General features: G+C 68.6%; 39 protein-coding genes. 11 read left to right on the top strand and 28 right to left on the bottom strand.

Going from position 1 to position 51,390, the window contains the following annotated elements:
- Window positions 1-456 precede the first annotated feature (456 nt).
- Window positions 457-1,695, top strand: coding sequence for an MFS transporter (locus DPV74_RS10315; protein ID WP_021162356.1), 1,239 nt, complete (start codon window positions 457-459; stop codon window positions 1,693-1,695).
- A 69-nt stretch (window positions 1,696-1,764) separates the two neighbouring features.
- On the opposite strand, the gene DPV74_RS10320 is transcribed toward DPV74_RS10315, so the two are convergent.
- Both DPV74_RS10320 and DPV74_RS10325 read right to left on the bottom strand, forming a co-directional pair.
- A complete protein-coding gene (locus DPV74_RS10320; RefSeq protein ID WP_027787726.1) occupies window positions 1,765-2,562 on the bottom strand; it encodes a 5'-methylthioadenosine/adenosylhomocysteine nucleosidase in 798 nt (265 codons plus the stop codon).
- Complete coding sequence (locus DPV74_RS10325; protein WP_060082897.1) at window positions 2,559-4,922, bottom strand: UvrD-helicase domain-containing protein; 2,364 nt, start codon at window positions 4,920-4,922, stop codon at window positions 2,559-2,561. Before DPV74_RS10325 ends, DPV74_RS10320 begins: the two co-directional genes overlap by 4 nt.
- 224 nt (window positions 4,923-5,146) lie before the next feature.
- Here DPV74_RS10325 and DPV74_RS10330 point away from each other — a divergent pair, with 224 nt between their 5' ends.
- Together DPV74_RS10330 and galU are read left to right on the top strand one after the other, a co-directional pair.
- Complete coding sequence (locus tag DPV74_RS10330) at window positions 5,147-8,014, top strand: valine--tRNA ligase (RefSeq protein WP_119337098.1); 2,868 nt, start codon at window positions 5,147-5,149, stop codon at window positions 8,012-8,014.
- Between the two features lie 87 nt (window positions 8,015-8,101).
- Entirely contained in the window at window positions 8,102-8,986 is an 885-nt protein-coding gene (gene galU, locus DPV74_RS10335) for a UTP--glucose-1-phosphate uridylyltransferase GalU (protein ID WP_027787729.1), read from the top strand.
- Window positions 8,987-9,046: 60 nt separating this feature from the next.
- On the opposite strand, the gene DPV74_RS10340 is transcribed toward galU, so the two are convergent.
- The 7 genes from DPV74_RS10340 to DPV74_RS10370 all read right to left on the bottom strand — a co-directional run bounded on the left by DPV74_RS10340 (window position 9,047) and on the right by DPV74_RS10370 (window position 16,328).
- Window positions 9,047-9,661 carry a DUF4136 domain-containing protein gene (locus tag DPV74_RS10340; RefSeq protein ID WP_027787730.1) on the bottom strand — a complete coding sequence of 205 codons (615 nt, stop codon included), beginning with the start codon at window positions 9,659-9,661 and terminating at the stop codon, window positions 9,047-9,049.
- A gap of 37 nt (window positions 9,662-9,698) precedes the next feature.
- The gene (locus DPV74_RS10345) at window positions 9,699-12,086 is read right to left on the bottom strand and encodes a CHASE2 domain-containing protein (RefSeq protein ID WP_060196781.1); all 2,388 of its coding nucleotides are present in this window, start codon (window positions 12,084-12,086) and stop codon (window positions 9,699-9,701) included.
- Window positions 12,087-12,096: 10 nt separating this feature from the next.
- A complete protein-coding gene (locus tag DPV74_RS10350) occupies window positions 12,097-13,458 on the bottom strand; it encodes a FecR domain-containing protein (protein ID WP_119337099.1) in 1,362 nt (453 codons plus the stop codon).
- Window positions 13,455-14,159, bottom strand: a complete 705-nt coding sequence (locus tag DPV74_RS10355) for a response regulator transcription factor (RefSeq protein ID WP_006490421.1) — start codon at window positions 14,157-14,159, stop codon at window positions 13,455-13,457. Before DPV74_RS10355 ends, DPV74_RS10350 begins: the two co-directional genes overlap by 4 nt.
- A 269-nt stretch (window positions 14,160-14,428) precedes the next feature.
- Entirely contained in the window at window positions 14,429-14,851 is a 423-nt protein-coding gene (locus DPV74_RS10360) for a hypothetical protein (RefSeq protein WP_027787733.1), read from the bottom strand.
- A gap of 196 nt (window positions 14,852-15,047) precedes the next feature.
- Entirely contained in the window at window positions 15,048-15,275 is a 228-nt protein-coding gene (locus DPV74_RS10365; RefSeq protein ID WP_006402122.1) for a sulfurtransferase TusA family protein, read from the bottom strand.
- Window positions 15,276-15,392: 117 nt separating this feature from the next.
- The gene (locus DPV74_RS10370; protein ID WP_027787735.1) at window positions 15,393-16,328 is read right to left on the bottom strand and encodes a LysR family transcriptional regulator; all 936 of its coding nucleotides are present in this window, start codon (window positions 16,326-16,328) and stop codon (window positions 15,393-15,395) included.
- Window positions 16,329-16,441: 113 nt separating this feature from the next.
- Between DPV74_RS10370 and DPV74_RS10375 the strand changes: the two genes are divergently transcribed.
- On the top strand, window positions 16,442-17,962 hold the full coding sequence (locus DPV74_RS10375; protein WP_119337100.1) for a CoA-acylating methylmalonate-semialdehyde dehydrogenase: 1,521 nt from the start codon (window positions 16,442-16,444) through the stop codon (window positions 17,960-17,962).
- 80 nt (window positions 17,963-18,042) lie between these two features.
- Here the strand turns inward: DPV74_RS10375 and DPV74_RS10380 are convergent, their stop codons facing one another.
- The 8 genes from DPV74_RS10380 to DPV74_RS10415 form a co-directional block, all read right to left on the bottom strand.
- Window positions 18,043-18,927, bottom strand: coding sequence for a MurR/RpiR family transcriptional regulator (locus DPV74_RS10380; protein WP_021162369.1), 885 nt, complete (start codon window positions 18,925-18,927; stop codon window positions 18,043-18,045).
- A gap of 348 nt (window positions 18,928-19,275) precedes the next feature.
- On the bottom strand, window positions 19,276-20,448 hold the full coding sequence (locus DPV74_RS10385; protein ID WP_059652437.1) for a Gfo/Idh/MocA family protein: 1,173 nt from the start codon (window positions 20,446-20,448) through the stop codon (window positions 19,276-19,278).
- A gap of 56 nt (window positions 20,449-20,504) precedes the next feature.
- Entirely contained in the window at window positions 20,505-21,431 is a 927-nt protein-coding gene (locus tag DPV74_RS10390; protein WP_060082893.1) for a TIM barrel protein, read from the bottom strand.
- Window positions 21,432-21,463: 32 nt separating this feature from the next.
- On the bottom strand, window positions 21,464-22,477 hold the full coding sequence (locus tag DPV74_RS10395; RefSeq protein WP_119337101.1) for a Gfo/Idh/MocA family protein: 1,014 nt from the start codon (window positions 22,475-22,477) through the stop codon (window positions 21,464-21,466).
- Window positions 22,478-22,536: 59 nt separating this feature from the next.
- A complete protein-coding gene (locus DPV74_RS10400; RefSeq protein ID WP_049096986.1) occupies window positions 22,537-23,448 on the bottom strand; it encodes a sugar phosphate isomerase/epimerase family protein in 912 nt (303 codons plus the stop codon).
- 75 nt (window positions 23,449-23,523) lie between these two features.
- Complete coding sequence (locus DPV74_RS10405) at window positions 23,524-24,549, bottom strand: ABC transporter permease (RefSeq protein WP_059484329.1); 1,026 nt, start codon at window positions 24,547-24,549, stop codon at window positions 23,524-23,526.
- Between the two features lie 27 nt (window positions 24,550-24,576).
- Window positions 24,577-26,160: a sugar ABC transporter ATP-binding protein gene (locus DPV74_RS10410; RefSeq protein ID WP_059526876.1), complete on the bottom strand. Its 1,584-nt coding sequence runs from the start codon at window positions 26,158-26,160 to the stop codon at window positions 24,577-24,579.
- 68 nt (window positions 26,161-26,228) lie between these two features.
- Window positions 26,229-27,155, bottom strand: coding sequence for a sugar ABC transporter substrate-binding protein (locus tag DPV74_RS10415; RefSeq protein WP_027787741.1), 927 nt, complete (start codon window positions 27,153-27,155; stop codon window positions 26,229-26,231).
- A 316-nt stretch (window positions 27,156-27,471) separates the two neighbouring features.
- Here DPV74_RS10415 and iolC point away from each other — a divergent pair, with 316 nt between their 5' ends.
- From iolC to DPV74_RS10440, 5 genes are all read left to right on the top strand, one after another.
- Window positions 27,472-29,436, top strand: coding sequence for a 5-dehydro-2-deoxygluconokinase (iolC, locus tag DPV74_RS10420; protein WP_119337102.1), 1,965 nt, complete (start codon window positions 27,472-27,474; stop codon window positions 29,434-29,436).
- A gap of 65 nt (window positions 29,437-29,501) precedes the next feature.
- Window positions 29,502-31,385 (top strand): 3D-(3,5/4)-trihydroxycyclohexane-1,2-dione acylhydrolase (decyclizing), encoded by a 1,884-nt coding sequence (gene iolD, locus DPV74_RS10425; RefSeq protein WP_119337103.1) that lies wholly within the window; start codon window positions 29,502-29,504, stop codon window positions 31,383-31,385.
- A gap of 61 nt (window positions 31,386-31,446) precedes the next feature.
- Window positions 31,447-32,376, top strand: a complete 930-nt coding sequence (iolE, locus tag DPV74_RS10430) for a myo-inosose-2 dehydratase (protein ID WP_060173013.1) — start codon at window positions 31,447-31,449, stop codon at window positions 32,374-32,376.
- 43 nt (window positions 32,377-32,419) lie between these two features.
- A complete protein-coding gene (gene iolB / locus DPV74_RS10435) occupies window positions 32,420-33,238 on the top strand; it encodes a 5-deoxy-glucuronate isomerase (RefSeq protein ID WP_059699020.1) in 819 nt (272 codons plus the stop codon).
- Window positions 33,239-33,320: 82 nt separating this feature from the next.
- Complete coding sequence (locus DPV74_RS10440; protein ID WP_119337104.1) at window positions 33,321-33,815, top strand: heme-degrading domain-containing protein; 495 nt, start codon at window positions 33,321-33,323, stop codon at window positions 33,813-33,815.
- 52 nt (window positions 33,816-33,867) lie between these two features.
- Here the strand turns inward: DPV74_RS10440 and DPV74_RS10445 are convergent, their stop codons facing one another.
- From DPV74_RS10445 to DPV74_RS10490, 10 genes are all read right to left on the bottom strand, one after another.
- Window positions 33,868-34,614, bottom strand: coding sequence for a glucose 1-dehydrogenase (locus DPV74_RS10445; protein WP_021162382.1), 747 nt, complete (start codon window positions 34,612-34,614; stop codon window positions 33,868-33,870).
- Window positions 34,615-34,781: 167 nt separating this feature from the next.
- Window positions 34,782-35,486: an ABC transporter ATP-binding protein gene (locus DPV74_RS10450; protein ID WP_119337105.1), complete on the bottom strand. Its 705-nt coding sequence runs from the start codon at window positions 35,484-35,486 to the stop codon at window positions 34,782-34,784.
- The gene (locus DPV74_RS10455) at window positions 35,483-36,235 is read right to left on the bottom strand and encodes an ABC transporter ATP-binding protein (protein ID WP_119337106.1); all 753 of its coding nucleotides are present in this window, start codon (window positions 36,233-36,235) and stop codon (window positions 35,483-35,485) included. The genes DPV74_RS10450 and DPV74_RS10455 overlap by 4 nt, the downstream gene beginning before the upstream one ends.
- Window positions 36,232-37,464: a branched-chain amino acid ABC transporter permease gene (locus DPV74_RS10460; protein WP_119337107.1), complete on the bottom strand. Its 1,233-nt coding sequence runs from the start codon at window positions 37,462-37,464 to the stop codon at window positions 36,232-36,234. The genes DPV74_RS10455 and DPV74_RS10460 overlap by 4 nt, the downstream gene beginning before the upstream one ends.
- Window positions 37,457-38,392 carry a branched-chain amino acid ABC transporter permease gene (locus DPV74_RS10465; RefSeq protein ID WP_060082886.1) on the bottom strand — a complete coding sequence of 312 codons (936 nt, stop codon included), beginning with the start codon at window positions 38,390-38,392 and terminating at the stop codon, window positions 37,457-37,459. The genes DPV74_RS10460 and DPV74_RS10465 overlap by 8 nt, the downstream gene beginning before the upstream one ends.
- A gap of 7 nt (window positions 38,393-38,399) precedes the next feature.
- Window positions 38,400-38,837 (bottom strand): thioesterase family protein, encoded by a 438-nt coding sequence (locus DPV74_RS10470; protein ID WP_027787751.1) that lies wholly within the window; start codon window positions 38,835-38,837, stop codon window positions 38,400-38,402.
- A 130-nt stretch (window positions 38,838-38,967) separates the two neighbouring features.
- Window positions 38,968-39,504 carry an NUDIX domain-containing protein gene (locus DPV74_RS10475; RefSeq protein ID WP_027787752.1) on the bottom strand — a complete coding sequence of 179 codons (537 nt, stop codon included), beginning with the start codon at window positions 39,502-39,504 and terminating at the stop codon, window positions 38,968-38,970.
- A 366-nt stretch (window positions 39,505-39,870) separates the two neighbouring features.
- Window positions 39,871-42,792: a GLUG motif-containing protein gene (locus DPV74_RS10480; protein ID WP_119337108.1), complete on the bottom strand. Its 2,922-nt coding sequence runs from the start codon at window positions 42,790-42,792 to the stop codon at window positions 39,871-39,873.
- A 65-nt stretch (window positions 42,793-42,857) separates the two neighbouring features.
- On the bottom strand, window positions 42,858-44,531 hold the full coding sequence (locus DPV74_RS10485; protein ID WP_374708961.1) for a ShlB/FhaC/HecB family hemolysin secretion/activation protein: 1,674 nt from the start codon (window positions 44,529-44,531) through the stop codon (window positions 42,858-42,860).
- Between the two features lie 293 nt (window positions 44,532-44,824).
- Window positions 44,825-46,075, bottom strand: a complete 1,251-nt coding sequence (locus DPV74_RS10490; protein WP_119337109.1) for a YbfB/YjiJ family MFS transporter — start codon at window positions 46,073-46,075, stop codon at window positions 44,825-44,827.
- A 124-nt stretch (window positions 46,076-46,199) separates the two neighbouring features.
- Here DPV74_RS10490 and DPV74_RS10495 point away from each other — a divergent pair, with 124 nt between their 5' ends.
- A complete protein-coding gene (locus DPV74_RS10495) occupies window positions 46,200-47,114 on the top strand; it encodes a LysR family transcriptional regulator (protein WP_119337110.1) in 915 nt (304 codons plus the stop codon).
- Window positions 47,115-47,236: 122 nt separating this feature from the next.
- On the opposite strand, the gene alaS is transcribed toward DPV74_RS10495, so the two are convergent.
- A complete protein-coding gene (gene alaS / locus DPV74_RS10500) occupies window positions 47,237-49,861 on the bottom strand; it encodes an alanine--tRNA ligase (RefSeq protein WP_119337111.1) in 2,625 nt (874 codons plus the stop codon).
- Window positions 49,862-50,110: 249 nt separating this feature from the next.
- Here alaS and DPV74_RS10505 point away from each other — a divergent pair, with 249 nt between their 5' ends.
- Window positions 50,111-51,331, top strand: a complete 1,221-nt coding sequence (locus DPV74_RS10505; RefSeq protein ID WP_027787756.1) for a CaiB/BaiF CoA-transferase family protein — start codon at window positions 50,111-50,113, stop codon at window positions 51,329-51,331.
- Window positions 51,332-51,390 lie beyond the last annotated feature (59 nt).

The raw sequence follows: 51,390 nt of genomic DNA on the forward strand, positions 1-51,390 counted from the left end.
GTGCGGCGGCGGCCGCACCGGGCTGTGGACGCAAAGATGCTGCTTTCATCGATATATCCCCGTATTGATCACGCGGCCGGAAAGGTCGGTCCCGGCGTACCCGCGATGGCTGGCCATGCCGCGCGTCCTGCGCCCGCACGGCGGATAGCCGGTGCCGGGCGCGGCGCGCCTGTTGTCATTGGGTCGTTCTACGGCCGCCACCGCCGTTTCTTGAGTCCGGTAAACCACGCACCGGCCCCGGGCGCCCGCCCCGCTTGCGGGCGAGCGTGCCGCCAGCGTTATACCCGGCCAAAAAAGCGGGCATCGATCGATCCGTCGGATGAATGTCCGATTCACGATAAAACTTGTCCGGACATTCCTGATACGCCACATTACACTTCTTTGACGCAGCAACGATTCAAGACGCGCCGATCCCCAGCAGAGCGCGCCCGCCACCTCAACTCGTTCAGCTCTCACATGGAAACCAGCCTCGACACCGGCTCCGCCGGCGCAGCCGCCACCCAGCCTTCCGCGCCACCCGTCGCCCGCACCGTCTACCCGGTGCTCGGCGCGATCAGCTTCTCGCACATGCTCAACGACATGATCCAGTCGTTGATCCTCGCGATCTACCCGATGCTCAAGAGCCAGTTCGCGCTGTCGTTCGCGCAGATCGGCCTGATCACGCTCACCTACCAGATCACCGCGTCGCTGCTGCAGCCGCTCGTCGGCCTCTATACCGACAAGCGTCCGAAACCGTATTCGCTGCCGGTCGGCATGGGTTTCACGCTCGCCGGGCTGCTGCTGATGTCGGTCGCGCCGAATTTCCCGATGCTGCTGGTGGCCGCGGCGCTCGTCGGCTGCGGCTCGTCGGTGTTCCATCCCGAATCGTCGCGCGTCGCGCGGATGGCGTCGGGCGGCCAGCACGGGCTTGCGCAGTCGGTGTTCCAGGTCGGCGGCAACGCGGGCTCCGCGCTCGGGCCGCTGCTCGCCGCGCTCGTGATCATTCCGCACGGCCAGCACAGCATCGCGTGGTTCTCGGCAGCCGCGCTCGTCGCGATGATCGTGCTCACGCAGATCGGCCACTGGTACAAGAAGCATCCGTCGATGAAGAAGAAGGCCGCGGCGGCCGGCCACCCGACGCTGTCGCGCGGCCGCGTGATGGGCGCGATCGGCGTGCTGGTGCTGCTCGTGTTCTCGAAGTATTTCTACCTGGCGAGCATCAACAGCTATTTCACGTTCTACCTGATCGACAAGTTCCACCTGTCGGTGCAGGCCGCGCAGATCCACCTGTTCGTGTTCCTCGCGGCCGTGGCGGCGGGCACGCTGATCGGCGGGCCGGTGGGCGACCGGATCGGCCGCAAGTACGTGATCTGGGTATCGATCCTCGGCGTCGCGCCGTTCACGCTGCTGCTGCCGTACGCGAACCTGTTCTGGACCAGCGTGCTGACCGTGATCATCGGCATCGTGCTCGCGTCGGCGTTCGCCGCGATCCTGGTCTACGCGACGGAACTGATGCCCGGCAAGGTCGGGATGGTCGCGGGCCTGTTCTTCGGCTTCGCGTTCGGCCTCGGCGGTGTCGGCGCGGCCGTGCTCGGCCAGCTCGCCGACGCGACGAGCATCACGTTCGTCTACAAGGTGTGCTCGTTCCTGCCGCTGATCGGCGTGCTGACGGTGTTCCTGCCGAACCTCGAAAGCAGCCGGCGCAAGAAGGCGTGAAAAAACGGCCGCGGCGCGCCTGCCGGCGCCGCGGCCGTGATGCTCCGATCGACGGGATCGACGGCGGCTTCAGGCCGCCGTCGTCGCATGCAGCGTCAGGAAACGCTTGAGGATGCCGGACGAATAGCTGCTCGCGATCGCCGACAGGAAGTGCGAGAACGACTGCGTCGCGTGATCGTCGGCCGTATCGGAGATCGTGCGCACGAGCGCGAACGGCACGTCGTGCTCCGCGCACACCTGCGCGATCGCGGCCCCTTCCATTTCGACCGCGAGCGCATCCGGCAGCGCGTCGCGCAGCGCGACGACCTCGCGCTCGCTCGACACGAAGCGGTCGCCGCTGATGACGAGCCCCGCGTGCAGCGTCGCGCCGGCCAGGCTGAAGCGTGCGGCGAACTGCGCACCCTCTTCCGCGACGAATTGCGTGCACGCGGCCCGCAGGCGCGCGGTCAGTGCGGCGTCGGTCGCGAAACGCGTGATGCCGAGCAAAGGCACCTCGTAGCGCGGAAACAGCGGCGACGCGTCGAGATCGTGCTGCAGCAGCGTATCGGCCACGACGACATCGCCGACGCGCACCGTGCGCGACACACCGCCCGCGACGCCGGTGAACACGATGCCCGACACGCCGAACACGTGGATCAGCGCGCTGACCGTCGCGGCGGCCGCGACCTTGCCGACCCGCGCGAGCGTCACCACACAGGCCGCGCCGTGCACGGTACCGACGTGATAATCGCGGCGGCCGAGCGTGACCGTCTTCATCGCGCCGTCGGCGCGCATCGCGGCGATCAGGTCGCCGAGTTCCTCGGGCAGCGCGGCCAGGATGCCGAGCGGTCGAATCGAAGCCGTGCCCACCATGTCGATGCCCGTCATTCCACCGCCTGCAGTTTCGCAACCGCGAGCGCGAGCCACTTCTCGCCGTGCCGCTTGAACTTCACCTGTGCCTTCGCATCGGTGCCGTTGCCTTCGAGCGCGGTGACCGTGCCTTCTCCGAACTTGGTATGGAACACCTGCTGGCCGACGCGGAAACCGGTATCGGCGGCCCGCTGCTTGTTCGCGAACGCCGGCAGCGGCGCGGACACGGCCGCATCGACGATCTGCTCGCGACTGCCGCCGCCCGGCCGCGCGAACCAGTCGCGCCCGTACCCGGCGTTGTCCGACCGGCCACCCCAGCGCGAACCGGCCTCGACCTTCGGCGTCAGCCACTTGAGCACGTGTTCGGGCAGCTCGTCGAAGAAGCGCGAGCGCACGTTGTAACGCGTCTGGCCATGCAGCATCCGGCTCTGCGCGAACGACAGGTAGAGCCGCTCCTTCGCGCGCGTGATCGCGACGTACATCAGCCGGCGCTCTTCCTCGAGGCCGTCCGATTCGAGCACGCTGTTCTCGTGCGGGAACAGCCCTTCCTCGAGGCCCGTGATGAACACGGCCGAGAATTCGAGCCCCTTCGCCGCGTGCACCGTCATCAGCTGCACGGCGTCCTGGCCGGCCTGCGCCTGGTTGTCGCCGGCCTCCAGCGACGCATGCGACAGGAAACCGGCGAGCGGCGTCATCGTGTCGGGGTTCTGTGCCGGGTCGGCAGGCGATACCGGGTCGAGCACGTCGACCGCCTGATCGTCCGCCGCGGAGCCGAGCTCCGGGGCCGCGATCGCGCCTGCGCGCAGCGGAATCGAACGGGCCGGCGTGTCGAGCCCGTAGCCCTCCTCGGCGATGAACGCGGTGGCCGCGTTCACGAGTTCCTGCAAGTTCTCGAGACGGTCCTGGCCTTCGCGCTCGCCCTGGTAGAAATCAGCGAGACCGCTGGCGCGCACGATGTGCTCGACGGTGTCGGGCAGGTTCATCTGCTGCGTGTCGGCGCGCATCTTCGCGACCAGGTTCGCGAACCCGCCGAGGCTCGTGCCGGCCTTGCCCGTCACGTACGGAATCGCGGCGGCCATCGAGCAGCCGTACAGGCGCGCGGCGTCGGCGAGCTGCTCGATCGAGCGCGCGCCGATTCCGCGGGTCGGGAAGTTCACGACGCGCACGAACGCGGTGTCGTCGTTCGGGTTGTCGATCAGGCGCAGGTACGCGAGCGCGTGCTTCACTTCCTGGCGTTCGAAGAAGCGCAGGCCGCCGTACACGCGGTACGGGATGCCCGACGACATCAGCGTGTGCTCGATCGAGCGCGACTGCGCGTTGCTGCGATACAGGACGGCCACTTCGCTGCGCGCCATCCCGGTGTTGATCAGCGAACGGATCTCCTCGACGATCCAGCCGGCTTCCTGCGAATCGGTGCTCGCCTCGTACACGCGCACGGGTTCGCCGTGGCCCGCGTCGGTGCGCAGGTTCTTGCCGAGGCGGTGCGCGTTGTTCGAGATCAGCTGGTTCGCCGCGTCGAGGATATTGCCGTGCGACCGGTAGTTCTGCTCGAGCTTGATCAGGTTGCGCACCCGGAATTCGTCTTCGAAGTCGCGCATGTTGCCGACGTTCGCGCCGCGGAACGCGTAGATCGACTGATCGTCGTCGCCGACCGCGAAGATCGCGTTCTGGCCGCCCGCGAGCATCTTGAGCCACGCGTACTGCAGCTTGTTGGTGTCCTGGAACTCGTCGACGAGGATGTGCCGGAAGCGCGCCTGGTAGTGCGCGCGCAGCGGCGCGTTGTACGCGAGCAATTCATAGCAGCGCAGCAGCAGCTCGGGGAAATCGACGACGCCCTCGCGCTGGCACTGCTGGTCGTATGCCTGGTACAGCTCGACGAACTTGCGGTTGAAGTTGTCGGTCGCGTCGACCTTGTCGGGACGCAGCCCCTGCTCCTTCGCATTGTTGATGAAGTACTGGACGTTCTTCGGCGGGTACTTCTCGTCGTCGACGTTCGCCGCCTTCATCAGCCGCTTGATCGCGGACAGCTGGTCGGCCGTGTCGAGGATCTGGAAGGTCTGCGGCAGGCCGGCGTCGCGCCAGTGCGTGCGCAGCATCCGGTTGCACAGGCCGTGGAACGTGCCGATCCACATCCCGCGCGTGTCGATCGGCATCATCGCCGACAGGCGCGCCATCATCTCGCGCGCGGCCTTGTTCGTGAAGGTCACGGCGAGCACGGTGGGCGGCGATGCGTAGCCCTGCTGGATCAGCCACGCGATGCGCGTGATCAGCACGCGGGTCTTGCCGCTGCCCGCCCCTGCGAGGATCAGCGCCGGTTCGTTCGGCAACGTGACGGCGGCGAGTTGTTCGGGGTTCAGATTGGCGAGCAGGTCGGGCATGGAGCGGCAGCGAACGGGCGAGAAAAATGCGGACCCGACATTATAAGGCGGCCGGACGATGCCGTTCCCGATCCGTTCGACCGCCCGTCGCGCGTACGTTGCCGGCACGTGGCGGCCGCGTCGCGACGGGCTCGCGCCGGCAAGGCGATGGCTGGTCGATGTGCATCCATTTATAATTGTCGGATTCGGCATCCAATTCACGCATTTTTCGGCAGATTTCCAACATGAGCGACAACACGCTTGCGAAGAGTTTCGAGCCCCACACCATCGAGTCCCATTGGGGGCCGGAGTGGGAAAAGCGCGGTTACGCGGCCCCGGCATTCGATCCGGCCCGCCCCGATTTCTCGATCCAGTTGCCGCCGCCGAACGTGACGGGCACGCTGCACATGGGCCACGCGTTCAACCAGACGATCATGGACGGCCTCGCCCGCTACCACCGGATGCTCGGCGAGAACACGCTGTGGGTGCCCGGCACCGACCACGCGGGGATCGCGACCCAGATCGTCGTCGAGCGCCAGCTCGACGCGCAGGGCGTGTCGCGCCACGACCTCGGCCGCGAGAAGTTCGTGGAGCGCGTGTGGGAATGGAAGGAAAAATCCGGTTCGACGATCACCGGCCAGGTGCGCCGCATCGGCGCGTCCACCGACTGGTCGCGCGAATACTTCACGATGGACGACAAGATGTCGGCCGCCGTGCGCGACGTGTTCGTCACGCTTTATGAACAGGGCCTGATCTACCGCGGCAAGCGCCTCGTCAACTGGGATCCGGTGCTGTTGACCGCCGTGTCGGATCTCGAAGTCGTGAGCGAAGAGGAAAACGGCCACCTGTGGCACATCCGCTACCCGCTCGTCGACGGCTCGGGCTCGCTGACCGTTGCCACGACGCGCCCGGAAACGATGCTCGGCGACGTCGCGCTGATGGTCCATCCGGAAGACGAGCGCTACGCGCACCTGATCGGCAAGCTCGTCACGCTGCCGCTGACGGGCCGCGAGATCCCGGTGATCGCCGACGACTACGTCGACCGCGAGTTCGGCACGGGCGTCGTGAAGGTCACGCCCGCGCACGACTTCAACGACTACCAGGTCGGCCTGCGCCATAAGCTCGCGCCGATCGAGATCCTGACGCTCGACGCGAAGATCAACGACAACGGCCCCGAGCAGTATCGCGGCCTCGACCGCTTCGACGCGCGCAAGGCGATCGTCGCCGACCTCGACGCGCAGGGCTTCCTCGATTCCGTGAAGCCGCACAAGCTGATGGTGCCGCGCGGCGACCGCACGGGCGTCGTCATCGAGCCGATGCTGACCGACCAGTGGTTCGTCGCGATGACGAAGCCGGCGCCGGAAGGCACGTTCAATCCCGGCAAGTCGATCACGGAAACGTCGCTCGACGTCGTGCGCAACGGCCAGATCAAGTTCGTGCCGGAAAACTGGACGACCACCTATTACCAGTGGCTCGAGAACATCCAGGACTGGTGCATCTCGCGCCAGCTGTGGTGGGGCCACCAGATTCCCGCGTGGTACGGCGAGAACGGCGAGGTGTTCGTCGCGCGCAACGAGGAAGAAGCGCGCGCGCAGGCTGCCGCGAAGGGTTACGCGGGCGCGCTGAAGCGCGACGAGGACGTGCTCGACACGTGGTTCTCGTCGGCGCTCGTGCCGTTCTCGTCGCTCGGCTGGCCGAACGAAACGCCTGAACTGAAGCACTTCCTGCCGTCGTCGGTGCTCGTCACGGGCTTCGACATCATCTTCTTCTGGGTCGCCCGGATGGTGATGATGACCACGCACTTCACGGGCCAGGTGCCGTTCCACACCGTCTACGTGCACGGCCTCGTGCGCGACGCGGAAGGCCAGAAGATGTCGAAGAGCAAGGGCAACACGCTCGACCCGATCGACATCGTCGACGGCATCGATCTCGACACGCTGGTCGCGAAGCGCACGACGGGCCTGATGAACCCGAAACAGGCCGCGACGATCGAGAAGAAGACGCGCAAGGAATTCCCGGACGGCATCGCCGCGTTCGGCACCGATGCGCTGCGCTTCACGATGGCGTCGATGGCAACGCTCGGCCGCAACGTGAACTTCGACCTCGCGCGCTGCGAGGGCTATCGCAACTTCTGCAACAAGCTGTGGAACGCGACGCGCTTCGTGCTGATGAACTGCGAAGACCACGACTGCGGCAGCGACAAGCCGGAAGTCTGCGGCGCGGGCGATTGCGGCCCGGGCGGCTACCTCGACTTCTCGGCGGCCGACCGCTGGATCGTGTCGCTGCTGCAGCGCACCGAGGCCGACATCGCGAAGGGCTTCGCCGATTACCGCTTCGACAACATCGCAAGCAGCATCTACAAGTTCGTGTGGGACGAGTACTGCGACTGGTATCTCGAACTCGCGAAGGTGCAGATCCAGAACGGCACGCCGGAACAGCAGCGCGCAACGCGCCGCACGCTGCTGCGTGTGCTCGAAACGGTGCTGCGCCTCGCGCACCCGATCATCCCGTTCATTACCGAAGCGCTCTGGCAGAAGGTCGCGCCGCTCGCCGGCCGCTATCCGCAAGGCAAGGCCGACGGAGAAGCGTCGCTGATGGTGCAGGCGTACCCGGTCGCGAACCTGCAGAAGATCGACGAGGTGTCCGAACAGTGGGCGGCCGACCTGAAGGCGATCGTCGACGCGTGCCGCAACCTGCGCGGCGAGATGAACCTGTCGCCGGCAACCAAGGTGCCGCTGCTTGCCGCCGGCGATGCCGAGCGCCTGCGCTCGTTCGCGCCGTACGTCCAGGCCCTCGCGCGCCTGTCGGAAGTGCAGATCCTCGCGGACGAAGCGGCGCTCGACAAGGAAGCGCACGGCGCGCCGATCGCGATCGTCGGGCCGAACAAGCTGGTGCTGAAGGTGGAAATCGACGTCGCGGCCGAACGCGAGCGCCTGTCGAAGGAAATCGCGCGCCTGACGGGCGAAATCGCGAAATGCAATGCGAAGCTCGGCAACGAGGCTTTCGTCGCGAAAGCGCCGCCGGCGGTGGTCGAACAGGAGCAGAAGCGCGTCGCGGAATTCCAGAGCACGCTCGAAAAACTGCGCGCGCAGCTCGATCGGTTGCCTGCGTAACAAAGGGTAAGGTTGTTTGCGTTCACTATAATGCGGACGTGAACATAAACCGTCTGACAAGTCGATTACAGAAATAAAGGTTCGATCATGTTGAAAGTCACCAAGGCGGTATTCCCTGTTGCCGGCCTCGGCACGCGCTTCCTCCCGGCAACGAAGGCAAGCCCGAAGGAAATGCTGCCGGTCGTCGACAAGCCGCTGATCCAGTACGCGGTCGAGGAAGCGATCGCCGCCGGCATTACCGAGATGATCTTCGTCACCGGGCGCAGCAAGCGCGCGATCGAGGACCACTTCGACAAGTCGTACGAAATCGAGGCCGAACTCGAGGCGCGCGGCAAGGAGAAGCTGCTCGAACTCGTGCGCAGCATCAAGCCGAGCCATGTCGACTGCTTCTACGTGCGCCAGCCGGAAGCGCTCGGCCTCGGCCATGCGGTGCTGTGCGCGGAAAAGCTCGTGGCCGACAACCCGTTCGCGGTGATCCTCGCCGACGACCTGCTCGACGGCAACCCGCCCGTGATGAAGCAGATGGTCGACGTGTTCGACCACTATCACAGCTCGGTGATCGGCGTCGAAGAGATCCCGCCGTCGGAGACGAAGTCGTACGGGATCGTCGACGGCAAGGAGTGGGAGGAGTCGATCGTCAAGATGTCGGCGATCATCGAAAAGCCGGCGCCGGAAGTCGCGCCGTCGAACCTCGGTGTGGTCGGCCGCTACATCCTGAAGCCGAGGATCTTCGAGCACCTGCGCGCGCTGAAGCCCGGCGCGGGCGGCGAACTGCAGCTCACCGACGCGATCCAGGCGCTGCTCGCCGATGAACAGGTGCTGGCCTACAAGTACCAGGGCACGCGCTACGACTGCGGCAGCAAGCTCGGCTACCTGAAGGCAACGGTCGAATTCGCGCTGCGCCACGCGGAAGTCGGCGCGGAATTCGACGCGTACCTGCGCGCGCGCGCCAGCGCACACCCGGCCGACTGAACGCGGCAAGGGCACGAGGGCTCACTCCGGCGAGCCCGCCCTCACCTCACCGGCCGGCGCTCAGCGCGCTTCGGCCGGCTTCACCGAGACGACGCCCGGCATCCCGCCCGCGTCGTCTTTTTTCGTCTTGACGAGCCAGCCGTTGCCCGCGTCGAACGGCATCTTCGCGAGCGCGCTCTTCACGAGCGCCGGCGCGGCCTGCTGCGTGCCCGGCTCGCGATCGCGCAGCGACGCCGTCACGCGATAGACGTCGGCCCCCGACTTCGCGTCGACGAACCGCAGCGTCAGCACGTGGCGGTATACCTTCCCGGCGAACGGCAGCGCGAGCGGCGACGGCCCGTCGACGGTCACGCACGCGCTGCTCGCCGCACCGCACTGGTCGGCGACGGCCGCGACCGCCGTCGGCTGCGTCGCGTAGGCGACCGACAGCCGGTAGCGCGCGTCCTTGAGCGGTTTCGCATCGAAGCCGCGGTGCGCGAGTTCGTCGCGCACGAGCGTCTCGATCTGCCGGTATTCGGCATCGTTGGCCTGCGCGGCCGTCCGCACGAAATCGTAGCCGTGTGCATCGGATGCGAACGCGTTCGGCTGCCCGACCGCACTCACGCCGCTCGTCACGCCGGCGCAACCCGTCAACAGCGACGCCGCCAGCGCGGCCGCTGCCCATTCCTTTCTCATGGCTTTCCCCAAATACCTGCCGTCGTGCCCGGCCCTATCAGGCGGACGGCTCGTCGATCGCGGGCAGCGACACCGTCACCGCGGTGCCGACACCCACCTCGCTGTCGACCGACACGCTGCCCCCATGGCGCGTGACGACCGTCTTCACGAATGCCATGCCGAGCCCGGAACCCGAGATTTCGGGCCGCTCGCCGGCATGGAATCGCTTGAAACGCTCGAACAGATGCCGCTGATCTTCCGGCGCAATGCCGTACCCCTGATCGCGAATCGTACAGAACATCCGTCTCGACGCATGCTCGACCGCCAGCGTACACGTGATCACGGTGTCGGACGGACTGTATTTGACTGCGTTGTTCAGCAGGTTCACGAACGCGCGCGTGATCAGCGAGCGGTCCGCGCGCACCCAGCACATGTCGGTGCCGACGTCGGTGTCGATGCGGATGTGCTTCGCCTGCGCCTGCGGCCATACCTCGTCGCTCGCGTCGATCAGCACGTCGACGAGGCTCGTCGCCTCGAGCTGGTACGCCTGCGACTCCGCGCGCGCCAACTGCACGAACTCGTCGGCGAGCGACAGCGCGCGGTGCGCATAGCGCTCGATCCGCGCGAGCAGCCCGCGCATCGCGTCGGTCTCGACGCGGTCGCGCTCGATCTCGACGAGCGCGAGGATCGACGACTGCGGCGAGCGCATGTCGTGCGACAGCAGGTGCAGCGCTTCCTCGCGATGCCGCTCGGCCGCATGCAGTTCGGTCACGTCGACGAGGCCGGCGATCCAGCCCGTCACGCGGCCCTGCGCGTTCGTGCAAGCGGCGTAGCGTAACAGATGGTCGAGCCCGTCGCGATCGCGCACCTCGATGCCGCGTGCCATCGCGTCATGCTCGTCCTCGAGCGTCGGGTCGAGCACGGCCGGCCAGCGCTCGCGAATCGCCGCGTCGTGTTCCGCGTTGCCGTCGACGGTCTTCATGAACGTCAGCTCGCCGAGCGCGGTGCGCAGCGGCCGCCCTTCCGGCAGCGGCAGCGCGAGCCGCGACCCGTAGCGCTTGGCCGCATGGTTCGCAATCAGCACGGTGCCGGCCAGGTCGGTCACGAAGATCGGCTCGGGCATGCTGTCGAGGCTGTCCCACACGAAGCGCTTCATGTCCTGCACGCGCTGCGCGGCTTGCGCCATCAGCGCCATCTGCCGCTCGAGCACGTCGCCGCCGACGCTGCGCGTGCGCGGCGCCTCGGGCAACAGATGCGGCTCGTCGGCGAGCCGCTGCAGCTCGCGGCGCAGGTACGACATCGTCATTTCCAGGCGCCGCCAGTTCCAGATCGGGTAGACGGCGACCAGCCCGAAGATCGCGGGCGCCGGCGACAGCCAGATGCGCGCCTCGAATAGCAGCGCCATGCTCGCGACGACGGCGAGCCCGGCAAGGCTCAGCGTGAGCAGCAGCGCGCGCCACGGCGACAGCATCAGGAAGCCGCCCAGCAGCACGGCGAGCGGCAGCAGCGACGCGGCGAACAGCCCGGCGCGCGACGCGGGCGAGATCGCGCTGCCGGTCGCCAGCATATCGAGCACGTTGGCATGGATGTACACACCGGCGAGCGGCCCGAACTCGCCGGACACGGGCGTCGCGAAGCGGTCGTACAGCCCCGACGCCGTCACGCCGACGACGACGATCTTGCCGCGCAGCGCGTCGGGCTTCACGCGCCCTTCGAGCACGTCGTCGAACGACAGCGTCGGATACGCGGGCGTGTTGCGGCTGAACGGGATCAGGTAGCGGCCCTCGCCCGCCGCGTCGCGCGACAGGTCGTGCGCATGCGCACCGGGCACGCCGCCGACCGGATGCAGCCGGCCGCCCTGGATCGCGCGATACACGGGCACCATCAGTTGCGGCCAGCGCACGCGGCCGTCGCTTTCGAACAGCGCGACGCTGCGTACGATACCGTCGCGGTCGACTTCGAGGTTGATGTGGCCGAGGCCGACCGCGCGCGCCGCGAGTGCGGCCACCGGCGGATCGACCGCGCGCGTGCCGTCCGCCTGTTCGGGGCTCAGCAGCACGGGCAGGAAGGTCGGCACGTGGCTCATCGCGTCCGCGAACGCGCGATCCTCCGCGGACGGTTCGGTAAACAGCACGTCGTAGACGACGGCAGCCGGCTGCGCGCGCGCGAGCGTATCGAGCAGCCGCGCATGCACGTTGCGCGACCACGGCCAGCGGCCGAGCGCGGACACGCTCTGGTTGTCGATGTCGACGACCACCACGTCGGGCGACAGCGGCAGGCTGCGCAGCATCAGCAGCCGGTCGTAGATCAGGCCGTCGACGCTCGTCGACAGGCGGCCGAGCGCGCACGCGAGGATCACCGCGATCCCGAGGCAGCCGATCGCGATCCATTCGATCAGGAAGCGGCGGCCGAGGCGCCGCCGCGGGGAAACGGAGTCGGGTTTCATGCGCCGCGGATCAGCGCGACAGCGTGAACGCGCTGACCGGACTGGTCTTCTCGTAGAACTTGCCGCCTTCGAATTCCTCGACGGTCACCGCCCAGAAATAGTCGCCCGGCGGCAGGTGCGCAACGGTGATCTGGCGCGCATGCAGGCCGACCTGGTCGACGACCGGTGCGCTCAGGTCCTTCGAGCGCGACAGCACGAACCGGTAGCGCGCATCCTTGCCCGAACCGTTCGGCGACCAGCGGAACTCGTAGCCGTCGGCGCCGGGCGACGCGCTCGCGTCGAGCCCCATCACGCGGCGCTCGAACGCATACGTGCGCGGCCGGCCCTCGAGGCCGTTCGCGTCGATCGCGGCGACCCGCACGAAGTAGTTCCCGTTCGGCACGTCGTGAAAGACCGCCCGCGGAGAATCGGTGCGCGTTTCGCGGAACAGGTCGAGCAGCCCGGCGTCGTGCGCGAGCTGCAAGCGGTAGCCACGCGCGTCGGCGAGCGGCGCGACGTCGAATGTGACGTCGGGCTCGTCCTGCACCTTGTCGGGATGCGCGAGCGCCGGCGCGGGCAGCAGCTCGACGGGCGCGCCGACCGCGCCGGACGACGTCGCGACGCTGCCGAAATTCGCATGCACGAGCGTCGGGCCGGCCGGCTGCCGATCGCCCGCGACGCCGACGGTGCCGTCGAGCACTTCGACGCGCGTCGACGCGCTACCGGCTGCGTCGTAATTCACGCGAAAGTGCGTACCGCGCACGCCGGCCACGACCGACGGCGAACGGATCTGGAAGCGGTCGTCGCGTTTCTTCAGATGGGTGACCTCGCTGTCGACCGAGCCGCGCGTGAGTTCGAACTCGCGATCGAGCGTGCCGGTCAGCACCGTGCGGCGCAGCGCCTTCAGGTCGAGCTGGCTGTCGGGCGGCAGGCTCATGTGCGTGCCGTCGGCGAGCTCGAGCGTCACGAAGCCGTTCGGGCCCGTGCGCACGCGATCGCCCTCGGCAAGCGTCGCATCGTTCGCGAGCGGCGCGTAAGCGTCGCCGGACGCGCGTTCGGCCGCCCCCTGTACCGCAACGACGCGCGCGGTCAGTTTTTCCTTGCGCAGACGCGCCACCGGCAGCTTCAGCGCGATGCCGGGCTGCAGGTGCTTCGGCGCGGGTACGCCGTTGATCTGCTGAAGCAGCTGCCAGTCGTCCGCGCCCTGCAGGTAGCGCGCGGCGACGTCGTACAGCGTGTCGCCCGCCTGCGTGCGGTAGACGACCATCTTGCCCGCCGCGGCAGGCGGCTGCGCGGCCGCATGCTGCGCAGCGAACGCAAACGCGACCGCGCAGGACACACGCAGCGCCGCCGTCCGCAGGTTCGCCGTGTGCTGCGTGATTCCCGTGGTCACTCCGGTTCTCCCTGGCCGACCCGCTCGAGCCGGTAGCCGTAGCCGTAGATCGGCGCGAGGCGATAGCCGTTTTCGGGCCGCAGGCCGAGCTTGGTGCGCAGCATCGAGATGTGCGTATCCATCGTGCGCGACGGGATGTCGGTCGCCTGCTTCCACACGAGATCGAGAATGTGCGCGCGCGACAGCGGCCGGTCGAGGTGCTGGAACAGCAGCAGCGCGAGCTCGAATTCCTTCTGCGTGAGGCTCACGGCCTTGTCCCCGACGTAGGCCTGCTTCAGGTTCACGTCGAAGCGGAATTGATCGAACTCGCGAACGGTTGCCTCGGCGTTGACCGGATACGCGCGGCGCAGCAACGAGCCGATGCGCGCACGCAGGATCGGGCCCGACACGGGCTTGACCACGTAATCGTCGGCGCCGGCGTTGAGGATCTGCGTGATCCCCGCCTCGTCGTCACGGCTCGTCATGAAGATGATCGGCAGGCTGTGCTCGGTCTGATTCGCACGCACCCACTTCAGCACTTCCTCGCCGGACATGTCGGGCACGTTCCAGTCGAGCACCAGCAGATCGAACGTCTCGCGCTGCAGGCGCTTCTTCAGGGCCTTGCCTTCCTTGAACGCATAGCACGTATGGCCGACGGCCGTCAGCGTTTGACTGACGAAATCCGTCTGGGCCGGATCGTCATCCAGTACAGCAATTCTCATAGCACCCCGCAAATCGAAATCGATTCGTCCAGTTCAGCTCCCCGCCCCCACCCCGGCCGCGCAGCACATGCGCGGCTTCCGGATACCGGCCGGCGAGCCGTCGTTCGCCGCTCGCGCCACCTGCGCAAACCGGCGACCCCGGCTAAATATCTCAAAAACGGGGCACGGACGAACCGGCGATTTCATCATAGTAGTATGAAATTCGCCAATAAATTGCGCGGACTACCGTCTTTTCTTCGAATAATGCTTCCTGTCGCGCAATCGGGCGTCTAGTCGGCGCCCGCGATGCCGGCCACCGGCTCGACAACATCGTCGGCCGGCACGTGCTGCGACAGCGGTTCCGCATGCGCCGGTTGTACAAGCATCCGCTGCAGCTGGCCGCGCACGCGCTCCCACGCGGCGGCCGCGTAGTCCGGCTGGCTCGCCGCCCACGCCTGCGCCAGATCGAACACGCGCTCGATCGTCGCACCGCAGTAGGTCAGGCCCGAGCCGTCGTCCAGCGCGGCGTCGCGCAGCCGTTCGTCGAGCCACTCGGCCAGCCACGGCATCTCGGCCGCGGCCGAATCCGCGTAAGCCTCCAGCGCCGCACGCGCGTGACGATCCTGCTGCGGATCAAGCTCGATACGGCTCAGTCCCGATACGCTGCGTTCCGCTCCGGACGGACTTCGAATGGTCCCTGGTCTGAAGGACATGTCCTCTCCCCGTTGTACGACGGTAGCGTCAGGCATGGCCCCCGTGCCCGCCGTAAGACGTACCGTGGCCGGCGCATCCGCTGGGAGCGGACGACCGGCCGGGTCAGTATACGCAGCCGGTCACGAAGCGAGGTTTAAGAATTGTCAGAAACGCGCGGCCTGGCGCCAGGCGCGGCCGGCAGCATGACGCCGACCTTCAGCGGCGGCGCATCAGGAACACGAAGGTCTTGTCCTGCGTCGTCGATTCGACGATCTCGTTGCCCGTCTGCTTGGCGAACGCGGCGAAATCGCGCTGCGAACCCGGATCGGTCGCGAGCACCTTGAGGATTTGCCCGCTTTCCATATCGGCGAGCGCTTTCTTGGCACGCAGGATCGGCAACGGGCAATTGAGCCCGCGCGCGTCTACTTCCTTGTGAATCTGCATCGGCTGTCGACCTTCGAATGTCGCGCCACACGCGGCGCGGGAAGAAGCCGCGATTTTACCGCAGCGCCGCCGCGCCTGCCCGGGCAGGCCAAGGCCCGGCACCCGCGGGCACCGGGTTCACGCGCCGGAGAAACCGCCCGCGAGCCGTTCCCGCAGGTGCCGCACGAGCGCGCGCACCGCGCTCGGCACGACCGGGCTGTACGGGCGGATCGCGAAGATGTGGTCACCGAACGCGCCCGACGGCCGCCAGCCGTCGAGCAGCGCGACGAGCCGGCCGGCGTCGAGATCGCGCTGTGCGCTGAAGTCCGGCAGCAGCGCGATGCCGAGCCCGCCGAGCGCGGCTTCGCGCATCGCCTCGCTGTTGTTCGCCGCGAAACTGCCGCGCACCGGCACGCTCACGCGCTGGCGCCGCCGGCCGTCCGGCTCGAAGCTCCACGCGGCCGGCTCGTGCTCGCGCAGGTAGCACAGGCAGCTGTGCTCGACGAGTTCGCTCGGGTGCCTCGGCGCGCCGCGCGCGTCGAGGTAGTCGCGGCTCGCGACGAGCAGCGAACGCGTGTCGCACAGCTTCCACGCGACGTGGGTCTGCGGCGCGGTGGTCGTATGGCGGATCGCGAGGTCGAAACCCTCCTGCGTCAGCGAATGCAGCCGGTCCGACAGGTCGAGCTCGATATGCACGCCCGGGTGCCGCCGCAGGAAATCGGGCAGGTGCGGCACGACCTGCTGGCGCCCGAGCGCGACCGGCACCGTCACGCGCAGCAGGCCGCGCGGCTCCCCGGCCAGGTCCTTCACGCGCGCGAAGTGCTGCCCGATCGACTCGAACGCGTCGCGCGTGCTGTCGACGAGCGTCTGGCCCGCGTCGGTGAGCCGCACGCTGCGCGTCGTGCGCCGCACGAGCGGCACGCCGGCCGCTTTTTCGAGATCGGCGATGCGCTGGCTCATCGCGGCCTTGCTGATGCCGAGCCGCTGCGCGGCGGCCGTGAAACTGCCGGCCGCGGCCAGCACCGTCAGCGAATGGATATGCGGCCAGAGCGCCTGGACATTTTGCTGATTCATCCGCCGATTATTCAGAATTCTGAACAGTGAATCAAGCTGCACGGCCTTCTCCCGCCCGGCGCGTTTGCCTAGACTGGGTGCCGTCCACCCTACCCGATCCCTCAGGAGACACGATGAATCCGGTTCCCGCGTACACCTCCGACGCCGACGTCGGCCACTATGTCGACGGCGCGCCCGTCTCCGGCCGCAGCGGCCGCTTCCAGGACGTGCTCAATCCCGCGCTCGGCCGCGCGGTGCGCCGCGTCGCGCTCGCCGACGACAGCGAAGTGCAGCAGGCCGTCGCGTCGGCCCATGCCGCGTTCCCCGAGTGGGCCGCGACGCCGCCGATCCGCCGCGCGCGCGTCCTGCACCGCTTCCTGCAACTGATGAACGAGCACCGCGACGCGCTCGCGGCGATCATCACGGCCGAGCACGGCAAGGTGTTCTCCGACGCGCAGGGCGAAGTCGCACGCGGCATCGACATCATCGAATTCGCGTGCGGGGTGCCGCAGCTCCTGAAAGGCGACTTCACCGACCAGGTCAGCACCGGCATCGACAACTGGACGATGCGCCAGCCGCTCGGCGTCGTCGCGGGCATCACGCCGTTCAACTTCCCGTGCATGGTGCCGTGCTGGATGTTCCCGGTCGCGATCGCGACGGGCAACACGTTCGTGCTGAAGCCGAGCGAGCGCGACCCGTCGGCGGCCTTGTTCATCGCCGACCTGCTCACGCAGGCCGGGTTGCCGGCCGGCGTGTTCAACGTCGTCCAGGGCGACAAGGGGGCGGTCGACGCGCTGCTCGACCACCCGGACGTGCAGGCCGTCAGCTTCGTCGGCTCGACCCCGATCGCGGCCTACGTGCAGCAACGCGCGGTGCAGTCGGGCAAGCGCGTGCAGGCACTCGGCGGCGCGAAGAACCATCTGGTCGTGATGCCCGATGCAAACCTCGAGCAGGCCGTCGACGCGCTGATCGGCGCCGCGTACGGCTCGGCCGGCGAACGCTGCATGGCGATCAGCGTCGCGGTGCTGGTCGGCGACGTCGCGGACAAGATCGTGCCGCTGGTGGCCGAGCGCGCCCGCAAGCTCGTGATCGGCGACGGGATGTCACCGGAAGTCGAGATGGGCCCGATCGTCACCGGCGATGCACTCAAGCGCATCGAAGGCTATATCGAGCAAGGCGTGAACGAAGGCGCGCAACTGGTGGTCGACGGCCGCGGGCTGCGCGTGTCGGGCCGCGAGGCAGGCTTCTTCACCGGCGGCACGCTGTTCGACCACGTGACCCCCGACATGCGCATCTACAAGGAAGAAATCTTCGGGCCCGTGCTCGGCTGCGTGCGCGTGAAGGACTTCGGCGAGGCGGTCGACCTGATCAACGCGCACGAGTTCGGCAACGGCGTGTCGTGCTTCACGAGCGACGGCGGCATCGCGCGCGAATTCGCGCGGCGCATCCAGGTCGGGATGGTCGGCATCAACGTGCCGATTCCGGTGCCGATGGCGTGGCATGGCTTCGGCGGCTGGAAGAAGAGCCTGTTCGGCGACATGCACGCCTACGGCGAGGAAGGTGTGCGCTTCTACACGCGCCAGAAGTCGGTGATGCAGCGCTGGTCGTCGAGCATCGGCAAGGGTGCCGAATTCGCGATGCCGACCGCGAAGTAATTGCCTGAAGGCACGCCGGCCGCCGGTCGCTGGCCGCCGGTTGCCGGCCGCTCTCGCGGCCGGTACGCCGGCAGGCGACGTCAGCCGGCCTTCGTGCCGTGCGCGCCGTCGGCGGTCGGCAGGTACGACAGTTCGAGCCGATACGCGAGCGCGACGAACAGGCTCTGCGCGAGACCCATCGTGGCCGTCAGCGCGCGGAAGCCGAACGTCTCGCTGTCCTGCACCATCAGCGTCACCTCGGCCTCCCGTGCAAGCGGGCTCATCCGGCTGTCGGTGATCGCGATCAGCCGCGCGCCGCGCTGCACGGCCTGCTGTGCGACCTGCACGGTTTCCTCCGCATACGGCATGAACGAGATGACGATCATCACGTCGCCCTCGCGCACCGACCGGATCTGCCCGAGATGCATGCTGCCCAGCGCGCTGAACAGCCCGATGCGCTTGTCGGTGTGCTGCAGCGCGTAGTCGAGGTACACGGCGATCGGAAACGCGCGCCGCGAGCCCGCGATCCAGATCGCCTGGGTTTCGGCGAGCAGGTCGACGGCCTGCGCGAGCGCCTGCGAATCGAGCGTCTGCCGCAGCTGCTGCATGCCGGCAATGCTGCCCTTGATGAATTCGTCGGCGATCTGTTCGGGCTGCAGGCTCGACGAGCCCGACTCGATCACGTCGCGCAGCCGCAGGTTGTACGCGCGCCCCGGCGCGATCTGCTGCGCGAGCCCTTCGCGGAACAGCCGCTGCATCTCGGAGAAGCCGGAAAAGCCGAAATGCTTCGCGAAGCGCACCACGGCCGACGGCTGGACGCCGCACGCCTCCGCGAGCGACTGGATGCCTTCCAGGCCAAGCTGGTCCCGATGCGTTTCCACGTGGCGCGCAATCACCTTCAGGCGATTGCTGAGGCCGTCGTATTCCTGCGTCAGGTGCTGCAGGAACTGCTCGACGGTGGCGGGAGGTTTCTCGGATGAACTCATCGGATAGCGCGAAGTTGACGGCCCCGATGCGCGCACGACACTGACGGACGCGGCCCGGGGCTCACCTGAACACATGCATGAAGGGCGAATTTAATCACGTTTGCGGCGCGGCCCGCGCCACGTGCTCGCTCCCACGCGCTCGATCATCACTTGCCTACGCTCCACGGCGATACTGGAAGCGATTGTCCAACGCTCGCGCAGCGGCGTAAAGATTAGGGCGTCTACCAAGCCGGCCATCGGGGCGAAGCGGCGAGAAACAGCGAGAAACAGCGAGAAACGGCGAAAGCGACAGAAGCGGAGACATGCGGCAGGCAGCCGCCCGCCCCGCAGCCTGCCCGCGCCGCCGGTTCAGCGATAGTCGACCCACACCCCGCCCGCATCGGCGGAGCGCACGCAGTTCTCCACCCAGCGCACGCCTTCCACGCCCGCATGGACATCCGGAAAACGAATGTTCTTCAACGCCGCGGCGTCGCCGCGATCGGCCGCATCCATCGCAAGCGCGAAGCGCGCATAGAGATTCGACCAGGCCTCGAACAGCCCCTCCGGATGCCCGGCACCGATGCGATCTTCGCGCAATGCGTGCGGATGCAGATAACCCATCCCGCGATCGAGCACCTGGGCGGGCTGCCCCTGCACTTCGTAGCGCAACTGGTTCGGATGCTCGTCCCACCATTCGACGCTCGCCTTCGCGCCGATCACCCTCACCTTCTGGCCGTGCATCGAGCCCGCGTTCACCGCGCTCGACCACACGTAACCGACCGCGCCCGTGTCGTACTCCATGATCGTGAACGCGTTGTCCTCGAGCGGCGCGCGGCTCTTCACGAAGCTCTGCCGCGAGCACATCAGCCGCCGGATCTTCAGCTCGGGCGCCATCACTTCGGAGATGTACAGCGGATGCGTGCCGATGTCGCCGAGCACGTAGCTCGGGCCCGCGAACTTCGGGTCGACGCGCCAGCGCGCGGCCGCGCTCGCGGCCTCGACGCCCTCGCTGTGGAACCCGTGTGCGAACTGCATCTGCACGATACGGATCTCGCCGAGATCGCCGCGCGCGATCATCTCGCGCGCCTGTTCGATCATCTGGTGTCCGGAATAGCCGTACGCGACGCCGACGATCCGGTTCTTCTCGACCGACAGCCGCTGCAGCGCCTCGGCCTCCTCGGTCGTGAAGCACAGCGGCTTCTCGCAGACCACGTGCAGCCCCGCGTTCAGCGCGGCGCGGCAGATCTCGAAGTGCGTGTTGTTCGGTGTCGCGATCGACACCGCGCGGATGCCGTCCGGGCGGCGCGCCTCGGCGTCGAACATCGTCGCGTAGTCGGGATAGCAGCGCTCGGCGGCGACGCCGAGCTTCACGCCGAACTGGCGGCCGCGTTCGGGATCGATGTCGAACGCGCCGGCGACCAGCTGGAAGCTGCCGTCGCGCAACGCGGCCGACCGGTGGCTGTAGCCGATCTGGCTGCCGAGCCCGCCGCCGACCATGCCCCAGCGAATCGAATGTCCAAGCAGAATCTGTCCGTCAATCATGATGGTGATGTTCCTGGTTCGTGTTCAGGGTGTTCAGGGGTGCAACGCGCGGTGGATCATGCGAAGCCGGCCGACGCGAGAAACGCGCGGCTCGCGGCGACGTCGCGCAGGCTCGTGCCGGCATTGCGCGGGTCGCGCTCCTGTTCGATCGTGATGTACCCGGCGTAACCGATGTCGTCGAGCGCGCGGCGGATCGCCCGGTAGTCGAGCACGCCGGTGCCGATCGGGCACATCACGCCGCGCGCGCACGCGGCGAAGAACGCGATGTGCTCGCCCATCACCGCGTCGTACACGGCCGCGTCGATATCCTTGAAGTGCACATAGTCGAGGCGCGCCGCATGGCGGCGCAGCCAGGTTTCCGGGTCCATGCCCGAGTAATGCAGGTGGCCGGTATCCAGACAGAGGCCGGCCGTGTCGGCCGGAATGTCGGCGACGATCCGGTCGATCTCGTCCGCGAATTCGATGTAGCCGCCCGCATGCGGATGGATCACCGTGCGCACGCCGAATTCGTCGCGCGCGATCGTCGCGATCTGCCGGATGTGCTCGACCATGCCGGCCCAGCGTGCGCCGGACAGCCGCGGCGCGCGATCGGCGTGGCCGGCCGCGTAGTCGCGTTCTTCATGCCCCCAGTCGATCACGACCAGGTACGGCGCCGCGTAGCGCTGGCCGTCCTGCGTCGGCAGTTTCGGCAGCCGCGTGATCAGCGCGCAGATCTCGCGCGTCTGGCGCAACAGGTTCGGCAGGTTCTCCGGCGCCACGAGATCGTCGAAGATCGTACCGGCGGTGATGCTCAGGCGCTGCCGTTCGAGCTCGGCGCTCACCACGTCGAGTTCGAGCGGGATGTAGCCGTACGGCCCGAGCTCGATGCCCGAGTAGCCGGCCTGCGCGGCCTCGGCGAGCACCTGCCGCCACGGCGGCAGGTGCGGGTTCTTCACGTCGTCGACACCCCAGCAACACGGTGCGCAACCCATCTTCATCGTCATGTCGGTCAGTCCGGCAGGTAGGCGGCTGCGGTTCAGCCGCGATAGAACACAGGGCGTTCGGCCATCGCGATCGATTCGACCGCCCCGCTCTTTTGCGCACGCACGCATGCGTCGGCCGCGACCGCCGCCGCGTAGCCGTCCCAGGCCGACGGCCCAGTGAGCGCGTGCGCGCGCACGCCGTCGATGAACGCCTGCAGCTCGACGTCGTACGATGCGATGAAGCGCTCCTTCCAGTCGGTCATGATCTCGACCGACTGCCGCGCCGCATGCTTGCGCCCCACCGCCGGCGGATCGGGCAGCTTCGCGATGCCCTGCTCGCCGACCACCTCGCACTGGATGTCGTAGCCGTACTGGCAGTTCACGAAGATCTCGACGTCGATGCGCACGCCGCTCGCGGTTTCCAGCAACACAATCTGCGGATCGGCGAGATGCGACGATGCATGGCGCGTCTTCTTCGGATAGACGACCTGCGTGCTCACGTAGTCCTCGCCGAGCAGCCAGCGCAGCACGTCGAGTTCGTGAATCAGCGTGTCGGTGATCGCCATGTCGGTCGTGTAGCGCTCGCCGACCGACTGGTTGCGGTGCGCGCAATGCAGCATCAAGGGCGCGCCGATCTCGCCGCTGTCGATCACGCGCTTGAGCGCGCGATAGCCTTCGTCGTACGGACGCATGAAGCCGACCTGCACGAGCCGCTTGCCGTGCGCGACTTCCGCTTCGACGATCCGCATGCAGCCTTCCGCCGTGACGGCGAGCGGCTTCTCGCAGAACACGGGCTTGCCGTGCGCGATCGCGTCGAGCACGAACGCTTCGTGCGTCGGCCCCCACGACGTGACGAGCACGGCCTGCACGTCGGCGGCCGCGACCACCTCGTGGCCGTCGGCGTAGATCTCGGCATCGAGCCCGTACTTCGTCACCGCGTCGCGCGCCTGCTGCGGATCGATGTCGTTGACGGCCACGACACGCGCGCCGGACAGCGTGCGGGTCAGTCTGCGGATGTGGTCCTGGCCGATCGCGCCGCAGCCGATCACGCCGATTTGCAAGGTCATCTAACAGTCTCCAGTCGTTCATTTGCGGTGCGACACCCGCCGCACCGGCCAGCAACAGGTCAACGCGCGGTGCGATCGAAAAAACGATCGACGTAGCGCCGGATCGTGTCGCGCATGTAGCGCGACGACGCTTCCGCACGGTCCTCCCACGCGAACACGCACGACGACATCACGCCGTCGAAGCCTGCCGCGCCGAGCGCGCGAAAGAACACGTCCCAGTCGATCTCGCCCTGCCCGATGTCGAGATGCTGGTGCACGCGGATCTGGTTCGAACCGGGCGGGTTCACGATGTAGCGCAGCTGGCTGCTCTTGCGGTGGTCGAAGGTGTCGGCCACGCGCACGTGCGCGAGGATCGGCGCGGCCTGCGCGATCATCGCGGCCATGTCGTCGCCGTAGTAGAACGTGTGCGGCGCGATGTACGACAGCTTCAGCGACGGCGAGCCGATGTTCGTGACGATGTCGATCGCCGGCTGCAGCTGCTCGATCCAGTCCTCCGGATGCGGCTCGACCGACAGCACGATGCGTTCGCGCTCGAGGATCGGCAGCAGCTCGTCCATCGAACGGAACCACGCGGCTTCGCACAGCTCCTTCGGGTTCGCGCCCGGCCGTTCGCCGACCGAGCGCTCGGGCGACGCGCCGCGCCCGAACTCCGACACCATCAGCGCGCACTCCATCTCGACCGCCACCTCGATCGCCTTCTTCCAGCAGCGCACGGCCCATAACCGCTCGTCCTCGAACGGGCTCGCCCAGCGGTACATCGGCTGCAGCGACGCGAGGCCGACGCCGCTCGCGCGCATCGCCTGCCGGAAAGCGGCCATCCGCTCGCGCGTCGCGCGCGGCATCACCCACCAGTCGAGAAAGTCGCTGCGCGGCGACAGCTCGATCTGGTCGTAGCCGAGCTCGGCCACCGCGTGCGGCAGGCGGTCGAGCGGCAGGTGGCGAATCATGTAGGGGTCCAGCGCGATCTTCATCGAAAGTCCTCGGCGATAGCGGGTTCGGGACGAACGCGGCGGCACGTGCCGCCCTCGTCCGGCGATGCATGACGGTCAGCGGCGCTTCTTCTTGTTGCGGTACTGGTCGGCGATCACGGCCGCGACGATGATCGCGCCCTTGACCATCTCCTGGTAATACGCGTCGATGCGGATGAACGTGAAGCCCGACGTCATCACGCCGAGGATCAGCACGCCGATCACGGTGCCCGTCACGCGGCCGAGCCCGCCCGACAGCGACGTGCCGCCGATCACGACGGCCGCGATCGCGTCGAGTTCGTACATCACGCCCATGCCCGACTGGCCCGAGATCGCGCGCGCGGCGGTCACGGTGCCGGCGATCCCGCTCAGCAGGCCCGCGATCGCGTAGACGAAGACCAGGTGGCGCGTGACGTTGATGCCGGACACGACGGCCGCATGACGGTTCGCGCCGATCGCGTACGTGTACTTGCCGAAGCGCGTGTAGCGCAGCACGACGTGGAAGATCGCGGCGATCACGAGGAAGATGATCACCGGATTGGCGCCTGCGCCGATGGCCGCGAACTGGTCGGTCAGCATCGACACGGGCATCCCGTTGGTGAACCACTTCGCGAACCCGCGCGCGGCGACCATCGTGCCGAGCGTCGCGATGAACGGCGGGATGCCGGTCATCGCGATCAGCGAGCCGTTCAGCAGGCCGACCAGCAGCCCGACGCACACGCCGGCCAGCACGGGCCAGATGATCGGCAGGTCGGTCAGGTGCGGGAACACCGCGCGCGGGAAGTCGGACACCTGCGCGAGGCTTGCCGACACGACCGCCGCGGCGGCCACGACCGAGCCCGACGACAGGTCGATCCCGCTGGTGATGATCACGAGGTTCACGCCGACCGCGATGATGCCGATCACGGCCATCTGCAGCACGATGATCTCGAGCCGCTCGGTATTGAACAGGAAGCTCTGGCCGACGACGATCCAGCCGACGATCTCGAAGAACAGGCTGATGCCGACGAGCACGAGGAAGATGCTCAGTTCGGGCGGCCACTTCATGTGCCGCGCCTTGATCGTCATGGTCTGCGCATCCGCAGCCGGATTCAGGTTGCCCATTTCATTTGTCTCCAGTCTTGTTTCGGCTCAGCGCGACGCGAGATCCATGATGCGGACCTGGTCGGCGTCCTTGCGATCGACGATGCCGGTCATGCGCCCTTCGTGCATCACCATCACGCGATCGCTCATTCCCAGCACTTCCGGCATTTCCGACGAGATCATCAGCACCGCGACGCCCTTGCCGGCGAGCGCGCTGACGAGCCGGTGAATCTCGGCCTTCGCGCCGACGTCGATGCCGCGCGTCGGTTCGTCGAGGATCAGGATGCGCGGCTGCGTGAGCAGCCACCGGCCGATCAGCACCTTCTGCTGGTTGCCGCCCGACAGGTTCTGGATCTCCTCGTGCAGCCCGGGCGACTTCACGCGCAGCATCCGGCTCATTTCCTCGCAGTCGCGCTTCAACTGCGCCTGCCGCACGAAATTGAACTTCACGTAGCGGTTGCTGAGCACCGCCGCTTCCATGTTCGCGAGCAGGTCGAGATTCAGGAAGCAGCCGGTGTCCTTGCGATCCTCGGTGAGGAAGGCCATCCCGTGCTTCATCGCCTGCGCGGGTGTCGCGATCCGCACCGGCTTGCCGTCGATCCGGATCTCGCCCGACGTGGCCGGCACGACGCCGAACAGCGCCTCCGCGACGTTCGAGCGCCCCGAGCCGACGAGGCCGGCCACGCCGAGGATCTCGCCCGCGCGCAGCTCGAAGCTCACGTCGCGGAACACGCCGTCGACGCCGAGGTTCTTCACCGACAGCACGACGTCGCCGATCGGCACCTCCTCCTTCGGGAACATCTGCGTGATCTCGCGCCCGACCATCATGCGGATGATGTCGTCGCGCGTGACGTCGCTCGACGCATGCGTGCCGATGTACTTGCCGTCGCGGAACACCGAGAACTCGTCGGCGATCTCGAACAGCTCGTTCATCTTGTGCGTGATGTAGACGATGCCCTTGCCCTGCTCGCGCAGCTGGCGAATGATCCGGAACAGGTGCGTGACTTCCTTGTCGGTCAGCGCGGAAGTCGGCTCGTCCATGATCAGCACGTCCGAGTCGAACGACACGGCCTTCGCGATCTCGACCATCTGGCGGCTCGCGACCGTCAGCGTGCGCACGTCGGTTTCCGGATCGATGTCGATCGACAGCCGCTCGAACAGCGCGGCCGTCTGGCGGCGCAGCGCCGCGTGATCGATCAGGCCGAAGCGGTTCTTCGGTTCGCGGCGGATCCAGATGTTCTCCGCGACCGTCATGTACGGCATCAGGTTGAGTTCCTGGTGAATCATCGCGATGCCGCGGTCGAGCGCATCGAGCGGGCCGTTCAGCACGACCGGCTCGCCGTTGATCAGGATCTCGCCCTGGTCGGGCGTGTAGACGCCCGCGATGATCTTCATCAGCGTCGACTTGCCCGCGCCGTTCTCGCCCATCAGTGCATGGACGGTGCCGCGACGCACGCGGAACTGCACGCCGTCGAGCGCGACGACGCCCGGAAAGGACTTGCCGACACCGCGCACCTCGAGCACGCAGTCGGCCGCGGAAGAAGCCGGCGGGGCCGACGAGCCGGACAAACCCGACACACCGGCCGACGCATCGTCGCCGGCCATCGGGCGCGCGATCCTGGCTGTAAACATGGACGTTCCTCGACGAGTCGCGCGCGTGCCCGGCCATGCCGGGCGCGCGCAGTTCAACGGATCACCGGTCAGTGCTTCGCGTACTGGCTCATGTTCTCGGGCGTCACGAGCTCGAACGGCACGTTCACGTAGCGGTCGACGGGCTGCTTCTTCGCGAGCTTGAGCGCGGCCGCGACGGCCTGCTGCCCCTGCCCGGACGCGTTCTGATACACCGACACCTTCAGCTCGCCGCTCTTCATCGAGGCGAGCCCGTCGGGCGTCGCGTCGATGCCGGCGACGATCGTCTTCGGCGTCCACTTGCGCGCGGCCTTCAGCGCATTGATCGCGCCGATCGCCATCTCGTCGTTATTGGAAATGATCGCGTCGTACTTCGTGCCGGAGCTCAGCCAGTTCATCGTGATGTCCTGGCCCTGCGTGCGGCTCCACTTGCCCTCGCGCTTGTCGACGATCTTCATGCCCGCGCAATCCTTCGTCGCGATCACGTCCTCGATGTCTTTCGTGCGGGCGCGCGCCGATTCGTTGGACAGCTCACCCATCAGCACGAGGAGGTCGCCCTTGCCGCCGAGCAGCTTGCACACCTGGCGCGCCTGCAGCGTGCCCGACTGCTTCTCGTCGGACGCGACGACCGCGACGCCGGCCGGCAGCTTGTCGAAATCGACCGGCTTGCGGTTCACGTAGACGAGCGGAATCTTCGCGGCCGTCACCATCTTCGTGATCTTCGGCGTCGCGTCGGTATCGACCGCGTTCACGATGATCGCGTCGACCTTCTGCGCAATCATGTTCTGGACCTGGCTCAACTGCTTGCCGACGTCGTTGCCGCCGTCCTCGATCTGCACCGTCGCGCCGTCCTTCTTCGCCGAATCGGCGATGCTGTTGCGCAGGATGGTCAGGAACGTGTCGTCGAACGACGCCATCGTCACGCCGATCTTCTCGGCATGCGCGAGCGGCGCAGCCAGGATCGCGGCGGCCGCGACGGCCATCAGCTTGGTCTTCATGATCAATCTGTCTCCTCATCTCCGGGGGGCGGAAGACGGCGCGTTGCGCGCCGCCGGGCCGAGTCCGATCGAATCCGATACGGACTGAAGCATCCGGATGAAACTGTAGATCACTTCCTCGAAAATTTGGAAATTTATTTCTACGTGATTTCACCTAGGGAACTAGATTTCCAAAAAGTCTAGACTGCGTCCGTAGCCCGATTCCTTGCGGCAGGCAGTCCCGCGTCGTGCAATACACGGTGCGGACGGTCGCGACCGGATCGGCCCCCTAATCCGCCGGCATTGCCGAACGCCGGCCGCGAGCGTGACACGTGATATGAGCCTGCTGAACTTTCCGAGTGACCGCCCCATCGATCTCGCCTGCCTCGGCCGCGTGGCCGTGGATCTCTATGCGCAGCAGTACGGCAGCCGCCTCGAAGACGCGCGCAGCTTCCAGATGTATCTCGGCGGCTCGTCCGGCAACGTCGCGTTCGGCGTGGCGCGGCTCGGGCTGAAGACCGCGATGATCTCGCGCGTCGGCGACGAGCAGATGGGCCGCTTCCTGCGCGAGACGCTCGAGCGCGAAGGCTGCGACACGAGCCAGCTGCAGACCGACCGCGAACGCCTCACCGCGCTGGTGCTGCTCGGGCTGAAGGATCGCGACACGTTCCCGCTGCTGTTCGTGCGCGAGAACTGCGCGGACATGGCCGTGCGCGCCGACGAGATCAGCGAGGACTTCATCGCCGGCTGCCGCGCGCTCGCGATCACCGGCACGCATCTGTCGACGCCGGGCACGCGCGAGGCGTCGCTGACCGCGCTCGGTTATGCGCGCCGCCATGGCGTCGTGCGGATTCTGGACATCGACTACCGGCCCGTGCTGTGGGGCCTGACCGCGCGCGGCGCGGGCGAGAACCGCTACGTGCCGGACGCGCAGGTGACGCGTCAGCTGCAGCAGGTGCTCGGCGAATTCGACCTGCTGGTCGGCACCGAGGAGGAATTCCTGATCGCGGGCGGCGTGCCGCATGACCTGATCGGGTCGTTGCAGGCGGTGCGCGCCATCACGAACGCGACGCTGGTCGTCAAGCGCGGCGCGCTCGGCTGCTGCGTGATCGAAGGCGACATTCCCGCCCGCATCGACGATGCGCCGACCTTCCTCGGCGAACGCGTCGAGGTGCTCAACGTGCTCGGCGCGGGCGACGCGTTCCTGTCGGGCCTGCTGTCGGGGCTGCTGCGCGGCCGCGACTGGGCCGAGTCGACGCGCATCGCGAACGCGTGCGGCGCGATCGTCGTATCGCGCCACGCGTGCTCCGCGGCGATGCCGACGCCGGCCGAGCTTGCGCACTGGTTCGACGGCAGCCGCAATCCGGTGGTCGATGCCGATCACACGCTCGCGCACCTGCATCGCGTGACGGTGCCGCGCCGCGAATGGGACGACCTGTGCGTGATGGCGTTCGACCATCGCAGCCAGTTCTACGAACTCGCGGTGCAGGCCGGCGCCGACGAAGCACGGATCAGGACGCTGAAGCGCCTGCTCGTGCGCGCGGTCGAGCAGGTCGAGCGCGAGCGCCGGATCGAAGGCCATGTCGGCGTGCTGATCGACGGCGGCGGCTACGGCAGCGACGCGCTGGCGTCGGCCACCGGGCGCGGCTGGTGGGTCGGCCGCCCGGTCGAGCTGCCGGGCTCCCGGCCGCTGCGCTTCGACGAAACGCGCTCGGTCGGCTCGTCGCTGACGCACTGGCCGACCGAACAGGTCGTGAAGTGCCTCGTTCACTATCATCCGGACGACCAGGTCGACCTGCGCGTCGAACAGGAGCAGCGCGTGCTGGAACTATGGGAAGCCACGCGCGCCAGCGGCAACGAACTGCTGCTGGAAATGATTCCGCCGCGCGCGGTCACGCCGGCCGGCACCGAGGACGACGCGGTGCTGCGCACGATCGCGCGCTTCTACAACCTCGGCGTGAAACCCGAATGGTGGAAGCTCACGCCGCTGAGCGCCGACGGCTGGGCACGGCTCGCCGCGCTGATCGCCGAGCGCGACCCGCACTGCCGCGGCGCGGTGATCCTCGGGCTGAACCAGCCGCTGCAATACCTCGTCGACAGCTTCCGCTCGGCGACCAACCCGATCGTCAAGGGCTTCATGGTCGGGCGCACGCTGTGGGCCGATGCGTCGCTGAACTGGTTCGCCGGCCGGATCGACGACCAGGCGCTGATCGATGAAGTGGCCGGCAACTTCGCGCAGCTCGTGGATGCGTGGCTCGGCCGCCGTGCGGCGGCGGCGGCGGCACGCGCCGCCGCGGCGTGACGTGACGTGACGCAACACGAAGCGACGCCCGCGATGATCCACCCGAATCCTCTTCACCGACCGACATGACCTCTACCGTAAGACTGACCGTCAGCCAGGCGCTCGTGCGCTACCTGGCCGCCCTGCGCGCCGAAGTCGTCCAGCCCGACGGCCGCGTCGAGATCCTGCCCTACTGCGGCGGCGTGTTCGCGATCTTCGGCCACGGCAACGTGGCCGGGCTCGGCGAGGCGCTGCACGCCGAAAAAGACCGGCTGCCGACGTTCCGCGCGCACAACGAGCAAGGGATGGCGAACGCGGCGATCGCGTTCGCGAAAGCGAACTTCCGCCAGCGGATGATGGCCGCGACGTCGAGCATCGGCCCCGGCGCGACCAACATGCTGACCTCCGCCGCGCTCGCCCACGTCGGCCGCCTGCCGCTGCTGCTGCTGCCCGGCGACGTGTTCGTGTCGCGCCTGCCCGACCCGGTGCTGCAACAGGTCGAGGATTTCGAACAGGGCGACGTCAGCGCGAACGACTGCTTCCGGCCGGTGACGCGCTACTTCGACCGGATCACGTCGCCCGAGCAGCTGCTCGTCGCGCTGCCGCGTGCGATCCAGGTGATGACCGACCCCGCGCAGTGCGGCCCCGTGTGCCTCGCGCTGCCGCAGGACGTGCAGACCTTCGCGTACGACTGGCCCGAGGATTTCTTCGCGCCGCCGGTGATCCGGATGCGCCGGCCGCCGGCCGACGCGCTCGAGCTCGCCGATGCGCTCGACGTGCTGAAGGCCGCGAAGAAGCCGCTGATCGTCGCGGGCGGCGGCGTGCTGTACAGCCAGGCGTGGGACGCGCTGCGTGCGTTCGCCGATACGCATGGCGTGCCGGTCGCGGAATCGCAGGCCGGCAAGGGCAGCCTCGCGTGGGACCACCCGCTGAACCTCGGCTCGATCGGCGTGACGGGCTCGCCCGCCGCGAACCGCGCGGCCGCGCAGGCCGACGTGGTGTTCGCGGTCGGCACGCGGCTGCAGGACTTCACGACCGGCTCGCATGCGCTCTACGGCAACGCGACGCTGCTGAGCCTGAACGTGCAGCCGTTCGACGCGGGCAAGAAACGCGGCCGGCAACTCGTCGCCGACGCACGCACGGGCCTCGGCCAGCTGTCGGCCGCGCTGGCCGGCTGGCGTGCCGATCCGGCATGGACGGCCAGCAACCGCGATCAGGCCGCCGCATGGAACGCGCGCGTGACCGAACTCACGACGCACGTGCCGAACGACACGCTGCCCTACGACGCGGAAGTGATCGGCGCGGTGCGCGACTCCGCGGCCGACGCGGGGCGCGACAGCGCGCGCGACGACCTCGTGGTGTGCGCGGCCGGCACGCTGCCGGCCGAACTGCACAAGCTGTGGCGCAGCGGCGTGCCGGGCAACTACCACATGGACTACGCATACTCGTGCATGGGCTACGAGGTCGCGGGCGGCCTCGGCGCGAAGCTCGCGCGGCCCGAGCGCGAAGTGATCGTGATCGTCGGCGACGGCTCGTACATGATGCTCAACGCGGAACTCGCGACCTCCGTGATGCTCGGCCGCAAGATCGTCGTCGTGATCCTCGACAACCGCGGCTACGGCTGCATCGAGCGGCTGCAGCTGAACTGCGGCGGCGCGAGCTTCAACAACATGCTCGACGACTGCGTGCCCGAAGGCGGCGAACGCTCGACCATCGACTTCGCGATGCACGCGCGCGCGATGGGCGCCGAAGCCGTGCACGTGCGCGATATCGGCGAACTGCGCAGCGAAATGAAGCGCGCCCGCGCGGCGAAGAAGAGCCAGGTGCTCGTGATCGACACCACGCACCGGCGCACGACCGACGACGGCGGCGCATGGTGGGAAGTCGCCGTGCCGCAGGTGTCCGAACGCGCCGGCGTCGAGGACGCGCACCGCGCGTATCTCGACGCGAAGACCCGGCAGCGGCGCTGATGACGCACGCTGCCCACGCCCCCTCCCCGCGAAAAACACATTCGAACCAAGGAAGCCCGTCATGAGCTGGAACGTCCGCATCGGTATCAATCCCCTGTCGTGGATGAACGACGACCTGCCGTCGCTCGGCGGCGAGACGCCGCTCGAAACGGCGCTGAAGGAAGGCGCCGAAATCGGCTATGCGGGCTTCGAGCTCGGCAACAAGTTTCCGAAGACGGGCCCCGAGCTGAAGGCGAAACTCGCCGGGTTCGGGCTCGTGTGCGTGTCGGGCTGGTATTCGGGCTTCCTCGCGGAAGTTGCGCCGGGCATGAGCGACGCCGATGCGGTCGCCGCGGAAATCGAGCGCTGCCGCGCGCACATGACGAAGCTGCAGTACAACGACGTGAACGTGGTCGTGTACGGCGAATGCGCGGGCACGATCCAGGGCAACATCGACACGCCGGTCGCGAAGCGGCCGCGCTTCGTCGACGAAGACGCATGGCGGCGCTACGCGGCACGCCTCGACGCATTCGGCGCGCACCTGCTCGACACGTACGGCATCAAGCTCGCCTACCATCACCACATGGGCGCATACGTCGAATCGCCCGACGACGTCGACCGGCTGATGGCGCTGACCGATCCGGCGAAGGTGTTCCTGCTGTTCGATACCGGCCACGCGTATTTCGGCGGCGCGGCCGACCCGGTGACGCTGTTGAAGAAACACGTATCGCGCGTGGTCCACGTGCATTGCAAGGACGTGCGGCCGCAGGTCGTCACGCAGGCGCGCAACGACGGCTGGAGCTTCCTGAACGGCGTGATCAACGGCACCTTCACGGTGCCCGGCGACGGCGCGCTCGACTACGAGGCGACGCTGCGCACGCTGAAGGATGCCGGCTACGAAGGCTGGCTCGTCGTCGAGGCCGAGCAGGATCCGGCCGTCGCGCCGAGCTATGCGTATGCGAAGAAGGGCTACGAATCGCTGCGCGCGATCGTCGACCGGTTGAGCGCGTGAGCCCCGTCCCCCCCGCTGTCACCCCATTGCGGAGCCCCATCCCATGACGATTTCTCCCCTGCTGGTCAAAGCATCGCCCGAGCGCGAAATCTGCAACGTCACGCCGGAATCGGCCGGCTGGAAGCACGTCGGCTTTCGCGCGCTGCGCCTGAAGGCCGGCGACACCGAAACGCTCGACACGGGCACGCGGGAACTGTGCGTCGTCGTGCTCACGGGCACGGTGCGCGCGGAAGTCGACGGCACGACCTACGATGCGCTCGGCAAGCGCGACAGCGTATTCGAGGACGTATCGCCCGATGCGCTGTACGTGCCGGGCGGCAAGACGGTCACGCTGGTCGCGACGCGCGATGCGGAAATCGCGCTGTGCACCGCGCCGTACGCGAGCGGCGACAAGCCCGTGCAACGCCTCGACGGCGAACGGATGCGCCGCTCGGTACGCGGCCAAGGCACCAACACGCGCTACGTGTGCGACATCCTGATGGGCGACAACCCGGCGGCCGAGCGCCTCCTCGTCGTCGAGGTCGTCACGCCGGCGAGCCATTCGAGCAGCTATCCGCCGCACAAGCACGACCGCGACGCAGCGCCCGACGAAACCTCGCTCGAGGAAACCTACTACCACCGGATCGATCCGCCGCAGGGTTTCGCGTTCCAGCGCGTGTACACGGACGACCGCAGCCTCGACGAAGCGTGCGCGGTCGAGAACCACGACGTCGTGATGGTGCCGCGCGGCTACCATCCGGTCGTCGCGCCGCACGGCTACAACCTGTACTACCTGAACGTGATGGCCGGGCCCAGCCGCGCGTGGGCGTTCAAGAACGACCCCGCGCATGAATGGATGCTCGACGCGGCGCCGAAGCGCTGAATGGAAGACGGGCCCGTGCGCGGCCCGTGACGATGCGATGCCCGGCACGCGCACCCAGAGCCGGGAACGCCACGGAGCCGCCATGGTGACGACCCTCTTTCGCCTCGATCCCCCCCCGTTCGACGACGACGCGTCGAACCCGGCGCTGCCGCGCTTCGATGCGGCGCTTGCCCGCCGGATGGGCGAGATCGCGGTCAACCTCGCGTCGCGCCGCGGGCTGCCGATCGCGGTGAGCATCGTCGGCGAGCAGGCGCCGCTGTTTTACTGCGCGCTCGACGGCAGCCACGCGAACGACAGCGACGCGATCCGCCGGCGACAGAACACGGTGTTGCGCTTCGGCCTCAGCTCACTCGCGGTCGGCGAGCGCTTTCGACGCGCCGGCTGGTCGCTGCAGTCGCAGGGGCTGTCGGATGACGACTACGCGCTCGACGGCGGCGGCGTGCCGTTGCGCGTCGCCGGGGCCGGCATCGTCGGCGCGATGACGATCGCGGGGCTCGACTCGGAACACAATCACGCGCTCGTCGTCGAGAGCCTGCAGTGGCACGTGGGCCGTTACGCGCTCGCGCCGCACGCGTAACGACAAGGGCGGCACGACCGGCGCAAGCGCGCCGAGGCACCGCCCCGCCCGATCAGTTCAACCCGCCGCTCACGACGAGATGCTCGCCGGTCATCCAGCGTGCATCGTCCGACGCGAGGAACACGGCCACCGACGCGATGTCGTCCGGCTCGCCGAGGCGGCCGAGCGGCGTCTCGCTGCGCACCTGCTTGTCGAGATCCGAACCGATGATGCCCGCGCTGTGCGTGCCCTCGGTCACGATCATCCCCGGGTTGATCGCGTTCACGCGAATCTTGCGCGGGCCGAGCTCGAGCGCGAGCACGCCGGTGATCGCGTCGACCGCGCCCTTGGTGCCGCTGTAGACGGCGCTGGCGGGCGGCGTGATGCTGGTCACCACCGAGCTGATGTTGATGATGCTCGCGCCTTCGCCGAGATGCTTGACGGCGGCCTGCGTCGTCAGCAGCACGCCGAACACGTTCGTGTCGAACTGCCGGCGATAGTGCTCTTCGGTGATCGCCTCGATCGGCGCGAATTCGTACACGCCGGAATTGTTGACGAGCACGTCGAGACGGCCGTACGTGTCGATCGCCGTATCGACGATGCGCTGCGCGTCGGCTGCCTTCGACACGTCGCCGCCCACCGCGACCGCGCGGCCACCCGCTTCGACGATCGCGCCGACGACCGCGTCGGCACCCGCCTTGCTGCTCGCATAGTTGACGACGACCGACGCGCCTTCGGCGGCCAGTGCCTTCGCGATTGCCGCGCCGATGCCCTTCGATCCGCCCGTGACGATCGCGACCTTGCCTGCCAGCTTGCTCATGATTTCATTCCTCAGTCAAAAGACCTTCGATGGATGGCGCCGGTTGCCGCGCAGTGTGTCGATGCGGCGACCGGCATGCATGGCAATGTACGGTGCGGCGCGGCAGCGATAAAGCGGCTCGACACGAATTGACTGGCGGAGTTTGCCGAACAATCGCTCGCGCGCCGTCAGCCGGCGCTGAGCCAGGCGTTCGCGACCTCGCCGCCCAGGCCGTCGAGCGCGCCGTCGTAGACGATCCGTCCGCGCCCCATCACCGCGACGCGCCGCGCGAGCCGCGGCGCGAACTGCAGCCGCTGCTCGATCAGCAGGATCGCGACGCCGTCGGCCTGCAGCGCGGCCAGGCACGCGCCGACTTCGTCGACCGCGAGCGGCGCGAGGCCTTCGGCCGGTTCGTCGACGATCAGCACGCGCGGGCGGCCGGCCAGCGCACGCACCAGCGCGAGCACCTGCTGTTCGCCGCCCGACAGCCGCCCGGCTTTCACGTCCGCGCGCGCGGACAGCAGCGGAAAGCGGTCGAACAGCCGTTCGAGCGCCGCGCGTTCGGCCGCACCGCGGGCGCCGCGCAGCCCGAGCCGCAGGTTGTCGCGCACCGTCAGCAGCGGGAACACGTCGCGGCTTTCGGCAACGTAAGCGACACCGCGCCGCGCGATCTCGAACGTGCGCGCGCCCACGCATTCGGCGCCGTCGATGCGCACCGAGCCGGCCGTGCGCACGAGCCCCATCACGGCCTTCGCGAGCGTCGAGCGCCCCGAGCCGTTGCGGCCGAGCAGCGCGAGCGTCTCGCCCGGGGCAAGCGCAAGATCGACGCCGTCGAGCACGGGTTGCAGGCCGTACCCCGCGCGCAGGCCGCGGATGTCGAGCAGCACGCTCACAGGCCGCCCTCGCCCAGGTAGGCGGCCCGCACGGCCGGATCGGCGCGGATCGCATCGGGTGCGCCGGTCGCGACCACCGTGCCGCGCACGAGCACCGTGATGCGCTCGGCGAACCCGAACACCGTGTCCATGTCGTGCTCGATCAGCAGGACCGTTCGCCCCTGCGTCGTCGCACGGATCAGCGCGATCATCCGCGCCGCCTGCGTGCGGCTCATGCCGGCCGTCGGCTCGTCGAGCAGCAGCGTGCGCGCCCCGCTCGCGAGCGCGATCCCGAGATCGAGCGCGCGCTGTTCCGCATAGCCCAGCTCGGCGGCCGGCGTGTCGCGGTGCGCGTCGAGGCCGATGTCGTGCAGCACGCGCCCGGCCGCGAGATCGACCGACGCCGATTCGCGCAGTCGGTTCCACCAGCGCCGCCGTTCGGCGGGCGCATGCAGTGCCGCACAACGCAGGTTGTCGAACACGGACAGCCGCGCGAATGCGCTCGTCTGCTGGAAACTGCGGCCGATGCCGAGCCGGCTCGCGACAACCGGCCCGCGCCCGCGCAGCTCCACGCCATGCAGCACCACGCGCCCGCGCGTGGGCCGCGTCGCACCGGCGATCACGCCGAACAGCGTCGACTTGCCCGCGCCGTTCGGCCCGATCAGCGCATGACGCTCGCCGGCCGCGATGCTCAGCTCGACGCCGTCGAGCACCGTCTGCGCGCCGAAGCGCTGCACGACGCCGTGCAGCGCGATCGCGTTGCCGTTCATCGCGCGTCCTCCCGCTTGCCGGCCTGCCCGCCCGGCGCAAACCGCGCGCGCCAGCCCCACAGCAGCGTGCCGATGCCGGCCGCCGAACACGCGACGGCCCAGCCGGCCGGCGTATCGGCGTCGATGCGCCAGGCGCCGAACGCGAAGCCTGCGCCGTCGTCCTGCGCGAAGCGCCACGCATAACCGAGCTCCGCCGCGCAGACGATCGCGACGCCCCAGAACACGCACGCGGCGACCGCGCACAGCATGCGCCACCGCTCGGCCGCCGGCGCGCCGCGCCGCGATGCTTGTGCGAGCGCCTGCACGATCCCGGCGATCCCGCGCGGCGCGGCCACGACGATCGCGACGAACAGCACGCCGAGATACAGCGCCCACGCGCGCGACACGCCCGCGACGACGATGCTCAGCAGGGTCAGCACGGCGGCACCGGCTGCCGGCCCGAAGAACGTACCGGTGCCGCCGATCACCGCGGCGATCAGCACGGTCGCCGAACGCGCCATCGACACGCTGTCGGGCGTCGCGATTTCGACGTCGATCAGCGTCAGCGTGCCCGCGACACCCGCGAAGAACGACGCGCAGGTGACCATCGCGAGCCGCACGCGGCGCGGATCGGTGCCGAGCGCGGCGACGCGCGCGGGGTTGTCGCGCACCGCGTTCGCGAGCCGAGCGAGCGGCATGCGCGTCAGCGCGTGCATGGCCCACGCCGACGCGATGCACCACGCGGCGATGACCGCATACGCCTGCACCGGTGCGCCGAAATGCCAGCCGCCCCACGGCGTGCCGCTCGCGCGGTCGATCGGCACGCCGCCGATTCCGCCGAACCACGCGGGCACGCTCCAGGCGGCGGCCGCGACGCATTCGCCGAGCCCGAGCGTGATCATCGCGAACGCGGTGCCCGAACGGCGCGTCGCGAGCAGTCCGGCCGCGAAGCCGAAACCGGCACCGGCCATGCCGCCGACGAGCGGCAACAGCGGCAGCGGGCCGCCGAAGTGGTTGAACCAGTGCGCGGCCGCGAACGCGCCGAGGCCCGCGAACGCCGCGTGGCCGAACGACAGCAGCCCGGTCGTGCCGAGCTGCAGGTTGTACGACAGCGCGAGCACGACCAGCGCGGCCGTCTGCGCGAGATAACCGAGCACCGCGCCATGCGGCCACAGCCACGCGGGCAGCGCGACGCACGCGGCGAACAGCGCCCCGCGCGCCAGGCCGGCGGCGAGCATGCGGCTACGCATCGGCGCGCTCGCCGAACAGTCCGCGCGGCCGCGCGACCAGCACCGCGACGAGCAGCAGGTACGGCACCAGCGGCGCGAGCTGCGCGATCGATACCGCGGCCACGCTGTCGGGCAGCGCGACGCCGGCCCATGACGCGAGGTCGCGCAGCGACGTATCGCTCGCGGCCGCGAAGGTCTGCGCGCAACCGACGGCGAGCGACGCCGCGAACGCGCCGCCGAGCGAACCGAGCCCGCCGATCACGACGACCGCGAACACGACCGAACCGACGGTTTCGGCCAGCGCGGGTTCGATCACCGCGAGCGGCGCGCCGATCACGCCGGCCAGCGCGGCCAGCGCGGTACCCGCGCCGAACAGCGCCGTCATCACGCGCGGCACGTCGTAGCCGAGCGCCTCGACGGCCGCCCGGTGCGTGAGTGCCGCGCGCACCACGAGCCCGATGCGCGACGTGCGCAACAACGCGCCGAGCGCGACGAGCATCGCCGCGGACATTCCCATCATGAACAGCCGGTAGCGCGGCAGCGCGAGGCCGAAGACGGTCGCGGGCGCGCCGTCGAACAGCGCCGGCACGGGGGCCGGCAGCGGCGCCAGGCCCCACACGAGTTTCGCGCCCTCGCCGATCAGGTACGCGAGCCCGAAGGTCAGCAGCAGTTCGCTCGTATGGCCGCGCGCCTGGACCCGGCGCAGCAGCGTGCGTTCGCAGCCGGCGCCGAGCAGCCCGACCGCGAGCGGCGCGAGGACCAGCGCGGGCCAGAAGCCCGCGCGGGCCGCGATGCTGTAGCCGACATACGCGCCGAGCATGTAGAAGCTCGCGTGTGCGAAGTTGAGCACGCCCTGCACGCTGAAGATCAGCGTGAGACCGGCCGACAGCATGAACAGCAGCAAGCCGTAGCTGAGGCCGTTGAAGGCCTGGAGCGCGAAGGCGTGCACCGCGAAGTCAGGCCGCGAGCGGCTCGAGCGCGGCGCGCAGCGCGTCGGGCAGCGGCACCGGGCGGCGCGTGCCGCGATCGACGTACACGTGCACGAAATGCCCCTGTGCGGCGGGCGACGCGTCGCCCTGCGCGAACAGCCCGACCTCGTAGCGCACGCTCGACGTGCCGAGCTTCACGACCCGCAAGCCCGCGTCGACCGACTGCGGAAACACCAGCGGCGCGAAGTAGTTGCACTGCGTCTCGACCACGAGGCCGATCGTCTGCCCGTGCTCGACGTCGAGCACGCCGGCGCGGATCAGGTATTCGTTCACGACCGTGTCGAAGTAGCTGTAGTAGACGACGTTGTTCACGTGCCCGTAGACGTCGTTGTCCATCCAGCGGGTCGTGATCGGCAGGAAGTGGCGATAGGCGTCGCGCGGACGCGGTTGCGGCTTGTCGGACATGGCGATGGCGGTCAGGACGATGAAAGCGCTGAGGACGAAGCGCGGCGGCCGCGTGGCACGGCGCACCGGCAAGAAACCGGGCGCCGCGATCGCTCGCGGCACGGCGGCGGCAACCCGACTGGCCGGCCCGTCACTGGCCCGGCCGGTCGACGAATTCGAAATCGAGGCCGCGCGCACGCATCCAGTCGGCGAGCGCGACACCCGTGCCGGCGCGCCACGGGCGCAGCAGCGGCGGATCGACGAGCTTGTATTCGAGCAGTTCCGGCGACAGCGCGACCGTGCCCGACGCGCGCACGTGGTACGCGATGATCAGTTCGTTCTTGCGGATGAATTCGTAGACGCCGACGAGCGACACGTGCTCGGCCTTCAGGGCCGTTTCCTCGAACACCTCGCGCGCGATGCCGTCCTCGGGCGTCTCGCCGTTCTCGAGGAAGCCGGTGATCAGCGCGAACATGCCTTCGGGCCAGGCCGCGTTGCGCGCAAGCAGGATCTTGCCGTCGAGCTCGACGATCGCGGCCACCACCGGCAGCGGGTTGTTCCAGTGCACGTAGCCGCATGCGTCGTCGGGACAGGCCTGGCGGACGCGGCCGCCTTCATGGTCGGGATCGGCGCGCTCGGTGAGCGGGCTCGCGCAGCGCGGGCAGAAGCGGTAGTCGGCGGTGGTCATCGATGGGGATCTGGCGGGCGCGGGAAAGGCCTCATTCTAGCGAGTTTGCCGGCCGCAAGCCGTCGCCCGTGAAAGCGGACGACAGTGGCCGCCCCTCGCGCGACGCGTGCCGAATCCCGACCGTTGCCGCTCCCCCGCGCGCGCGGCACACCACGAAAAAGGGGGCTTCACGGCTCGGCGTGAAGCCCCCTTTGCGCGGCACGACCGCGACCAAGGCCACCGGCGACGGCATACGTGCCGCCATCGCCGGCCGGCCATCCCGTCAGGCACGCACGCCGGGCGGGTGTCGGATCGAAGCCGCAATGGCTCGACGTTCCCGGAAAGCGTGTATCACCACCACGAACACCGCCTCCCGGAATGCGGCGATCAGTTCCGGATGTCGCCGAAATCGAGGCCCGCGACCGGCACCGCCGCCGCGCTTCCGCTCACGCTGCTGCCGCGCACGGAGCCGATGTTGAGGCCGACCAGCCCGCCGTAGAACTGGTCGTAACCGGCCGTGTACGCAACACGGCTCCTCGAGCTCGAGTTCTCGACCGTACCGAAGTTTCCACCCGCCACGCCACCCAGCCGCGCATTACGCCCGCCGGACACCTTGCCTGACGACGACGACGACGCGATCCTGCCTGCGTTGTTGCCGACGAGACCGCCGACCCAACTGTAATCACCGCCCTTTGCCGAACCCGACGAGTCCGACGCATTGATCGATGCGCCAGCGGAGTTGATGCCGACCAGTCCGCCGACGTTGCCATCGGTTCCGGCAACGACGTCACCCGATGCGCTCGACGACGATACGCTGCCGTCATTGCGTCCGACCAGACCGCCCGCATCGCCGGCTCCGTCGACGGTCACGGCCCCGCTCGCGCTGGCGCTCGCCACCGTGCCGGCGTTCTTGCCGACGAGCCCGCCGGCGCTGCTGTTCGCACCGGCCGATACGTCGCCCGCCGCGGAGGACGCGGTAAGGGTGCCGCCGTTTCCGTTCTCGCCGACCAGACCGCCAGCCTTCGCGTTGTCGCCCACGGTCACGCTGCCCTTCGCGTCGGACGCTTCGATCGATGCGGCGTTGTAGCCGACGAGGCCGCCCGCCGTCGCGTAGCGGCCCGCCTTCACGGTCGCACTCGACGAAGAGGCCTTGATCCGTCCTGCCTTGTCCCCGCCTTCGTTGAAGCCGACGAGACCGCCGACACGCCCGCCGCTGCCCGGCGCGTTGACGCTGCCCGCAGCCGACGAGCCCGCGATGATGCCCCGGTTGACCCCGACCAGGCCGCCCGTGCCGCCCGCCGAGCGGCTGCTCACCTGAACGTCGACGCGGCTGTTCGCGATGGTCGCATCGCCGAGGTCGGGGTACAGGACCGTGCGGTTTTCGCCGACCAGGCCGCCAACCGCCAACGCATTCTTGTCGCCTTCGACCCGGCCCGACACGAACGCGCGATCGATCGAACCGCTCAGATTGCTGCCGACCAGGCCGCCGACATACGTCAGGCCTTCGCCGCTCACGAACACATCCTTCGCCTTCACGTTCGAGATCTTGCCCGCGTTGGCGCCTGCCAATGCGCCCACGCTGACGGGAGTGCGATTGGGCTGACCAAACGCTTGCGCCCTGACGTTCTCCAGCGTGAGGTTGGAGATCCGGCCAACGTTGCTCGCGAACAGCCCGACGAAGGCTGCGCCGGGATTCACGACCGACAGGTTGCCGATGGTATTGCCGAGGCCGTCGAACACGCCGCCGAATGCGTTGCTGTTGCCGCCGAGGCTGCGGAACTGCGCGCCGTTGCCGTTGATCGCATTGCCCAGCACGTAACGGCCGTTCAGGTTGCCGTCGACGTCGCGCAACCCCGTGAGGTCATGAATCACGCGATACGCTTCCCCGTTTGCCGAGAACGATGCATTGCGCCCCGACAGCGTGACCACCGCACCGTCGTTCGCCAGCGTATGCCCGCTGCCCGAATTCAGCTCGAGGTGCGCGTTTTCGCCCGTCAGCGCCAACGTGTTGCCGATACGGACGCGCTTCGCCGCATTCACCGCCACGCCCGCGTTCGCGCCGCTCGCCGTCAGCGACTGCTTCAGGTCGACGTTGCCCTTTTGCGACGTCAGCGTCAGCGCGTTGTCGCCCGTCCAGGTCACCGCGTCATTCACCGTCAGATCGCCCGACGTATTGGTCAACGCGACGTTCGTCGTGCCCAGGTTGCGCGACAGCGTCTCCCCGTCGATCGCGTTGGCTCCGGAGCCGACCCCTGCGTTGGCCGCCTCGATCGTCCACCGGCCCGTGCGGCCCGACGCCGCGCGCGTATCCACCTGCGCGTCGCGCGCCACCGTCACCCGCTCGCCACGCGTCGTCACCGCGCCGCCTGCCGTCGATGCGTCCTGCGCACTCGCGTCGAGCTTCCCGCCGACATGAACCTGGCCGCCGTCCAGCGTGATCTTCCCGTCGCGGCTGCTCAGGCCCTTCGCCTCGATCGCGCCGCTGTTCTTCACCACCGAACCCAGCAGACCGCCCGCCGCGCGCGCCGTCATCAGCACTTCACCGCCGTCCGCCTGCAGCAGCCCGCCGTTGTGCGCCTGCGCGTCCACCGCCCCGCCTTCCACCTGCAGGCTCAGCAGCCCCTGGCCGTCGAAGTTCACGTTGAACGCATTGCCCGCGCCCAGCGCCACGCGCCCCATCTGCGCGCGGATCACACCCGTGTTCGACACCCGCGCGCCCAACAGCGCCACGCTGCCGCCGTCCGCCGCCGTGATCGTCCCCGCGTTCTGCACCGACTGGCTCGACGTCCCCGCGAACCGGTAGCGCCCCGCCAGGAAATCCGCGTCCGACAGGTTCTGCGTCGACGCCACCAGACCGCCCACGTTCACCTGGGCACCCGCACCGAACATCACCCCGTTCGGGTTCACCAGGAACACCCGGCCGTTCGCGTCGAGCTGACCCAGGATCTGACTGCCGTTCGACCCGAGCACCCGGTTCAGCGCCATCGACTGGCTCCCTGGCTGCTTGAACGACACCCGCTCGCCGCTGCCCACGCTGAAGTCCTGCCAGTTCGTGATCAGCTTGTCCGTGTGCTGGTGGATCGACATCGTTTTGCCGTCCACCGACGTGTCGATGTTCGCCTTTCCCGACTCGATCACGCCGCCCGTCGGCAGCGCGTACGCGCCCGACGCCGCGAGACCCAGCAGCGACACGCCCGCCGCGAGCAGGCGCTTGCCGCCGCTCGACTTGCCACGACGGCGCGCCGTTTCCCCGACCGCGCACCAGCCTCCCTGCGCTTCATTCCATACCAACGAGTAGGCTTTATTCATTTTGGGATCCTCTTCAATTTACTCAAGAAAGACCGTCTTGCCAGACGGACTGTGATCACGCTCGCTCAGAAATACTGAGCGGCCTGAACCCATACGCTCGGCGCGCGGGTCGGCGAGTCGCCGCCCCTGCCGAGCGGCAATGCGGCAGTCAGCGACACCTGCCGGGTCGAGCCGTACCAGCTCGCGCCGAAGCCCACCGACTGCATGTGCTGCGTATTCCGTTCGCGCGTCCATGGATGCCGGTTGAGCTGCACGCCGCCCGCGTCGACGAACGTGCTGACCTGCCATCCGGGCGCGGCGAGATAACGCAGTTCCGCGCTTGCCTGCCAACCCTGATCGCCGCTGCCTTCGCCGAGCGCATACGCGCGCACGCCGTATGGTCCGCCGAGGCTGAATTTCTCCGACGAATCGAGATTGCGCGACGCAAGCTGGCCGCTGACCTGCGCGTACACCTGGAACCGGCTGCCCACGGCCTGAATGCGCTGCAGGTTCAGGTTCAGCTTCGTGAAACTGCCGATCGCGTTCGTCAACTCGTTCGCTCCGAGCGCATCGTTGCTGCGCAAGCGCCCGACGCCGAACATCACCGAGAAGCCGTTGCGACCGCCGCCCAGCCAGCCGTCCTGGCTGTTCCCGCTGAGCGCGACAGTCCACAGGCCGACGTTCTTGTCGTTGCGCAACGAAAAGACGCCGTATTCGTCATGCAGGTTCTTGTTCTCGTACTGAACCTGGGCCGTAAGGCCCGCGTTGCGTGCGCGCACGATCGGCTGCGCGACGTACACGGTCTGCACGCTCGCGCGCCCGCTCGCGTCGAGATCGGAAAAGCCGCCGGCGAGCCGGTAGCGCAGCGACGAATACCCCACCCCGAACCGCGTCGACGCCGGTCCGACCGGCACCTGATAGGCGGCGCGGTAATAGCGTTGCCGTTCATTGCTGACGAGCCCGCGCAGGCTCAGGCGATCGCCGAGCCGCAGCGGCGCATTGACGTCGACGCTGCCGCCGACGCGGTAACGCCCCGTCGACGGATCGCCGAAGTTGTCGAATTCGAGCGCCCCGGAAGCAGGCGACGCGCGCCCGGCCTCGACGACGAGATCGGTGGTGCCTGGCGCGTCGCCGGGACGCAACGTGCCGCGCGCGCCGACGCCCGCCAGATCGTCGAGCAGCAGCAGGCTGCGCTCGAGACTGGCGCCACGGACGACGTCGCCCGCGCGCAGTGCCGCGAGCGGCTGGCGCAGCACGGCGTCGAATACGCGGGAATGGTTCTGGATCTCGATGCGACCGTAGCGGCCTTCGACGACTTCGATGCGCACGACGCCGTCGTCGATCTCCTGCTTCGGCAGATAGGCTCGCGCGAGCACGTAGCCGCGCGCGCGATAGAAGGCGGAGATCCGCTCGGCCGCGCGCTGAAGATCGGCGAAGCCCAGCGCATCGCCGGCCAGATCGGCGACGAGCGCCTGCAGCGTTGCGCTGTCGAATACCGTATTGCCGCCGACCTCGAACCTGCGCACCCAAACACGTGCCCCGGTTTCGGCAGGCGCCTGCGCAGCGCTGCCGGACGGCACGATCTCAAGGTCGGGTGCGGCTTCCGCCGGCAGGTTCGGCCGGGACGTCTCGATGTCGCGCATCGCCGAGCCGGCGTTCGGCGCCTGCGCATACGCGTGGCCGAACAGGCTCGCGGCACCCGCTCCGCACAGCAGCGACAGGCACATCGCGCGGCCGACGCCGGCGGTCGCTCGCCGCATGCCGCGAGCGCCGATCACCCCGGCATACTCATCGGCAGCGCGAAGGCCCGCCGCCGGAAAACGGTCGATGTCGTCACGACAACGGACGACGATTCTGATTGGTTCTACCCACATGCGTCACGGCACCCTGAATCGAGTTGCCGGATACTCGCCGGCAATCAAATAATTCGGGGCATGCTACCGATCGATAGTCCGCGTGTATGTAGGGCACGTACGAAATTAGCGCGGCATTTTTCGTTCAATTAGAGACGTGTATCAGCGTTAGCGAGCTGAAACATCGCAATCCTATTCATTTATCCCGTGCGATGCCGGCGTGCGACGGCGATCGTCGCAAAGCCCGCGGCTCCGGCCAGCAGCACCGCGGCCGCGAGCCAGAGCACCGGCGTGAACGACGCGTACCGCGCAACCAGCGGTGCCGCGACGAGCGGCCCCAGGATCTGCCCGACCCCGTACGACGCGGTCGCATAACCCATCAGCCCGGCCGCGCGTTCTCCGTGGAGCCGCCGCGCCTCGCGCATCGCGAACAGCGTGATCGCGGTGAACGGCAGGCCGAGCAGCGCGCTGCCGACCGAGAAGCCGGCCGCGTTCGGCCACACGATCCCCGCCGCGATCCCGAGCGCCTGAGTCGCGCAGCCGGCGGCGAGCAGCAGCCGGTTGTCCCAGTGGCCGGGCAATCGCGAAGCGGCGATCGCGCCGACGATCAGCGCCGCGCCGAACATCGGCCAGAACAGGTCGGGCCACGGCGAGCCGGCCGGCAGCACGGCGCGCGCGATCACCGGCAGGAACGTCGCGGTGATGATGTAGCCGAAGCCCGGCATCCCGTACAGCACGACGAGCCACGCGGCGTCGACCCGATGGCGCCGCGCGTCGTCCGGTGCCGCGACCGTCGCCGCATGCCGGGCAGGCTCGGCCGTCGGCACGGCTGCCGACACCGGCGCACTGCCGAACGGGCGCCAGATCGCGATCGACAGCACGGCCGACAGCGCCGCGAAACCGAGCCAGCCGGGCGCCGCGCGCTGGCCGGCCAGCGCGCTGCCGATCAGCCCCGTCACCACGATGCCCACGCCGGGTCCCGCGTAGATCACCCCGCTCCACTCGGGCGCGTGCAGTTCGGCCAGCCGCCGCAGCCCCCATTGCGACACGAACACGAACGTCCAGGCGCTGACGACGCCCGCGACGAAGCGCACCACGAGCCACGCCGGCAACAGATGGCCGACGCCCATCGCGGCGGTCAGCAGCACGGTGGCGGCAAGCCCGACGCGCACCATCCGTGCGGGCGCGGCGCGCACCGCCGCGCAGCTGACCGCACCGACGAAATAGCCCGCGTAGTTCGCCGACGCGAGCCAACTGCCGGCCTTCAGACTGATCGAGCCGTCGGCGAGCATCAGCGGCAGCAGCGGCGTGAACGCGAAGCGGCCGACGCCGAGCGCGACCGCGAGCCCGATCATGCAGGCGAGCGCGGCCGCGCGGGCGCGGCGGTCGGCGTCGGCATCATCGGGCAGGTGTACGCCGGCGGCGGCGCTCGGGGCATCGGAACGGGACATGGCGGCATGGGCCGCGCGCGGAACGCGCCGGCCGGATCGGAAATCGGAACGTTTCCATCGTAGCTTGACCAAACGTTCTCGAAAAATGAATAATTGAGAATCCATTCATCGCTCGGAGAGAATCATGGATCTGGCGGCGCTGGCGATATTCCGGGCCGTGGTGCGCGAGAACGGCGTGACGCGCGCGGCGGCCAAGCTCAATCGCGTGCAGTCGAACGTCACGACGCGCATCAAGCAGCTCGAGGAGGAACTCGGCGCGGCGCTGTTCGTGCGCGACGGCCGCCGGCTCGTGCTGACGCCGGCCGGGCACACGCTGCTGCCGTATGCGGAGCGCCTGCTCGCGCTCGCCGACGAGGCGCGCGACGCGGTGCGCGAGGACACGCCGCGCGGGCGGCTGCGGCTCGGCACGATGGAGAGCACGGCCGCGAGCCGGCTGCCGACCGTGCTCGCGCGCTATCACCACGCGTGGCCCGACGTGTCGCTCGAACTGGTGACGGGCACGACGGGCTGGCTGATCGAGCGCGTGCGCGACTTCGAGATCGACGCCGCGCTGTTCGCGCGCCCGCCGGCACCCGACACGCTGCCCGACACATTCGAGACCGTGCCGGTCTTCCGCGAGAATCTGGTGCTGCTCACGCCGCGCGGCCATCCGCCGGTGCGCACGCCGCGCGACGTGATCCTGCCGACGCTGATCGCATTCGAGCGCGGCTGCACGTATCGCAAGTACGTCGAACAGTGGTACGCGGCGCACGGCGTCAAGCCGGCGCGCGTGCTCGAACTCGGCTCGTATCACGCGATCGTCGCGTGTGTCGCGGCAGGTGCCGGCGTCGCGGTCGCGCCGCGGTCGGTGCTCGACCTGCAGCCCGAGACCGGCAACATCGCCGCGCACGTGATCCCCGAGCTGGAGGGCATCGACACGCTGCTCGCGTGGCGGCAGGGTTATGCGTCGGCGGCGTTGGCCGCGTTGCGCGATGCGCTCACCGAAGCCGCACGGCAGCCGGATGGCGCGGCGAAGCCGCCGGTGGCCGTGCCGGTCTGAACCGCCGGCCCCCGCTTTTGCCGCGCACAAACAAACGGCCCGACCGGTATCAACCGGTCGGGCCGTTTTTCATGTCGAGCGACGCCGCCTTCAACGAGACGGCATCGCATCGGTCGTGGCGATCAGAGCCGCTCTTCGACCCAGCCCTTCACGCCGGCCAGCGCGCCGGGCAGGTTCGCCGGCTCGGTGCCGCCTGCCTGCGCCATGTCCGGGCGGCCACCGCCCTTGCCGCCGACCTGCTGCGCGACGAAGTTCACGAGCTCGCCGGCCTTGACCTTCTTGCTCGCATCCGGCGTGACGCCGGCGATCAGGCTGACCTTGCCGCCTTCGACGGCCGCCAGCACGATCGCCGCGCTCTTCAGCTTGTCCTTCAGCTTGTCGACCGTTTCGCGCAGCGTCTTCGCGTCCGCGCCGTCGAGCGTCGCGGCCAGCACGTACACGCCGCCGATTTCGACGGCCTGCTGCGCGAGCTCGTCGCCCTGGCTCGACGCGAGCTTCGACTTCAGCGCGCCCAGCTCCTTCTCGAGCGACTTCACCTGGTCCTGCACCTGCGCGATACGCTGCGTGAGTTCCGACGGCTGCGCCTTCAGCGCCGCTGCCGCTTCGTTCACACGCGCGTCGAGCTCCTGCACGTAGCGCAGCGCGTTGTCGCCGGTGATCGCCTCGACGCGGCGGATGCCGGCCGCGACGCCGCCTTCGACGACGATCTTGAAGAAGCCGATGTCGCCGCTGCGGCTCACGTGCGTGCCGCCGCACAGTTCGCGTGAGAAGCCGAGGTCGAGCACGCGCACTTCGTCGCCGTACTTCTCGCCGAACAGCGCCATCGCGCCGCCCTTCACCGCTTCGTCGTACGGCATCACGCGCACGATGCCCGGCGCGTTGGCCAGGATTTCGTTGTTGACGATCTGCTCGACGCGACGGATTTCGTCGTCGGTCATCGGTGCGTTGTGCGCGAAGTCGAAACGGGTCTTTTCCGCGTCGACCAGCGAACCCTTCTGCTGCACGTGCGCGCCGAGCACTTCGCGCAGCGCCTTGTGCATCAGGTGGGTGGCCGAGTGGTTGCGCTGCGTGCGTGCACGACGGTGCGCGTCGATCTCCGCGCGCAGCATGTCACCGACCTTCAGCGTGCCCTGCTCCAGCGTGCCGTGGTGGCCGATCACGTCGGCCTGCACCTTCAGCGTGTCAGCCACCGCGAAGCGCGTCGCGGCGTTCGCGAGCACGCCCTGGTCGCCGACCTGGCCGCCCGATTCCGCATAGAACGGCGTGTGGTCGAGCACGACGACCGCGTCCTGGCCGGTCTTCACTTCGTTGACCGACGAACCGTCGACGTACAGCGCGACGACCTTCGCGTCGTCGAACGCGATTTCCTCGTAACCGTGGAACGTGGTCTTCGCGCCCGTGTATTCGAGGCCCTGCGTGGCCTTGAACTTGCCGGCCGCGCGCGCCTGCTCGCGCTGGCGCGCCATCGCGTCGTCGAATGCCGGCTCGTCGACCGTCATCCCGCGCTCGCGGCACACGTCGGCCGTGAGGTCGAGCGGGAAGCCGTAGGTGTCGTGCAGCTTGAACGCGAGCTCGCCGTCGAGCACCTTGCCGCCCTTCGCCTCGACGTCGGCCAGCGCGGCCTCGAGGATCGACATGCCGTGCTCGATCGTCTCGAAGAAGCGCTCTTCTTCCTGGCGCAGCACGTCGGTCACGCGCTGCTCGGCTTCCTTCAGCTCCGGATACGCGACGCCCATCTCGGCGACGAGGTCGGCCACCAGCTTGTGGAAGAACGCGCCCTTGCGGCCGAGCTTGTAGCCGTGGCGGATCGCGCGGCGCACGATGCGGCGCAGCACGTAGCCGCGGCCTTCGTTGCCGGGGATCACGCCGTCGACGATCAGGAACGAGCATGCGCGGATGTGATCGGCGATCACCTTCAGCGAGTTGTTCGTGAGGTCGCTGATCTCGGTCACGCGCGCGGCGGCCTTGATCAGGTTCTGGAACAGGTCGATCTCGTAGTTGCTGTGCACGTGCTGCAGCACCGCGGCGAGACGCTCGAGGCCCATGCCGGTGTCGACCGACTGCTTCGGCAGGCGCGTCATGTTGCCCTGCGCGTCGCGGTTGAACTGCATGAACACGAGGTTCCAGATCTCGATGTAGCGGTCGCCGTCTTCTTCAGGCGACCCCGGCGGGCCACCCCACACGTCCGGGCCGTGGTCGTAGAAGATTTCGGTACACGGGCCGCACGGGCCGGTGTCGCCCATCGTCCAGAAGTTGTCCGACGCGTAGCGCGCGCCCTTGTTGTCGCCGATGCGGATGATGCGCTCGGTCGGCACGCCGACTTCCTTCGCCCAGATGTCGTAGGCTTCGTCGTCTTCCTGGTACACGGTGACCCACAGCTTGTCCTTCGGCAGCTGGTAGACCGTGGTCAGCAGTTCCCACGCGAACTTGATCGCGTCGTGCTTGAAGTAGTCGCCGAACGAGAAGTTGCCGAGCATCTCGAAGAACGTGTGGTGGCGCGCCGTGTAGCCGACGTTCTCGAGGTCGTTGTGCTTGCCGCCCGCGCGCACGCTGCGCTGCGCCGTCGTGGCGCGCGAGTACGGACGCGGGTCCGTGCCGAGGAACACGTCCTTGAACTGGACCATGCCCGAGTTCGTGAACATCAGCGTGGGGTCGTTACCGGGCACGAGGCTCGACGAGCGGACGATCGTGTGGCCCTTCGATTCGAAGAATTTGAGAAATTTCTCGCGGATTTCGGCAGCTTTCATGGCGTGCGGGGACAGTCTGGCAAAGACGGCTTCAAACGCCGGCGCCCTTGGACGGCGCGCGGCGGCATGGATTCGGAAACGGTCGATTATACGGGATCGGGGCCGGCTTCCGGGCAAAGCGCCGGCAAAGCGGCTCGGCCATCCGGACGGCCCGGCTGGGCCACCCGGATGGCCGATTCGCCTTAAGATGCTCGGCATGCCAATTCGCCTTGCCCGCCAAGGCCAGCCATGAAAGGAGACGATTCGACGATGGGTGCCCTGAGCCATATCCGCGTGCTGGACCTCACCCGCGTGCTCGCGGGCCCGTGGTGCGCGCAGACGCTTGCCGATTTCGGCGCGGACGTGATCAAGGTCGAGCGCCCGGGCGCCGGCGACGACACGCGCCACTGGGGGCCGCCGTACCTGAAGGACGCGGACGGCGCGGATACCGCCGAGGCCGCGTACTACCTGGCGGCGAACCGCAACAAGCGCTCGGTGACGGTCGACATCGCCACGCCCGAGGGCCAGCAGATCGTGCGCGAACTCGCCGCGCAAAGCGACGTCGTGCTCGAGAACTACAAGGTCGGCCAGTTGAAGAAATACGGGCTCGATTACGAATCGCTGCGCGCGGTGAAGCCCGACCTCGTCTACTGCTCGGTCACCGGCTTCGGCCAGACGGGCCCGTACGCGCATCGTGCCGGCTATGACTTCATCGTCCAGGGGATCGGCGGCTTCATGAGCATCACCGGCGAGCGCGACGGCGAGCCGGGCGGCGGCCCGCAGAAGGCCGGCGTCGCGATCGCCGACCTCGCGACCGGCCTCTACTCGACGATCGCGGTGCTCGCCGCCCTCACCCACCGCGACCGGACGGGCGAAGGCCAGTACATCGACATGGCGCTGCTCGACGTGCAGGTCGCGCTGCTCGCGAACATGAACACCAACTTCCTCGCGAGCGGCAAGCCGCCGGTGCGCTGGGGCAACGCGCATCCGAACATCGTGCCGTACCAGACGTTCCAGACGAGCGACGGGTGGATCATCGTCGCGGTCGGCAACGACGGGCAGTTCCGCAAGTTCGTCGAGGCGGGCGGCCGGCCCGAGCTGGCCGACGACGAGCGCTTCGCGACGAATCCGTCGCGCGTGCGCCACCGCGACACGCTGGTGCCGATCCTCGCGGACATGGTGAAGGCGCGCGGCAAGGCCGACTGGATCGACGCGCTCGAAGCGGCCGGCGTGCCGTGCGGGCCGATCAACGATCTCGACGAGGTGTTCGACAACGAGCAGGTCGTCGCGCGCGGGATGCAGGTGTCGCTGCCGCATCCGAGCGGCGCGGACGCGAAGCTCGTGCGCAACCCGATCCGGATGAGCGTGACGCCGCCCGACGCGCGTACCGCCCCGCCGCTGCTCGGCGCACAGACCGACGACGTGCTGCGCGACATGCTCGGCTACGACGACGCGAAGATCGCCCGGCTGCGCGCTAAACAGGCGATCTGAGAGGCGATCCGGGCACGGCGCCCGGCGCGGGTGCCGGCGGGTAGGCGGCGGCGGCCGCC

This window comes from Burkholderia sp. HAN2018 (assembly GCF_024704855.1).
Classification (GTDB): domain Bacteria; phylum Pseudomonadota; class Gammaproteobacteria; order Burkholderiales; family Burkholderiaceae; genus Burkholderia; species Burkholderia cepacia.

Bases quoted from the DNA above. Each gene is read 5' to 3' on its own strand.
- DPV74_RS10315 (WP_021162356.1), top strand. From the start codon at position 457: ATGGAAACCAGCCTCGACACCGGCTCCGCCGGCGCAGCCGCCACCCAG.
- DPV74_RS10320 (WP_027787726.1), bottom strand. From the start codon at position 2,562: ATGACGGGCATCGACATGGTGGGCACGGCTTCGATTCGACCGCTCGGC.
- DPV74_RS10325 (WP_060082897.1), bottom strand. From the start codon at position 4,922: ATGCCCGACCTGCTCGCCAATCTGAACCCCGAACAACTCGCCGCCGTC.
- DPV74_RS10330 (WP_119337098.1), top strand. From the start codon at position 5,147: ATGAGCGACAACACGCTTGCGAAGAGTTTCGAGCCCCACACCATCGAG.
- galU (WP_027787729.1), top strand. From the start codon at position 8,102: ATGTTGAAAGTCACCAAGGCGGTATTCCCTGTTGCCGGCCTCGGCACG.
- DPV74_RS10340 (WP_027787730.1), bottom strand. From the start codon at position 9,661: ATGAGAAAGGAATGGGCAGCGGCCGCGCTGGCGGCGTCGCTGTTGACG.
- DPV74_RS10345 (WP_060196781.1), bottom strand. From the start codon at position 12,086: ATGAAACCCGACTCCGTTTCCCCGCGGCGGCGCCTCGGCCGCCGCTTC.
- DPV74_RS10355 (WP_006490421.1), bottom strand. From the start codon at position 14,159: ATGAGAATTGCTGTACTGGATGACGATCCGGCCCAGACGGATTTCGTC.
- DPV74_RS10360 (WP_027787733.1), bottom strand. From the start codon at position 14,851: ATGTCCTTCAGACCAGGGACCATTCGAAGTCCGTCCGGAGCGGAACGC.
- DPV74_RS10365 (WP_006402122.1), bottom strand. From the start codon at position 15,275: ATGCAGATTCACAAGGAAGTAGACGCGCGCGGGCTCAATTGCCCGTTG.
- DPV74_RS10370 (WP_027787735.1), bottom strand. From the start codon at position 16,328: ATGAATCAGCAAAATGTCCAGGCGCTCTGGCCGCATATCCATTCGCTG.
- DPV74_RS10375 (WP_119337100.1), top strand. From the start codon at position 16,442: ATGAATCCGGTTCCCGCGTACACCTCCGACGCCGACGTCGGCCACTAT.
- DPV74_RS10380 (WP_021162369.1), bottom strand. From the start codon at position 18,927: ATGAGTTCATCCGAGAAACCTCCCGCCACCGTCGAGCAGTTCCTGCAG.
- DPV74_RS10385 (WP_059652437.1), bottom strand. From the start codon at position 20,448: ATGATTGACGGACAGATTCTGCTTGGACATTCGATTCGCTGGGGCATG.
- DPV74_RS10390 (WP_060082893.1), bottom strand. From the start codon at position 21,431: ATGACGATGAAGATGGGTTGCGCACCGTGTTGCTGGGGTGTCGACGAC.
- DPV74_RS10395 (WP_119337101.1), bottom strand. From the start codon at position 22,477: ATGACCTTGCAAATCGGCGTGATCGGCTGCGGCGCGATCGGCCAGGAC.
- DPV74_RS10400 (WP_049096986.1), bottom strand. From the start codon at position 23,448: ATGAAGATCGCGCTGGACCCCTACATGATTCGCCACCTGCCGCTCGAC.
- DPV74_RS10405 (WP_059484329.1), bottom strand. From the start codon at position 24,549: ATGGGCAACCTGAATCCGGCTGCGGATGCGCAGACCATGACGATCAAG.
- DPV74_RS10410 (WP_059526876.1), bottom strand. From the start codon at position 26,160: ATGTTTACAGCCAGGATCGCGCGCCCGATGGCCGGCGACGATGCGTCG.
- DPV74_RS10415 (WP_027787741.1), bottom strand. From the start codon at position 27,155: ATGAAGACCAAGCTGATGGCCGTCGCGGCCGCCGCGATCCTGGCTGCG.
- iolC (WP_119337102.1), top strand. From the start codon at position 27,472: ATGAGCCTGCTGAACTTTCCGAGTGACCGCCCCATCGATCTCGCCTGC.
- iolD (WP_119337103.1), top strand. From the start codon at position 29,502: ATGACCTCTACCGTAAGACTGACCGTCAGCCAGGCGCTCGTGCGCTAC.
- iolE (WP_060173013.1), top strand. From the start codon at position 31,447: ATGAGCTGGAACGTCCGCATCGGTATCAATCCCCTGTCGTGGATGAAC.
- iolB (WP_059699020.1), top strand. From the start codon at position 32,420: ATGACGATTTCTCCCCTGCTGGTCAAAGCATCGCCCGAGCGCGAAATC.
- DPV74_RS10440 (WP_119337104.1), top strand. From the start codon at position 33,321: ATGGTGACGACCCTCTTTCGCCTCGATCCCCCCCCGTTCGACGACGAC.
- DPV74_RS10445 (WP_021162382.1), bottom strand. From the start codon at position 34,614: ATGAGCAAGCTGGCAGGCAAGGTCGCGATCGTCACGGGCGGATCGAAG.
- DPV74_RS10455 (WP_119337106.1), bottom strand. From the start codon at position 36,235: ATGAACGGCAACGCGATCGCGCTGCACGGCGTCGTGCAGCGCTTCGGC.
- DPV74_RS10460 (WP_119337107.1), bottom strand. From the start codon at position 37,464: ATGCGTAGCCGCATGCTCGCCGCCGGCCTGGCGCGCGGGGCGCTGTTC.
- DPV74_RS10470 (WP_027787751.1), bottom strand. From the start codon at position 38,837: ATGTCCGACAAGCCGCAACCGCGTCCGCGCGACGCCTATCGCCACTTC.
- DPV74_RS10475 (WP_027787752.1), bottom strand. From the start codon at position 39,504: ATGACCACCGCCGACTACCGCTTCTGCCCGCGCTGCGCGAGCCCGCTC.
- DPV74_RS10480 (WP_119337108.1), bottom strand. From the start codon at position 42,792: ATGAATAAAGCCTACTCGTTGGTATGGAATGAAGCGCAGGGAGGCTGG.
- DPV74_RS10485 (WP_374708961.1), bottom strand. From the start codon at position 44,531: ATGCGGCGAGCGACCGCCGGCGTCGGCCGCGCGATGTGCCTGTCGCTG.
- DPV74_RS10490 (WP_119337109.1), bottom strand. From the start codon at position 46,075: ATGTCCCGTTCCGATGCCCCGAGCGCCGCCGCCGGCGTACACCTGCCC.
- DPV74_RS10495 (WP_119337110.1), top strand. From the start codon at position 46,200: ATGGATCTGGCGGCGCTGGCGATATTCCGGGCCGTGGTGCGCGAGAAC.
- alaS (WP_119337111.1), bottom strand. From the start codon at position 49,861: ATGAAAGCTGCCGAAATCCGCGAGAAATTTCTCAAATTCTTCGAATCG.
- DPV74_RS10505 (WP_027787756.1), top strand. From the start codon at position 50,111: ATGGGTGCCCTGAGCCATATCCGCGTGCTGGACCTCACCCGCGTGCTC.